The 56,474-nt window shown below is 39.4% G+C and carries 48 protein-coding genes, 2 tRNA genes, 1 rRNA gene and 2 riboswitches; of the genes, 46 read left to right on the top strand and 5 right to left on the bottom strand.

Annotated elements, in window-relative coordinates; translation table 11 throughout:
- The first annotated feature begins 102 nt into the window (after positions 1–102).
- The 7 genes from rrf (at position 103) to tsaD (ending at position 3,333) form a co-directional block, all read left to right on the top strand.
- Positions 103–218: ribosomal RNA gene (rrf, locus tag BIV60_RS07370) — 5S ribosomal RNA — on the top strand.
- Between the two features lie 167 nt (positions 219–385).
- A tRNA-Met gene (locus BIV60_RS07365) sits at positions 386–459 on the top strand.
- Between the two features lie 4 nt (positions 460–463).
- A tRNA-Asp gene (locus tag BIV60_RS07360) sits at positions 464–537 on the top strand.
- 152 nt (positions 538–689) lie between these two features.
- Positions 690–1,145: a tRNA (adenosine(37)-N6)-threonylcarbamoyltransferase complex ATPase subunit type 1 TsaE gene (gene tsaE, locus BIV60_RS07355; protein ID WP_071355078.1), complete on the top strand. Its 456-nt coding sequence runs from the start codon at positions 690–692 to the stop codon at positions 1,143–1,145.
- Positions 1,142–1,855 carry a tRNA (adenosine(37)-N6)-threonylcarbamoyltransferase complex dimerization subunit type 1 TsaB gene (tsaB, locus tag BIV60_RS07350; RefSeq protein WP_071355077.1) on the top strand — a complete coding sequence of 238 codons (714 nt, stop codon included), beginning with the start codon at positions 1,142–1,144 and terminating at the stop codon, positions 1,853–1,855. Before tsaE ends, tsaB begins: the two co-directional genes overlap by 4 nt.
- A gap of 6 nt (positions 1,856–1,861) precedes the next feature.
- Entirely contained in the window at positions 1,862–2,311 is a 450-nt protein-coding gene (gene rimI, locus BIV60_RS07345; RefSeq protein WP_071355076.1) for a ribosomal protein S18-alanine N-acetyltransferase, read from the top strand.
- A complete protein-coding gene (tsaD, locus tag BIV60_RS07340; protein ID WP_071355083.1) occupies positions 2,308–3,333 on the top strand; it encodes a tRNA (adenosine(37)-N6)-threonylcarbamoyltransferase complex transferase subunit TsaD in 1,026 nt (341 codons plus the stop codon). Before rimI ends, tsaD begins: the two co-directional genes overlap by 4 nt.
- 713 nt (positions 3,334–4,046) lie before the next feature.
- Here tsaD and BIV60_RS07335 read toward each other — a convergent pair.
- Positions 4,047–5,978, bottom strand: coding sequence for an ABC-F family ATP-binding cassette domain-containing protein (locus BIV60_RS07335; protein WP_071355075.1), 1,932 nt, complete (start codon positions 5,976–5,978; stop codon positions 4,047–4,049).
- 190 nt (positions 5,979–6,168) lie between these two features.
- Here BIV60_RS07335 and moaC point away from each other — a divergent pair, with 190 nt between their 5' ends.
- The 6 genes from moaC to BIV60_RS07305 all read left to right on the top strand — a co-directional run bounded on the left by moaC (position 6,169) and on the right by BIV60_RS07305 (position 11,059).
- On the top strand, positions 6,169–6,663 hold the full coding sequence (gene moaC, locus BIV60_RS07330; protein ID WP_071355074.1) for a cyclic pyranopterin monophosphate synthase MoaC: 495 nt from the start codon (positions 6,169–6,171) through the stop codon (positions 6,661–6,663).
- Between the two features lie 33 nt (positions 6,664–6,696).
- Entirely contained in the window at positions 6,697–7,350 is a 654-nt protein-coding gene (locus BIV60_RS07325; RefSeq protein WP_071355073.1) for a redox-sensing transcriptional repressor Rex, read from the top strand.
- A gap of 113 nt (positions 7,351–7,463) precedes the next feature.
- Positions 7,464–8,087, top strand: a complete 624-nt coding sequence (locus BIV60_RS07320; RefSeq protein ID WP_071355072.1) for a YhbD family protein — start codon at positions 7,464–7,466, stop codon at positions 8,085–8,087.
- 12 nt (positions 8,088–8,099) lie between these two features.
- Positions 8,100–8,816, top strand: coding sequence for a polymer-forming cytoskeletal protein (locus tag BIV60_RS07315; RefSeq protein ID WP_071355071.1), 717 nt, complete (start codon positions 8,100–8,102; stop codon positions 8,814–8,816).
- An 18-nt stretch (positions 8,817–8,834) separates the two neighbouring features.
- A complete protein-coding gene (locus tag BIV60_RS07310; protein ID WP_071355070.1) occupies positions 8,835–9,539 on the top strand; it encodes a cytoplasmic protein in 705 nt (234 codons plus the stop codon).
- Between the two features lie 11 nt (positions 9,540–9,550).
- Entirely contained in the window at positions 9,551–11,059 is a 1,509-nt protein-coding gene (locus BIV60_RS07305; RefSeq protein ID WP_071355069.1) for an MDR family MFS transporter, read from the top strand.
- A gap of 132 nt (positions 11,060–11,191) precedes the next feature.
- Here BIV60_RS07305 and BIV60_RS07300 read toward each other — a convergent pair whose 3' ends face one another.
- Both BIV60_RS07300 and BIV60_RS07295 read right to left on the bottom strand, forming a co-directional pair.
- Positions 11,192–11,392, bottom strand: coding sequence for a YdiK family protein (locus tag BIV60_RS07300; protein ID WP_071355068.1), 201 nt, complete (start codon positions 11,390–11,392; stop codon positions 11,192–11,194).
- Positions 11,389–12,111, bottom strand: a complete 723-nt coding sequence (locus tag BIV60_RS07295) for a CPBP family intramembrane glutamic endopeptidase (protein ID WP_071355067.1) — start codon at positions 12,109–12,111, stop codon at positions 11,389–11,391. The genes BIV60_RS07300 and BIV60_RS07295 overlap by 4 nt, the downstream gene beginning before the upstream one ends.
- Before the next feature lie 324 nt (positions 12,112–12,435).
- Here BIV60_RS07295 and groES point away from each other — a divergent pair, with 324 nt between their 5' ends.
- From groES to BIV60_RS07250, 9 genes are all read left to right on the top strand, one after another.
- Positions 12,436–12,723 carry a co-chaperone GroES gene (groES, locus tag BIV60_RS07290; protein WP_026573991.1) on the top strand — a complete coding sequence of 96 codons (288 nt, stop codon included), beginning with the start codon at positions 12,436–12,438 and terminating at the stop codon, positions 12,721–12,723.
- A gap of 49 nt (positions 12,724–12,772) precedes the next feature.
- The gene (gene groL / locus BIV60_RS07285; protein WP_071355066.1) at positions 12,773–14,401 is read left to right on the top strand and encodes a chaperonin GroEL; all 1,629 of its coding nucleotides are present in this window, start codon (positions 12,773–12,775) and stop codon (positions 14,399–14,401) included.
- A 204-nt stretch (positions 14,402–14,605) separates the two neighbouring features.
- Complete coding sequence (locus BIV60_RS07280) at positions 14,606–16,210, top strand: PucR family transcriptional regulator (protein WP_071355065.1); 1,605 nt, start codon at positions 14,606–14,608, stop codon at positions 16,208–16,210.
- Between the two features lie 128 nt (positions 16,211–16,338).
- Positions 16,339–17,607, top strand: coding sequence for a cytosine permease (locus tag BIV60_RS07275; RefSeq protein WP_071355064.1), 1,269 nt, complete (start codon positions 16,339–16,341; stop codon positions 17,605–17,607).
- Positions 17,604–18,707: an S-methyl thiohydantoin desulfurase family protein gene (locus BIV60_RS07270; protein ID WP_071355063.1), complete on the top strand. Its 1,104-nt coding sequence runs from the start codon at positions 17,604–17,606 to the stop codon at positions 18,705–18,707. Before BIV60_RS07275 ends, BIV60_RS07270 begins: the two co-directional genes overlap by 4 nt.
- Positions 18,700–20,250: a hydantoinase/oxoprolinase N-terminal domain-containing protein gene (locus BIV60_RS07265; RefSeq protein WP_071355062.1), complete on the top strand. Its 1,551-nt coding sequence runs from the start codon at positions 18,700–18,702 to the stop codon at positions 20,248–20,250. The genes BIV60_RS07270 and BIV60_RS07265 overlap by 8 nt, the downstream gene beginning before the upstream one ends.
- 619 nt (positions 20,251–20,869) lie before the next feature.
- The gene (locus BIV60_RS07260) at positions 20,870–21,295 is read left to right on the top strand and encodes a hypothetical protein (RefSeq protein ID WP_071355061.1); all 426 of its coding nucleotides are present in this window, start codon (positions 20,870–20,872) and stop codon (positions 21,293–21,295) included.
- Positions 21,296–21,441: 146 nt separating this feature from the next.
- Positions 21,442–21,786 carry a hypothetical protein gene (locus BIV60_RS30235; RefSeq protein ID WP_256218329.1) on the top strand — a complete coding sequence of 115 codons (345 nt, stop codon included), beginning with the start codon at positions 21,442–21,444 and terminating at the stop codon, positions 21,784–21,786.
- Positions 21,787–23,116: 1,330 nt separating this feature from the next.
- Entirely contained in the window at positions 23,117–23,557 is a 441-nt protein-coding gene (locus tag BIV60_RS07250; protein WP_071355060.1) for a hypothetical protein, read from the top strand.
- Positions 23,558–23,711: 154 nt separating this feature from the next.
- Here BIV60_RS07250 and BIV60_RS07245 read toward each other — a convergent pair whose 3' ends face one another.
- A complete protein-coding gene (locus BIV60_RS07245) occupies positions 23,712–24,146 on the bottom strand; it encodes a hypothetical protein (RefSeq protein WP_071355059.1) in 435 nt (144 codons plus the stop codon).
- A gap of 323 nt (positions 24,147–24,469) precedes the next feature.
- On the opposite strand from BIV60_RS07245, the gene BIV60_RS07240 reads away from it, so the two are divergent.
- The 10 genes from BIV60_RS07240 to BIV60_RS07195 all read left to right on the top strand — a co-directional run bounded on the left by BIV60_RS07240 (position 24,470) and on the right by BIV60_RS07195 (position 33,957).
- Positions 24,470–26,440: an outer membrane protein assembly factor BamB family protein gene (locus BIV60_RS07240; RefSeq protein ID WP_071355058.1), complete on the top strand. Its 1,971-nt coding sequence runs from the start codon at positions 24,470–24,472 to the stop codon at positions 26,438–26,440.
- A gap of 257 nt (positions 26,441–26,697) precedes the next feature.
- Complete coding sequence (pqqA, locus tag BIV60_RS30870; protein ID WP_141770422.1) at positions 26,698–26,772, top strand: pyrroloquinoline quinone precursor peptide PqqA; 75 nt, start codon at positions 26,698–26,700, stop codon at positions 26,770–26,772.
- Between the two features lie 162 nt (positions 26,773–26,934).
- Positions 26,935–27,189, top strand: coding sequence for a hypothetical protein (locus BIV60_RS07235; protein ID WP_071355057.1), 255 nt, complete (start codon positions 26,935–26,937; stop codon positions 27,187–27,189).
- Positions 27,171–28,094 carry a pyrroloquinoline quinone biosynthesis protein PqqB gene (gene pqqB / locus BIV60_RS07230; RefSeq protein ID WP_071355056.1) on the top strand — a complete coding sequence of 308 codons (924 nt, stop codon included), beginning with the start codon at positions 27,171–27,173 and terminating at the stop codon, positions 28,092–28,094. Before BIV60_RS07235 ends, pqqB begins: the two co-directional genes overlap by 19 nt.
- A gap of 2 nt (positions 28,095–28,096) precedes the next feature.
- Positions 28,097–28,846: a pyrroloquinoline-quinone synthase PqqC gene (gene pqqC / locus BIV60_RS07225; RefSeq protein ID WP_071355055.1), complete on the top strand. Its 750-nt coding sequence runs from the start codon at positions 28,097–28,099 to the stop codon at positions 28,844–28,846.
- Between the two features lie 36 nt (positions 28,847–28,882).
- Positions 28,883–29,221: a pyrroloquinoline quinone biosynthesis peptide chaperone PqqD gene (gene pqqD, locus BIV60_RS07220; protein WP_071355082.1), complete on the top strand. Its 339-nt coding sequence runs from the start codon at positions 28,883–28,885 to the stop codon at positions 29,219–29,221.
- Positions 29,202–30,347: a pyrroloquinoline quinone biosynthesis protein PqqE gene (gene pqqE / locus BIV60_RS07215; RefSeq protein WP_071355054.1), complete on the top strand. Its 1,146-nt coding sequence runs from the start codon at positions 29,202–29,204 to the stop codon at positions 30,345–30,347. The genes pqqD and pqqE overlap by 20 nt, the downstream gene beginning before the upstream one ends.
- A gap of 435 nt (positions 30,348–30,782) precedes the next feature.
- Positions 30,783–31,202, top strand: a complete 420-nt coding sequence (locus BIV60_RS07205) for a MaoC family dehydratase (protein ID WP_071355052.1) — start codon at positions 30,783–30,785, stop codon at positions 31,200–31,202.
- Positions 31,203–31,222: 20 nt separating this feature from the next.
- On the top strand, positions 31,223–32,521 hold the full coding sequence (locus tag BIV60_RS07200) for an acetyl-CoA hydrolase/transferase family protein (protein ID WP_071355051.1): 1,299 nt from the start codon (positions 31,223–31,225) through the stop codon (positions 32,519–32,521).
- Between the two features lie 155 nt (positions 32,522–32,676).
- A complete protein-coding gene (locus tag BIV60_RS07195; protein WP_083402142.1) occupies positions 32,677–33,957 on the top strand; it encodes an MFS transporter in 1,281 nt (426 codons plus the stop codon).
- Positions 33,958–34,147: 190 nt separating this feature from the next.
- Here the strand turns inward: BIV60_RS07195 and BIV60_RS07190 are convergent, their stop codons facing one another.
- Positions 34,148–35,506, bottom strand: a complete 1,359-nt coding sequence (locus tag BIV60_RS07190; protein ID WP_071355050.1) for a sigma-54 interaction domain-containing protein — start codon at positions 35,504–35,506, stop codon at positions 34,148–34,150.
- Positions 35,507–35,911: 405 nt separating this feature from the next.
- Here BIV60_RS07190 and BIV60_RS07185 point away from each other — a divergent pair, with 405 nt between their 5' ends.
- The 14 genes from BIV60_RS07185 to BIV60_RS07120 all read left to right on the top strand — a co-directional run bounded on the left by BIV60_RS07185 (position 35,912) and on the right by BIV60_RS07120 (position 56,111).
- On the top strand, positions 35,912–36,997 hold the full coding sequence (locus BIV60_RS07185; protein WP_071355049.1) for an aromatic ring-hydroxylating oxygenase subunit alpha: 1,086 nt from the start codon (positions 35,912–35,914) through the stop codon (positions 36,995–36,997).
- On the top strand, positions 36,994–38,442 hold the full coding sequence (locus BIV60_RS07180) for an aldehyde dehydrogenase family protein (protein WP_071355048.1): 1,449 nt from the start codon (positions 36,994–36,996) through the stop codon (positions 38,440–38,442). The genes BIV60_RS07185 and BIV60_RS07180 overlap by 4 nt, the downstream gene beginning before the upstream one ends.
- Positions 38,442–39,524 carry a tartrate dehydrogenase gene (locus BIV60_RS07175; protein WP_071355047.1) on the top strand — a complete coding sequence of 361 codons (1,083 nt, stop codon included), beginning with the start codon at positions 38,442–38,444 and terminating at the stop codon, positions 39,522–39,524. The genes BIV60_RS07180 and BIV60_RS07175 overlap by 1 nt, the downstream gene beginning before the upstream one ends.
- A gap of 214 nt (positions 39,525–39,738) precedes the next feature.
- The gene (locus BIV60_RS07170; RefSeq protein ID WP_071355046.1) at positions 39,739–39,927 is read left to right on the top strand and encodes a DUF3311 domain-containing protein; all 189 of its coding nucleotides are present in this window, start codon (positions 39,739–39,741) and stop codon (positions 39,925–39,927) included.
- Complete coding sequence (locus BIV60_RS07165) at positions 39,924–41,402, top strand: sodium:solute symporter family protein (RefSeq protein WP_071355045.1); 1,479 nt, start codon at positions 39,924–39,926, stop codon at positions 41,400–41,402. The genes BIV60_RS07170 and BIV60_RS07165 overlap by 4 nt, the downstream gene beginning before the upstream one ends.
- Positions 41,403–41,583: 181 nt before the next feature.
- On the top strand, positions 41,584–43,326 hold the full coding sequence (locus tag BIV60_RS07160) for a CocE/NonD family hydrolase (protein WP_071355044.1): 1,743 nt from the start codon (positions 41,584–41,586) through the stop codon (positions 43,324–43,326).
- Between the two features lie 290 nt (positions 43,327–43,616).
- Positions 43,617–44,573, top strand: coding sequence for an AAA family ATPase (locus tag BIV60_RS07155; RefSeq protein ID WP_071355043.1), 957 nt, complete (start codon positions 43,617–43,619; stop codon positions 44,571–44,573).
- On the top strand, positions 44,574–45,791 hold the full coding sequence (locus BIV60_RS07150; protein ID WP_071355042.1) for a DUF58 domain-containing protein: 1,218 nt from the start codon (positions 44,574–44,576) through the stop codon (positions 45,789–45,791). It begins immediately after the preceding gene.
- Positions 45,788–48,007, top strand: a complete 2,220-nt coding sequence (locus BIV60_RS07145) for a transglutaminase TgpA family protein (protein WP_071355041.1) — start codon at positions 45,788–45,790, stop codon at positions 48,005–48,007. The genes BIV60_RS07150 and BIV60_RS07145 overlap by 4 nt, the downstream gene beginning before the upstream one ends.
- 40 nt (positions 48,008–48,047) lie before the next feature.
- A riboswitch (purine riboswitch) is annotated at positions 48,048–48,149 on the top strand.
- 155 nt (positions 48,150–48,304) lie between these two features.
- Positions 48,305–49,825, top strand: a complete 1,521-nt coding sequence (guaA, locus tag BIV60_RS07140) for a glutamine-hydrolyzing GMP synthase (protein ID WP_141770421.1) — start codon at positions 48,305–48,307, stop codon at positions 49,823–49,825.
- Between the two features lie 104 nt (positions 49,826–49,929).
- A riboswitch (purine riboswitch) is annotated at positions 49,930–50,031 on the top strand.
- Positions 50,032–50,146: 115 nt separating this feature from the next.
- Positions 50,147–51,472, top strand: coding sequence for an NCS2 family permease (locus tag BIV60_RS07135; RefSeq protein ID WP_071355040.1), 1,326 nt, complete (start codon positions 50,147–50,149; stop codon positions 51,470–51,472).
- A gap of 152 nt (positions 51,473–51,624) precedes the next feature.
- Positions 51,625–52,467, top strand: a complete 843-nt coding sequence (gene glcT, locus BIV60_RS07130) for a glucose PTS transporter transcription antiterminator GlcT (RefSeq protein ID WP_071355079.1) — start codon at positions 51,625–51,627, stop codon at positions 52,465–52,467.
- A 187-nt stretch (positions 52,468–52,654) separates the two neighbouring features.
- A complete protein-coding gene (gene ptsG, locus BIV60_RS07125; RefSeq protein WP_071355039.1) occupies positions 52,655–54,700 on the top strand; it encodes a glucose-specific PTS transporter subunit IIBC in 2,046 nt (681 codons plus the stop codon).
- Positions 54,701–54,989: 289 nt separating this feature from the next.
- The gene (locus tag BIV60_RS07120) at positions 54,990–56,111 is read left to right on the top strand and encodes a serine hydrolase domain-containing protein (protein WP_071355038.1); all 1,122 of its coding nucleotides are present in this window, start codon (positions 54,990–54,992) and stop codon (positions 56,109–56,111) included.
- Positions 56,112–56,474: the final 363 nt, after the last annotated feature.

Below are 56,474 nucleotides of genomic sequence, written 5' to 3'. Positions count from 1 at the left end.
AAACTTCTTCTGCATTATCTAGTTTTGAGGGAATGAAAAAAAAAAATTTCCTCTTGAAAAATTTCGAAAAGACATTATAATAAAATAGTGTCTGATAAATAGTCTGGTAATAATGGCGAGAAGGTCACACCCGTTCCCATACCGAACACGGAAGTTAAGCTTCTCAGCGCCGATGGTAGTTGGGGCCTTGCCCCTGTGAGAGTAGGACGTTGCCAGGCTGTTATTTTTAAATAATAATTTTTATCGTCGCGGGGTGGAGCACGTTCGAATAATCTTCTTCGAATTATCCACAGCGCATCGATTGAACCGCATCTTGAATCATCTTTCTGAAATCGGGGCGGTCGTTAAGCTTGGAGCTTAATCCAATCTTAATATTTTCTATTATCGCGGGGTGGAGCAGTCTGGTAGCTCGTCGGGCTCATAACCCGAAGGTCGCAGGTTCAAATCCTGCCTCCGCAATATTGGTCTGGTAGTTCAGTTGGTTAGAATGCCTGCCTGTCACGCAGGAGGTCGCGGGTTCGAGTCCCGTCCAGACCGTCACTAAGTACGAAACAGTGTTTCGTATTTTTTTATTTTTAAAACAACTTGATTACATAGATTTTTCATCCTTAGGAGAAATCCTAAGGTTTTTTTGCACATAAATAAGGTAAAATGAAGATAATGTCATGCTAAAGTAAAAAGGTGATGGAATGAAGCAATACGAACTAAATACAACGGATTCAAATCAAACAACAAGGTTTGCCGCTAAATTGGCTAAGCAATTGCAGCCCGGGGATGTTATTACACTTGAAGGGGATTTGGGTGCGGGAAAAACAACTTTTACAAAGGGATTAGCACTGGGCTTAGGGGTTAAGCGGACAGTAAACAGTCCGACTTTTACAATCATAAAAGAATATTCCGGCAGAATGCCTCTCTATCATATGGATGTATACCGGGTAGCAGATACCTTTGAAGATCTTGGCTTTGATGAATACTTTGAAGGCGATGGAGTTACAGTAGTGGAATGGGCTCATTTAATTGAAGAACAGTTGCCAAATGAACGGTTGACAGTATTCTTATACCATGAGGGCCAGGAAAATAGAAAGATGGTTTTTGTTCCAATAGGGGAACGTTATGAGCAATTATGTAAGGAGATTTTTTCATGACGATTTTAGCAATTGATACCTCTAATTATACCCTAGGTGTAGCGCTTATAGAGGAAAATCAGGTACTTGGCGAATATATGACGAATTTGAAAAAAAATCACTCCATTCGAGTAATGCCTGCTATTCAGACGTTAATGCGGGATTGTGACCGTGTACCTGCTGATTTAACGAAAGTGGTAGTAGCAAAAGGCCCTGGTTCATATACAGGTGTGAGAATTGGGGTAACGATAGCAAAAACATTGGCCTGGACATTGAAAATTCCGCTTGTAGGGGTTTCAAGTTTGGAAATTTTAGCATCTGGAACCGGCCGTTACTTTGATGGCTATGTATCCCCTTTGTTTGATGCCAGAAGAGGACAAGTCTATACAGGATTGTACCAATATAAAAATGGTGAGCTCCTAACTGTTGAACAGGATCAATTAATAATGTTGGTAGATTGGGCGCAATACTTAACAAAGATGGATAGGCCTATTCTCTTTGTTGGAAATGACCTATCTATCCACCAACAGAAAATTGCTGAAATTTTAGGCTCCAAGGGTGTATTTGCAGCATTGACGGAACATAATCCCCGCCCATCGGTGCTGGCCTTATTGGGTCAAAATCAAACTGAAGAAGATGTCCATTCATTTGTTCCGAATTATATTCGCTTAGCTGAGGCGGAAGCCAAGTGGTTAGAGGCTAAGGGGAAAATTTTAAAAGGACAGGATTAGAGAAATATGGTAGATTCTTATGTTTTTCGCTATATGAGGGAAGAGGATATTGATCAGATTTTAGAAGTGGAGCATGCGTCCTTTACAACTCCATGGAGCCGTGAAGCCTTTTATAATGAACTTAATAATAATAAATTTGCAGTTTATATTGTACTTGAAGAAAACGACAAAATTATTGGCTATTGCGGTGCTTGGATTGTTATTGATGAAGCCCATGTAACCAATATTGCTATTCTGCCGGAGTATCGGGGCAAAAAGCTGGGGGAAGCGTTGCTGCAAAAAATGATGGCTGAAGCGAGGGAAATGGGGGCAAAAAGCATGACTCTCGAAGTGCGCGTGACCAATCAGATTGCTCAATCTCTCTATCGGAAGTTTGGCTTTCAAAACGGCGGAATCCGAAAAAATTATTATTCTGATAATCAGGAAGATGCTTTAGTAATGTGGGTGAATTTATGAAAAAAGACCAGTGGATTTTAGGAATAGAAACAAGCTGTGATGAGACAGCAGTGGCCATTATTAAAAATGGCAAGGAGATTGCCGCAAATGTTGTTGCCTCGCAAATAGAAAGTCATAAACGGTTTGGCGGGGTTGTCCCTGAAATTGCTTCAAGACATCATGTTGAGCAAATGACGATTGTCCTTGAAGAAGCATTAAGTCAGGCGAATCTCTCCATATCGGATATGGATGCGATCGCAGTTACAGAAGGTCCTGGATTGGTAGGCGCTCTATTAATCGGAGTGAATGCAGCAAAAGCCCTTGCCTTTGCTCATAATCTCCCGCTTGTACCGGTTCATCATATTGCCGGGCATATTTATGCGAACCGCTTAGTAACCGAAATGAAATTTCCATTGCTTGCACTTGTAGTTTCCGGTGGGCATACTGAACTTGTTTACATGAAGGAACACGGGCATTTTGAAGTCATCGGTGAGACAAGAGATGATGCGGCTGGGGAGGCCTATGACAAGGTGGCAAGAACATTGAACCTTCCATATCCCGGGGGCCCGCATATCGACCGTCTTGCACATGAAGGAAGTCCGACAATTGATTTACCTCGTGCCTGGTTAGAGGAAGGATCTTATGATTTTAGTTTCAGTGGGTTAAAATCCGCTGTTATTAACACTGTGCATAATGCCGAGCAGCGCGGCGAGACCATTGCACCAGAAAACCTAGCAGCCAGTTTTCAAGAAAGCGTAATAGATGTTCTAGTGAAAAAGACGGAAAGAGCCGTCGCTGAATATAAGGTGAAACAGGTATTATTAGCCGGCGGGGTGGCAGCTAATAAAGGGCTTCGCAGCGCATTGGATAAGGTATTCTCTAATTATCCCGAGATAGAATTAGTTATACCTCCTATATCTTTATGCACGGATAATGCAGCCATGATTGCAGCTGCAGGAAGTATTATGTTTGAAAAAGGTGTTCGGGCAGAACTATCGCTTAATGCGATTCCTGGATTAGAGATTGATTTATATAATGATTAGCTCTTCTGTTTAACAGAGGAGCTTTTTTTTGTGGAAAAGAGGAGAAGGTTCAAAAGTGTAAATCAATTAAGCTAAAATTTTGTGGATAAATAATTATTCGACATTTCTAGCAATTCAAAATTAGTGGATAAAGCTGTGTAAAGTGTGAATAGTGTGGATAAGTATGTGGATTAGTGTGGGTAATGTGGAAAAGTTAAAAAAACTGTGTAGTGATTGTAGTTTATTATGTGAATAAACTTGTGGAAAAGGTGGACATATTAACATGTTTAAGCTCGGAATGTCGAAAAATCGTTCAAAGTTGTTCACATTAGAATGTATTTTGTCGAATTGTTATTGATGTTTGTGGATATTGTCGAATAATGTGTAAATAGATGTTGAATATGATTTTAGGACCTATAAACTTTGTGGATAAATGTTTAAGGGAAATCGGGAAAATATCTTTAAGGACAATTTTGCTTAGGTGGAACAGGAAAATGTTCTAAAAAAAGTTTTTAAGGACAAATAAGCTTAGTAGGAGCAAGATAATGTCCCAAAAAGAGTTTTTTAGGACAAAATCTCCTAAGAGGAGGAAAAAAATGTCCTTTTTCAAGCCAATGAAGGCCAACACTTATCATCAAAGCAAAGAAAATGGTCTTCATGAAGCCTAAGCGAGACAAAACACTTTAAGAACCAACAAAAATGTCCTCCACCATTCAATGAAGGACAAACAAAACTTATTCGGCAAGCACCGCCCACTCTTCCATCAAGTGTTCGAGTTCCTGTTTCGCTTTTTCATTCAACTGGGTAATTCCTAACACCTTTTCGTGGTCCTGGAAGATCTCAGGGTCACATAATTGCTCCTCGTAACCTTGAATTTGCTCCTCAAGACCTTCAATTTTCATTTCAATTTCTTCTAACTTTCGTTTGCGCTGCCGCTCGAGCTTTTTACTTTCTTTATCCTGTTGATAAGAGCTCTTCTCGGAAGCATCCTCCTGTCCGGCCTTTTTTGCGGCAGCGGCAGCCGAAGCAGCAGCCTCTAGTGCCGCAATCTCTTCCTGCTCCAGTTTTTTTTCTAAAAAATAATCATAATCCCCAAGGTATTCATTGCTGCCATCCCGGCTTAGTTCGACCACCTTAGTGGCAATTCGGTTAATAAAATATCTGTCATGGGAAACAAATAATATGGTTCCCGGATAATCGATTAATGCATTCTCAAGAACTTCCTTGCTATCCAAATCCAGGTGGTTGGTAGGCTCGTCCAATATTAATAGATTGGCCTTTTCCAGCATCAGTTTGGCAAGAGCCAGCCGTGCCTTCTCGCCGCCGCTTAAAGTAGAGACAATTTTTAAAACATCATCACCGGAAAAGAGAAAATTACCTAATACGGTACGGATTTCCTTTTCACTTTTCAGCGGATATTCATCCCACAGTTCATTTAAAACCCGCTTATTAGAGGTCAATTCTGCCTGCTCCTGATCATAATAACCAATCGCTAGATTTGTCCCGTAAAGGATATTTCCGGCTAAAGCAGGTAATTTCTTAATAATCGTTTTTAAAAGTGTCGATTTTCCAATCCCGTTTGGGCCGACAAGGGCAATGCTCTCGCCCCGAAAGACACGGAAAGAGATTCCTGCTGAAATTTTTTCTTCATCATACCCGATAGCAAGTGAATCGACCGTTAACACATCATTCCCACTTTGCTTTTCGATTTCAAACGAGAAGGAAGCTGATTTTTCATCTCCTAACGGCCGGTCGAGAATTTCCATTTTCTCAAGCTTTTTTCGGCGGCTCTGAGCTCGTTTCGTGGTTGAAGCACGGGCTAAATTCTTCTGGATAAAATCCTGTAAATTGGAGATTTCTTGCTGCTGCTTTTCATAAAGCTTCATGTCGCGTTCATAATTCGCTGCTTTTTGGTCAAGGTAAGCACTATAATTGCCCATATATCTTTGGATTTGCTTTCGGGAAACCTCATAGACCTGTGTCACGACCTTGTCTAAGAAATAGCGGTCATGGGATACAATCAAAATCGCTCCATCGTAGCTTTGCAGATATTGCTCCAGCCATGAGAGGGTATCGATATCCAAATGGTTGGTAGGTTCGTCCAAAATTAAAATATCCGGTTTGGTTAACAGCAATTTACCTAAGGCCAAACGGGTTTTTTGTCCTCCGCTTAAAGATGCAATCATTAAGGAGTGATCGGGAAAGTTTAATCCGTGTAAGACAGAGCGGATATCTGCCTCATACTGATATCCTCCCTGTTCCTTAAATTTCACTTGAAGCTGGTCATATTCTTTTAGAATCCGCTCATATTTATTCGTGTCAGCGATGGCAGCCGGGTCCGCCATTTGTTCCTCGAGCTGGCGCAGATTTTTTTCCATAGCACGTAGTGGTTCAAACACGGTCAGCAACTCTTCCCAAATGGATAAATTAGACTCAAGTCCCGTATTTTGCGCTAAATAACCAATTGTCACTTCTTTGGGCTTGATAATTTCTCCGCCATCATGGGACAATTGTCCAGCGATAATTTTTAACAACGTCGACTTTCCTGCTCCGTTTCGCCCCACTAAAGCGACCCGGTCCCGCGTTTGTAATTCTAATTTTATATTCGATAAAATAAGGTCAGCACCATAGTATTTTGCTAATTGATTCACTTGCAATAAAATCATTGTTTTTCACCTCTATTACATAGAGATAGTGTACCGTATTCCCAGAGTGTCGGCAATAAAGTGCGGGCTATGTTCGCTGTAAACGACCAAAAATGTCGGTAAAATGTTAAAAATTTTAAAAGGATTCGTTCAAAGTTTCACACACATTGACGGAAAAATAGTGTATGATTTGATAGGAGGAATTTTTTCAATGGCAGAATTTACTCATTTTAATGAAGAAGGCAGAGCAAAAATGGTGGACGTAAGTGATAAACCAGAGACTGCCCGCACCGCATTAGCTCATTCCAGTATTACCGTCAGTAAAGAAATATTTGAGAAAATTACCCACAATGAGATGAAAAAAGGAGACGTCCTTGCAGTAGCACAGGTTGCCGGTGTCATGGCGGCCAAAAAGACATGGGACATTATTCCGATGTGTCATCCGATTCCATTAACAGGGGTTAATATTTCTTTTTCCTGGGAACCTGAACAGCAAGAATTGTATAAATTAGGTATTGCCGTATCCGTTAAAACAAAAGGAAATACGGGTGTTGAAATGGAAGCGCTAACAGCCGCTTCTGCTTGTGCACTGACCGTCTATGATATGTGTAAAGCAATCGATAAGGGCATGGTGATTGGACCGACCTATTTAGTTGAAAAAACCGGTGGTAAAAACGGTGATTTTAAACGAACCGAAGTATTATAAAAGAAACCATTTATGCGGGGGTGCAGAAGGAATATGTCGAATGAAACAATGAAAATTCCACAAGCAACAGCAAAACGTCTACCCTTATATTATCGATTTATCCAAAACCTATATGCTTCAGGGAAACAAAGGGTTTCCTCGGCAGAGTTAAGTGAAGCGGTAAAAGTGGATTCAGCAACAATCCGCAGGGATTTTTCCTATTTTGGCGCCCTTGGGAAAAAAGGCTATGGCTACAATGTTAATTATCTGTTAACCTTTTTTAGAAAGACATTGGACCAGGATGAACTGACGAAGGTTGCCTTAATCGGTGTTGGTAATCTTGGTACTGCATTTTTAAACTATAATTTTTTAAAAAATAATAATACGAAAATTACGTGTGCTTTTGATGTGGATCCGAATAAAATGGGCACAACCATTGGTGACGTACCGGTCCATCATATGGACGATTTAGAGAAGTATTTAGCTGAAGAAGATATTCAGGTCGCCATTCTAACCATACCTGCTCCAGTCGCACAGATTATTACGGACCGGCTTGTGCAGTCTGAGGTAAAAGGAATCTTAAATTTCACACCTGCGCGGTTAAATGTTCCGTCCACGATACGGATTCATCACATTGACCTTGCGGTAGAACTTCAGTCACTTGTTTATTTTTTAAAGCATTACCCGACAGCGGATATAGCAGAATAAATTTTAAAGATAAACCTTTCCATTTCACTGGAAAGGTTTTTTTGTATGCATCTAAGCCTATTTACAACGTAACAGTGTTATGTTACATTGTGAATATGAAAGGGGTCATAACGATGAATGAGGAGTTAATATCGAAAAAAGATTTGTTGGAATTAGCAGGAATCTCTTATGGGCAGTTGTATCGGTGGAAACGGAAGGACCTAATTCCAGAGGACTGGTTCATCCGGAAATCCACGTTTACCGGACAGGAAACTTTTTTCCCAAAAGAAAAGATTCTCGACAGGATCAATAAAATTCAAACGATGAAAGAGAATCTGTCGCTAGATGAGCTCGCGGATATGTTTTCTCCTAATATTACGGACTTAAATTTAACAAAAGAAGAATTAATAAAACGTAACATTGTTTCGGAAACAGTCATAAACTTCTACTTAGAGAATGAGAAAGGCAGCTTAAACTTCAATTTTTCTAGAATGCTTGAAGTGTTTGTATTAGATAAATTGCTACAGTCCGGCGAGATTAATCTGGAGGAAGGAAAAATGGTCCTTCAAGTCTTAAAGGATCAGGCATCAATGATTAAGCAAAAGAGTGCTGAATTAGTGATTACAAGAAAGCTGGGTGTATCCACCTGTGTTTTATTAATCAATACAGAATCCTTTTATTTTGAAAAGGGAATGAAAATCGTTGCTCAGTTGTCACTAATGGCCTGTATGGAAGAAATGAAATCGAAATTACTATAAAGGAGAATGGGAATGGAGACGAAAAAAAGGGGAGACCTGGTTATAAATGGCTTTGGAGCATCCAATGGCGGACAATTCCATCAGGTTACGCTGAATGGAAAAGGAACGGTAAACAGTGATGTGGAATGCATTGGATTTGAATGCAATGGGACTGGGACAGTGAAAGGCAGTATCAGCGCCGATACCGCAAAAATCAATGGGAGCGCCAAAATAAATGGAACGATTAAGGCACAGGAGTTTTCCGTTGATGGAACGGCAAAAATTGAACAAAACCTTTTGGTTGAAAAATTAAAGGTTTCCGGAAAAGCTTCAATTGGCGGCAGTGTGAAAGCAGAAGAAATAAAAATAAAAGGGAAGCTGACAGTGGAGGGAGATTGTGAAGCAGAAACATTTAAAGCTGAATCCCTGTTTATGATTGGCGGCCTGTTAAATGCCGATGAAGTGGATATTAAGATTTTTGGAGAATGCAAGGCGAAGGAAATAGGAGGTCAATCCATTATCGTGAAATATAAACCTTCTTGGTTTGGCCTTTTCAAATCCCTTTTTCAAACCCAATTAAAGGTGGAAGTGATTGAGGGAGATACCATCCATCTGGAAAATACGAAGGCAGAAGTGGTCAGGGGAAATCATATCACAATTGGCCAAAATTGCGAAATTAGCTTTGTCGAATATCGAGATGAACTATCCATCGACCCTAGTGCTGTAGTGGGCGAAAACAAAAAAGTATAATTAGGGGGAATAACAGAAATGAAAAGTAATCTTATTATTAACGGCTCTGGGAGCTATCCCGGCGGCCACTATGATAAAATCAGTGTCCGCGGCGAGGGCACGATTGTTGAGGATGTTGAAGCTTCTGTTTTTAACGTATATGGAACCACTGAGGTGGCGGAAAGCCTTAAAACAGTCTCGATGAAGGTGCTCGGCGAAGCAGAGATAAAAGGGAATGCAGAGCTAGAAGAGTTATTGGTAATGGGCACGATGGAAGTTGGCGGCAAAGCCCTTATGAAAAAAATTAAAATCCTTGGAACATTGGATATAAAAGAAGGTTTAAATGGCGATACAGCGAATATTAAAGGCAGCCTAGCAGTTGAAGGTGATGTCGAATATGAAACGTTTGATTCAAGCGGCGGATTTGAAATCAAGGGCTTATTAAATGCGGATAAGATTAAAATTTCTTTGCGATTCGGGGAAAGCCGTGCCGAGGAAATAGGAGGTGGAAAAATCACCATCAAAAGAAAAAGAAATTCGCTGCTGCCATTTGTCGGTGAGGAAGGAACTCTTTTCGCTAAAGTAATTGAGGGCGATGAGATTTATTTGGAAAATACCAAAGCCGATACGGTAAGGGGAAATAAGGTTAAGATTGGGCCTGGCTGTACAATTGGATTGGTAGAGTATAAGGATGACTTTACACAGGATCCAAATGCAACGGTAAAAATGTCGGAAAAGATCTAAAGGAGAATGTGATGTCAACGAAGGAAAGTAAATTAGGATTTGTGGTTGCCGGTTTGTTGCTGGGAATATTAATGGCCTCCATGGATAACACGATTGTCGTAACAGCGATGCCGACCATTGTGGGAGACCTTGGCGGGCTCGAGAATTTTGTGTGGGTCGTATCGGCCTATATGGTTGCGGAAATGAGCGGGATGCCGATTTTCGGGAAGTTGTCGGATATGTACGGCAGGAAAAGGTTTTTTATCATGGGATTGATTTTGTTTATGGCCGGTTCGATTTTATGTGGGACAGCCGAATCGATTACGCAATTAAGTATTTACCGTGCCATTCAAGGAATTGGCGGCGGGGCGCTTGTACCGATTGCGTTTACGATTATGTTTGACTTGTTTCCGCCTGAACGGCGCGGGAAAATGGGCGGATTATTTGGAGCAGTTTTCGGTCTCTCGAGTATTTTTGGACCGCTGTTAGGGGCATACATTACTGACCATATCAGCTGGCATTGGATTTTTTATATTAATTTGCCGCTTGGGATTCTTTCATTTATTTTTGTTCTTGTTTTTTATAAGGAATCGCCTATTCATCAAAGACAGTCGATTGATTGGTGGGGTGCAGTCACGTTGATTGGCGCCGTTGTCTGCTTGATGTTTGCGCTTGAGCTAGGGGGACAGAAATATGATTGGAATTCAAGTACAATTTTAAGTTTATTTGCTAGTTTTGCTGTGTTATTTTTGATTTTTTTAATTGTCGAGACAAAGGCAAAGGATCCGATTATTTCATTTACGATGTTCCGTGAGCGGCTGTTTGCAGGAAGTACATTGGTTGGTTTATTTTATGGAGCGGCCTTTATGGCAGCAACGGTTTATATACCGATTTTTGTCCAAGGGGTATATGGCGGAAGTGCCACGAATTCTGGGTTAATTCTTTTGCCAATGATGCTGGGGTCGGTCGTAACGGCACAGGCTGGCGGTTTCTTAACCACGAAGTTAAGTTACCGAAACATCATGTTTTTATCCGGTGTGATTTTAATTGCAGGTATTTTATTGTTAAGCACCTTAACCGTTGATACAAGCAGATGGATATTAACTCTTTATATGATTATCATTGGATTTGGGGTAGGGTTTTCTTTCTCTGTGTTAAGCATGGCGGCCATTCACCCCTTTGGAATGCAACAACGAGGGTCTGCAACCTCCACAAGCAACTTTATCCGCTCTTTAGGGATGACTATCGGAATTACGATATTTGGTACGATTCAACGTAATAGTTTTAAAGGAAATCTAGAAGACGCTTTTGCAGGAATGGGACCAATGCCAAAAGGCGGATTTGGTGATTCACGTGCGCTGCTGCAAGAACAGGCAAGAAGTCATATTCCTCCGCAAATTTTAGAAAAAATCACTGAGGCCCTCTCAAGTTCTATTGTTCACACCTTTACATGGGCTTTGGTTCCGGCCGGATTGGCATTTCTGCTCATTTTTACAATGGGGAAAGAACGAATGGTGTTAAAAAAGGAATCTGGTTCTTGAGAGGATATTTTTCAACTCAAGTTTTTGTCCCTCTACAGAGTCTGGAGAGACATTTTAACGAATTAATACGAATTTTTGTCAAAATCCCCCACAAAAAAGCAGCTCCAATAAATTTAAGGGCTGCTTTTTACATTATTTTTTCAACTGATCCTTATACTTCGCATAAAAGAAAAATAATTTGAGGCCTGAGCCGAAATCAAATGTCGCTAATAGGACAAGCAGATAGCTGAAAAACCCCCAGCCATTTTGATTTACATCATGAATCGCAAAATATGTAAATAAACATCCAAGCAGGAAGTAAATGAAGCTGGAAAACAATGGTGAACGTCTCATAAAAATCCTCCGATAAAGTTTTGCATCGATTCTGCATCGCGGATTAATTTTTCAATATCGTCTTTGTAAGCGGACTGAACAATGACAACCATAGTATTCATCGTCACATGAGCAAAAATCGGTACTAAAATATGTTTCGTTTTTACATAAAGAAAGGCGAATGTAAAGCCCATTGCCGAATAAAGAAGAACATGTTTCGGTTCCATATGCGCCAAGGCAAAGATGACCGAGCTGATAATGGCTGAAACAAAAAAGTTAAAACGCTTATACAGCGATCCGAAAAGGATTTTTCGAAACACAATTTCTTCTAATATCGGGCCAAAAATCGAGCTGACCAGGATCGCTAATGGAAAGGTCTCGATAATACGGATGATGTCCTTTGTATTTTCCGATCCCATTTCCACACCAATCAGCCTTTCGATATTTGCAGCAATGGCTTGGGCGAAGAGTGCTAAAAACACTCCAAAAATGGCCCAAATAATCGAGAGGCCGAGGGAAGTTCCTTTTTCGCTCCGGCTATCGTTTCGCATTTCTTTTCGTAAAATAAAGAGGGTGATAATAAGTGCCAGGGTAAAACTAATCACCAGCCAGACTGGCACCGCAAGTCTTTGGCTGATTCCAGATATTTTAAAGCCGTACATCAATAAGGGGACACCGGCAAGGCTTGAAAACTGCATGGCAATATAAACAATTAAGATGGTCCAATATTCCCGTTTCAATGATTTCTCTCCTTTTAAAATTAACCAGAAATTTTCTTTGTATGCTTCATTCTACTCTTAAAACCGCTCTTGTTTCAATTTAGAAACTTTTTAAAAATCAAATGTATAGAATTTCACAGGATTCATATACTTGTAAAGTTGTAAAAAATGATAAGCTGAGCCCGTACAAAAGAGGCTATACTTTTCTTTATTTTTTTCTAAAAAAATTATGCATCCAACTTGCAAAAGATGGTTAAATTCATTATTATAATAATTGTGTTAGCACTCATAACGACAGAGTGCTAATAAGTCAGATTACATATAATTTTGAGGAGGTTGTTTGATTTGTTAAGACCATTAGGTGATCGTATTGTCATTGAGCTTGTCGAATCAGAAGAAAAAACTGCAAGCGGTATCGTTTTACCGGACTCAGCTAAAGAAAAGCCTCAAGAAGGAAAAGTTGTTGCCGTAGGTACTGGCCGCGTGCTTGAAAATGGCGAACGTGTAGCACTTGAAGTTTCTGTAGGAGATCGTATTATCTTCTCAAAGTATGCTGGTACAGAAGTGAAATACCAGGGTACAGAATATTTATTACTTCGTGAAAGTGACGTTCTTGCTGTTATCGGCGAATAAGGTAAGAAAAAATATAGAGGTTTAAAAAATTCGAGGAGGTTTTTGAACAATGGCTAAAGAGATTAAATTTAGTGAAGAAGCACGCCGCGCAATGCTTAAAGGCGTAGATACACTTGCAAATGCAGTAAAAGTAACTCTTGGACCTAAAGGACGCAACGTGGTTCTTGAGAAAAAATTCGGTTCACCTTTAATCACAAATGACGGTGTAACTATCGCAAAAGAAATCGAATTAGAAGATGCATTCGAAAACATGGGTGCGAAGCTTGTTGCTGAAGTAGCAAGCAAAACAAACGATGTTGCCGGTGACGGTACTACAACTGCAACGGTTCTTGCTCAAGCGATGATTCGCGAAGGCTTAAAGAACGTAACTGCGGGTGCAAACCCAATGGGAATCCGTAAAGGGATTGAAAAAGCAGTTGTTGCTGCTGTTGGTGAACTAAAAACTATTTCAAAACAAATTGAAGGCAAAGAGTCCATCGCTCAAGTAGCGGCTATTTCTTCTGATGATAATGAAGTTGGCCAATTAATCGCTGAAGCAATGGAGCGTGTTGGTAACGACGGAGTTATCACAATTGAAGAATCTAAAGGCTTCACAACTGAACTTGATGTTGTCGAAGGTATGCAATTTGACCGTGGATATGTTTCAGCTTACATGGTAACAAATACTGACAAAATGGAAGCTGTTTTAGAAAATCCATATATCCTAATCACTGACAAGAAAATCTCCAGCATTCAAGAAATCTTACCAGTTCTTGAGCAAGTAGTTCAACAAGGTAAGCCATTATTATTGATTGCTGAGGATATCGAAGGTGAAGCATTATCTACATTAGTAGTGAACAAGCTTCGCGGAACATTCAATGCTGTTGCTGTTAAAGCTCCTGGCTTTGGTGACCGTCGTAAAGCAATGCTTGAAGATATCGCTGCATTAACTGGCGGAGAAGTCATCACTGAAGAACTTGGCCGTGATCTTAAAACTGCAACAATCACATCTTTAGGACGCGCTTCTAAAGTTGTTGTGACGAAAGAAAACACAACAATCGTTGAAGGTGCTGGAGCAACAGACGAAATCCAAGCACGTGTAAACCAAATCCGTGTTCAATTAGAAGAAACTACTTCTGAATTTGACCGTGAAAAATTACAAGAGCGCTTAGCTAAATTAGCTGGCGGTGTAGCAGTCATCAAAGTTGGTGCTGCAACTGAAACAGAATTAAAAGAACGCAAGCTTCGTATTGAAGATGCTTTGAATGCAACCCGTGCAGCTGTTGAAGAAGGTATTGTATCCGGCGGGGGTGTTGCCCTTCTAAACGTATACAGCAAGGTTGCTGAACTTCAAGCTGAAGGTGACATTGCAACAGGTATCAGCATCGTATTACGTGCGATGGAAGAGCCAGTTCGCACTATCGCTCAAAATGCTGGTCTTGAAGGATCTGTCATCGTTGACCGCTTAAAGCGTGAAGCAGTTGGCACAGGCTTCAACGCGGCTACTGGCGAGTGGGTAAACATGATCGAAGCTGGTATCGTTGACCCAACGAAAGTAACTCGTTCTGCTCTTCAAAATGCAGCATCTGTTGCGGCTATGTTCTTAACAACTGAAGCAGTTGTTGCTGATAAGCCAGAACCAGCTGCACCAATGATGCCTGATATGGGCGGCATGGGTGGAATGGGCGGCATGATGTAAGGCTTTTAAGCCCTGCATTAAAGAAATAGGTAACACTATTTTCCCCCATATTGAGAAGTAGTCATGTGAAAAACTTATATAAATAGCAAAAACCACTTCCTAATAAATTAGGAAGTGGTTTTTCTATACTGATAAATAATTCCATTTCGAGATTTTTTCAATGACAATCTGAGCAGAGCCTAAAGTTTATAAATAGGAGAATAGGTGGTGAATGAAAATGGGGTAACAGTTAAAGACATACTGCAATTGCCATCATTTAGAGGAGCAGAGGTGTTAACCGGAAAAAATAACCTTAATCGAACGGTCTCCTCTTTATCTGTGTTGGAAGTGTCTAATTTTGATTTTTTCTCTCAGAATATCTTAACAGTTCAAGAAGAGTGGTATGCGGAGGAACTTGTCATCAGCTCCTTTTATTCCATTAAAGATAGTGTGGAAAAACAATGTGAAACCATTCAACACTTACATGATCTGGGGGAATTAGGGCTGATTTTATATTATGTGGGAATTATTATGCCTGAGATCCCGGAGGAAGTACTGCAATTAGCAGACTCTCGAGATTTTATTATCATTTGTATGCCTAAAAACGATTATTCTCTTCGCTATAATGAAGTGATCTATGAAGTGATGGAAGCGATTGTGAGTAATCAGGCAGTTAATGATAATTTTGTTAATGAATCTTTAGAAAAGGTTTCCTTGTTGCCAGAACATTTACGGAGTGTGGAGATTACACTAAAATTACTTTCAGATCGCCTGAAAGCTAATATCCTGCTGACGAATACTAATTTCGATATTGTGAATCAAGTAATGTGGCCGCGAAATTCATCTTTAGATGTTCTAAAAGTTGTCCGGGAATTTTCACAATATATTATGAATGGCCAAAAGAGAAATGAGGATTTGGAAATTAATGATATACTCTGTTTTGTTGAATATAAAAGTATTCACCAAAAAAACGGAGAGATCCTATATCTATTTCTTATTAAAGAGAATACGAAATTACCGGCTAAAACCATTGAAAAAATTAGTGAAGTTGTACAAGTGGCTATTAATTTGTGGGGAGACAAGCATGATGAAGTGAGTGAATATGCTTTAGTAAAGGCGATTGTTAACGATGAAAGTGAAAAAATGCGAAGATTAGCAAATTTGCTTCATATTGATGTTTCTGCAATCGAAATGATGTGGTTAGTTTATATTAAGGATTTATCGGAAGAAAAGAATATAAGAGAAGAATTGAGGGAGCAAGTTTCAAAATATTATAAAACTGCGGTTATTCAAACGATTGATCATTGTATGATTGTCCTTTTGGGGAATTATTCCTATAAGTATCATGAGTTTGAAATTGCGAAGGAGTTTATTGAAACGACAAATTACTTGTCTCAAATTTCGGAAGTTATTTATTCCCCGAAAATGAGAAATACTCAAGATGTGCGTCGTATGTATCAGTTGGTGAATGATGTGGGGAAGAAAGTCCATACAGTCTATCATCAGCGTCAATTGTTTACAGCAGCAGAAATTCGTTCAATGAAGCGTGCCATGGATTTGAGTATACAAGGGGAAGAAATAATTGAAGAATGTTTGTCAGTAATTTCCCCCATTCTAGATGACCAAGAGTCTTTAAAGACATTGATGACCTTTCTCTTGGATGCAAATGGGAATTTTGATACGGGTGCGAAGCTTCTATTTATTCACAAAAATACAGTGAAGTATCGAATCAAAAAGATTAGTGAACTGATTGGATATGATGTAACCGTTTATTCCGAATTTTACGATGTGTATATAGCCTGTATGATCTACCGATTGATTAATAGTTAGATTAATCCGAAATTTTGTTGAGGTGACAAAAATTTCGGATTTTTTTTTCGTTTTTGAAAAAGACTCGACTCTATCTTTTCTTTTATAATAAGAAAAATAATTTATTAAGAACTATTGGAGGGAGCTTTATGGGAACGAACGGAAAATATCAGTCATGGTTTAGCCTGGGGATCATCTGGGCTGGAGCACTGGTTTGCATACCAAGTCTTTTAGTTGGAAATGCATTAATAAGCGGTATGAGCTTACCTAAGGCATTATTGGCAACTTTTGTTGGATATTCAATTGTAGTAGTTCTCATGATTTTACAGGGGATTCAAAGCAGTGATTTAGGGAAGCCAACAGTCCAAGTCGCAGGACAAGTGTTTGGTAAAAAAGGGTCACGCACGATCATATCCATTATTTTAGCAATTGCCTGCTTAGGTTGGTTTGGAATCCAAGCGAATGTTTGCGGGGCAGCGTTAGCTAGTTTGTTAGCTGTGTTTGATATTACGATGCCAGTTCCATTAGCTTCTTTCTTAAGTGGCATGGTGATGGTGATATCAGCCATTTATGGAGTTAAAGTACTGAGGGTATTAAGTTATATTGCAGTTCCTTTATTAGTTGTCATTAGTGTATATGGTTTGGCTCAAACATTGAATGGTGATCATTTACAGATTGTTCAGAATTACAAGCCTAAAGGTAATATGAGTTTTATGGATGGACTCGCTGTAACGATTGGTTCCTTTGCATTAGGTGCGGTGATAGCGGGTGATTATTCTCAATTTTCCAAAAAACGATCCGATGTTTTGAAAGCAGCAATCTTTGGAATTATACCTGCTGGAGTATTTATGATTGGAGTAGGAGCTGTTTTAACAATCGCTTATCAAACTAGTGATATTACTGCTGCTTTTTTAAAAATCGCCACTCCATTTATTGGCGGTGTCGCTTTGATTTTAGCGACATGGAAAACAAACCTGGTGAATGCCATTTCGGGTGGATTTGCTTTAATTAATGTTTTTAACATATCAAAGGAAAAAGAAAAATTAGCCGTCGGTGTTGCCGGAACGATTGGGACCGTGTTGGCCGTGGTTGGCATATTAAATTATTTTACACCAATTATGTCCATTTTGTCCGCCATGATTCCACCAGTAGCTGGTGTCATGATTGCTTCTTATTGGGCAATGAATAAAGGGGATAAAAATTCCTGGAAAGAAGTTGATGGCATCAATCGTTTAGGCGTTTTTTCTTGGCTTGTAGGGGCTGTCATTGCCAGTATACCGGTTGTTTTATCCTTATTTCCAAGTTTGCCGCAAGTAAATAATCAGCCATTGATTGGTATTGTCATTTCATTTGTTATTTATTTAGTTGGATATCATTTCACTGCTCAAAAAACAGTCATATTGGAGGAAAATAAATGAGATATTTAGATAAAGAAGCTATTGAAAAAATTGCGATCGGCGCTGCATTTTTAGGAACAGGTGGAGGGGGAGATCCCTATATAGGGAAATTAATGGCTCTTTCTGCAATTGAAAAAAATGGACCTGTAAGGTTATATTCGGTTGGTGAAATAGAAGATGAAGACTTTTTTATTCCAGCAGCTATGATGGGGGCCCCCTCTGTTTTAGTAGAGAAATTTCCTAGAGGGGATGAGTTTGTTAAGGTTTTCCAAAAGTTAGCTAAATATTTAGGGGAAGAAAAAATCGCAGGAACGTATCCCATGGAAGCGGGTGGAGTAAATTCCATGGTTCCAATTGTAGTGGCAGCCCAGCTGGGGTTGCCTCTCATTGATTGCGATGGTATGGGAAGGGCATTCCCAGAATTGCAAATGGTGACCTTTCACCTAGATGGTATTTCAGCAACGCCAATGGCGATTACAGATGAAAAGGGAAATATAGGGATTTTCGAAACAATTGATAATAAATGGACAGAACGTTTGGCCCGAACAGCCACTGTTGAGATGGGAGCAAGCACTTTAGTTAGTTTGTATCCAACGACCGGTGCTCAGTTAAAAAAGAGCGGGGTCCATCAGATCATTACACTTTCAGAAAAGATTGGTGAAATTATTTCATCCAAAGGCAAAGATGCGAAAGAAAAACTTCAGGAATTGTTAAATCTGGTTTCTGGTTATCAATTATTCCAAGGTAAGATTATCGATGTAATTCGAGAAACCAAGGGAGGATTTAACCTTGGGAAAATGAATCTTGAAGGAATTGACAGGAATAAAGGCGAAAATATGAAGGTTCATTTTCAAAATGAAAATCTTATTGCTGAAAAAAATGATCAAGTTGTCGCTATGACCCCGGATTTACTTTGTCTAGTGGATTATGAAACTTTATTGCCAGTTACAACTGAAAGCTTAAAATATGGAAAACGTGTACGTGTGATTGGATTACCAGCCCATGAAAAATGGAGAACAGAAAAGGGAATCGAAACAGCAGGCCCAAGATATTTTGGATATGATTACGATTATGTTCCAATTGAGGAACTGGTTAAAAAGGTGGTTTTAGAGCATGTATAGAATTGGAATTGATGTTGGCGGAACGAATACAGATGCCATTATTTTAGATGAAAATCGTAATTTGATTCATAGTGTAAAATCTCCAACTAGTTTAGATATTAAAACAGGAATAGAAACGTCATTACAGAACTTATTAAAAGAAGCGGATATTGATAAGACGAAAATTACTCATGCGATGTTAGGGACTACGCAATGCACAAATGCGATTGTCGAACGTAAAAAATTAGCTAAAGTCGGTGTTATTCGCTTGGGGTATCCTGCAACTGCCTCTGTCCTTCCATATACTGCCTGGCCGAAAGATATAGTTGAAAACTTATCAGGGAATTATGCTTTGGTTCATGGCGGCTATGAATACGATGGCCAAATATTGAGCGAATTCGATGAAGATGAAATTAAAAATCTTCTAGAGGAATGGCGAGATAAAGTGGAATCAATCGCTATTGTCGGCGTTTTTTCCTCCATCAAAAATGATCAAGAACTCAGAGCACGCGATCTTATACAAAAAGTATATGGAGAGGAATTTCCTGTTTCTTGCTCTTCATTGATTGGTTCTTTAGGTTTAATTGAACGAGAAAATGCGACAATATTAAATGCTGCATTATGCAAAGTAATTGAAACGACAACAAATGGGTTTGTTCATGCGTTGAAAGATGAGGGAATTTCGAGTGCAGAAGTGTATTTATGTCAGAATGATGGAACATTGATGTCGATTGAGTATGCCAAACAATTCCCTATCTTGACGATTGCTTGCGGACCAACGAATAGTATTCGTGGTGCTTCTTATTTAGCACAGATTAAAAATACGATGGTTCTGGATGTTGGCGGTACGACTTCCGATATTGGAGTATTACAAGATGGATTTCCAAGAGAGTCTTCTGTAGCAGTTGAAGTAGGTGATATCCGAACAAATTTTAGAATGCCAGATATTATTTCTGTTGGACTTGGCGGGGGAAGTATTGTTCGTGAAGACAATGGCAAGATTACTGTAGGGCCTGATAGCGTCGGATACAAGATTGGTCAGGAAGCACTTGTTTTTGGAGGGAAAACACTCACTACAACGGACATCGCTGTTCGTCTTGGGTTAGCTGATGTTGGTGATAAGAGTTTAGTAGACCATATTGAGGAAGAGTTCGCTCAACGTGTTCAATTGGTAATTTCCTCATTAATTGAGCACGCAATTGATAAAATGAAAACATCATCAGAAGATGTTCAACTAGTTTTAGTAGGCGGGGGCAGTATTATTATTCCAGATACCTTTCGCGGGGTATCCAATATTGTAAAGACTGAAAATGGAAGTGTAGCCAATGCGATTGGCGCATCAATCGCCCAAATCAGCGGGCAATATGAACAGATTTATATCTATTCTCGGGAACCGCGTGAAGATTCATTGAAAGATGCAGAGGAAAAGGCAGTGAAACAAGCTGTATTAGCTGGAGCGGTTTCTGATACGATTGAATTAGTTGAAGTTGAAGAAACACCACTTGCTTATCATCCGGAAAATGCAACAAGATTAAGAGTAAAAGTTGTAGGAAAGATGAAATAGATACCAGGGACTTTATCTCATCTCTGATTGGAAAAAATCCCTAAATGCAATGCCTTATTTGGGCGGCATGATGTAATAAATATTATAAAACCTTTTAATAGAAAGGTTTTAGAGTCAATAAAGGTTTCTTTGTCCTCCTTTTATAAATTGACAAGCGAGTGGAAAGAAACCCCGCCCTACAAGAGAAGGCCTTTCATCAATTTACTAAATTGGTGAGAGGCCTTTTTTTCCATTCTACATAAATAATTCCACTGCAATTAAATAAATCCCTTCAAAAGTATTTTAGGTTCCATTTCAAATAAGGAATTTTAAGAAATCACTTTAAAAAAATAGATCCCTTCCGTTCAACGGAACAGTTTAGTTCAATAACAAATTATGATAAATGACTCTTGTCACATTATGTAGCGTATATTAATGTTAAAACGACTTTAATGTGACAATTTTATATTTGTTTGGGAAAAGGTAGCGGCTTTCGTAAAAATTCGTTTAATAAATTACTAAACAAAGTAGAATGCTTCAATTTAGATTAAAACAACTTTTTGGTAAGGATATAATAAATTGAAGCAATATAAGCTTTTATTTCTATTGTTGAAAATGTTTTTAGGAAGGGTGAAGAAAAATGCTTTATATGTGGAATATTGAGAAGATAATTAAAAGTATATTACAAGAGCTCAAATTAAATATAAATGTTGAATCCAGCGATAAACTCACTGCACCTATGAGTTATAACGTATCGACAAATACGATAAAGTTTAACTACCTGCAAATTAACGGATATAACGGGAGAATTAACTTTAAAATTAAAGAAACAGATGAAAATTTTGTGAAACTTATTCTTTATCTTCAGCTTGGTTATTATTTAGAGTTTAGGAAAAATACACGAGTTTTAAAGACTCTCATTTATGGTGAAGAAAAAGAAAAGGAACAGCTTTTAGCAGAAATCGAAGAGAATGCTTGGGAATATGGAAGAACACTGGTACCTGAATATCTATTGAAAGCATATGATCAAGTACGTGAATTGGATAAGCTTCTGTTAAAAGACTAAAAAGATTAAGGGGACAGTTCTACCACTTCTACTCTAATAGTTACTTTTAATGAAGAGGTTGATCGGTTCTTTTTTTGTTTCGTATCGTTGGGCGATATAACACTTGAAAATATATCTAAAATATTTAATAGAAAAGGAGGTCCGATATGCGACGTGATATACAATCTAATGAACCAGCTTTCTCTTCTAAGGAAGTGGCAGAAGAAGTGGGGATTGCAACACCCACTGTCCGAAAGTATGGCCAAATCTTAGAGCGGAATGGATATGAGTTTTTAAAAGATGGTGATCGGCATATATTTGTTCAATCTGACATAGGAGCGCTTATAGCGTTACGCGATACGGACAAGCCCCTAGACGATACAGCTAAAGACCTTGCGTATCAACAAAAGGAAAGATTAGAAGGGTCCAATGAAACAGAGATTTCCATACCCGATACATATGAACATCTAACCAAAGACCCTAATCAATTAAAAGAGATTTTAATGTTTTAAGTAACTGAATTGGCAGCCGCGCGTGAAATGAATTTCCAACTGACAAACGATATGTCTCAGCTTAAAATAACGGTTTCCCGGCTCCAGCAAGATCATCATGTTATAAGTTCTTCCATTGGAAATTCAGCGCAAAAAACTCAAGCTAAAATTGAAAAATTAACTTGAACAATAAAAGAACCATTACGAAACATTGCTTCAACAAGAAATACAAAAAAGTGAATTCTTACAAAAAGAAATACAAATTTTGCGGGACCAACAGAAAAAGAGAATGGAGTTCACAAAATGATTTTAATAAACGTTTAGAACAAGCGATACAAAAGCCTAAAGAAAAATGGGGGGTATTTTTCTCCATATTCCGAAAATAAGATGCCTATCTAAGGCTTTTTTTGGCTTAACGGTGTAAAAATGTATTAAAAATCTATTTAAGCGATATGCATCTAAACAAAATACAAAACTCGAAGAAAGAAAAAAAGCAGGTTTGATAAATTAGGGAAAATGTAGCCTTTGAGGAATTCAATTAAAACCAGTGTTATCCTTTAATAGGGATTCTAAGAATTGGTCGATTGTATCTTTTTTTGTGTTTCGTATCGCTGGGCGATACATCTAAATACCTTGTTAGCAACAAAAGAAAGATTAGAAGGATCCAATGAAACCAAGAGTACGATATCAGACCCAATTGATTAAAAATGATAATTTTAACGTAATATACCAATTAATTAAAAGAGTTTTACATTTTAATCAAAAGGTGTATTTGCGTTAATTACCAATTTCCTTTGATTCAACAATTCGGATTACTACTTGTCAAATTTCTACAACTTCCCGGGAAATATCTACAAATTCTGATTAGGTATCGACAAAATTAGCAGTTTCTAAATAGACATTTGTTTCTATGGAACACAGAAAAAAAGATAACAAAATATATACGTAATCTGTATGCTGAAAAATTCTATTCTAATTCGCGTTTTAAAAATTTAATGAAGCATATATTCCCTAAGGAAAACAAGGATATGGTGCCCAACGGGATTTCTAAATTATACAAATTGCAGGGGAATTATTTCCTTATTTTGTTGGAAAGGGTTTTTATTGTCTAGGATGTACAAATTCCTGAGCGGATGCTAACGTGCGGCATGATGGAATAATGCCCTCAAATCCTTGATAAGAAAAGATTTTGAGAGATGATTGAATGAGGGCTTCTAATAAGTTGAACAAACTTATGCGAAGCTTCTTTTTGTATTTCTCGTGCTATAATGAAGATACTATTTGTGTCTTGAATAATAAAAACCCTTGGTTAGTTGAGGAGGGGATTCATGAGAGCGAGGGTATTGAAAAGATGTCCATGGTTCTTACATATGTAGTGTCCCTTTTTGTGATTGTGATATCAGTATTTATTACGCTTTTAATCAAGTCTGAACTAGATCGGCTTTTTCGTGAGAAAAAAGATGGTGTCCCTTTTTATAAGAAAAATGCTGTACCCTTTCATATATGCAATGTGGTAATAGTTTTAATGGTTTCTTTTGGGGCAAATGCCGTCATGGCTATCTATATCAGTGGGAATGAATTCAGCTTGATTCCGCAATTAGTCATTCTCATGCTCTTTGTTCTACCCTTTTATATTTTAGGGCATTTTGCATTTAAAAAATATAAATTCATTAATCGAAAATACACAAGATCTGAAAACAAGAAAGTTCTTATCATTAACGAAAAGCACTTACAAGGGAAAAAGAGACCTTCCAGATTCAAACATTATAATGCCTTATCCAAGGAAAAATAAATTAAGAGAAAATAAAAATAAAGTACTAGAATGGCAACCGTTCCGGTTGTTTAAACAGGATAGTCTTCTACCACGAAATCTTAATAGAAAAAGGCTACTTCCTAAATCAAGGAAGTAGCCTTTTGTATGTAATAACTAGTTTTTCCTTTATTCATTACTTTTTAATTTCAAAATTAATCGTCCATTGTCCTTTTTGACTCGAAATGCTGTCTGTATTAAAGGATACATTTGAAGTAGCAGGGATATATTGTGGCAGCTGCACGGTAACTGCACCTTGGTATTGCTGATTGTTTAATTTTTTATGCCAAGCATCAGTTCCTTGAACGAACTTATTTCCAATCGTAAAATCCGGTTTATTGATAAGACTTTGGCTATCCATCAATTGCCCTGATTTTGATTGGACAGTATAATACACCACCATCTCTTGACCGTAGTTCTTGATGGAATAGTTAGTAATCGTCAGTTTGATTCCGTTATTTTCCGTAGAACCAATTTCCGCAGCTAGTGTGCTTTGGGACGAAACGAATAAAAAACCTAAAGAAAGAAATAAGGCAAATCCGGCTTTTGTAAACTTTGAAAAAAACCTCATAAATCAACCTCCTAAAATATTTTATGTCTTATTTTTATGGATGAATAAAGATGAACATCCACATTTATAGATTGTCTCCATTTATAGTAAATATTCTTAATCCATCACACCGAAAAAATATTATGTAAGACTCTCCAATTTTTACGTCTTTTCTGCCCCTTTTTTTGCATAATTAAGGCAGGTTTTACTCAATATAGAAAAAGTGGCGGGTCTTAATAATATAAGTATCTTCTTTATAGGAGAAACTTGAAAAATCCTAATAAATGAGGCAATTAGGGGAATAATTTGACCACACTAGAAATTATAGTATTGGAGGTTTTTTCTTGAGGCGTTATGTTAAAGCAACAGGCATGGCTTTTTTGGCGGTAATGTTAATTGTTGGCTGTCAAACAAAAAACCAAAATAAACAAAAAACTGCCGAAAAACAGACAACCGAAGCCAAAAAAGATACTGGCTTTCCAATTTGGGGGTATAACGATCAACAAACTAGGCAGGTCCCCTATAAGGAAATTACAAAAGACAATGTAAAAGATTTAGGTATTGTCTGGCAATCAGATTTAGCTACTTGGGGTACAAAAGTCCAAAATGCCTCTGAAGACTACCCGGTTGTTAAAGATGGGGTCATGTATGTAACGACTTCCTTTAACCGAGTGTTTGCGATGAATGCTTCAAATGGAAAAAAGATTTGGGAATGGCAGCCGCCTAAAGAGGTACAAGACCATCTTGATAAAGCGGACCTTAGCCTGTTAGAAGTTGTTGCCAGCCGTGGTGTAGCGGTTGCGGAAGGTAATGTTTTTGTACTTATTGCAGATAATCGATTAGCCAAGCTTGACGCGAAAACCGGAAAATTAGTAAAAATGATTAATTTCTGGGATACGAAACCTTTGAAAGGGGTCACACTTGAAAACAGATACTATGAAACATCCGCCCCTATGTACTATAAAGGTAACGTCTATGTTGGAAGCAGCGGCGGTGATAATGGCATTCGCGGCTTCGTTATGGCCTTTAAAGCAAGCGATTTGAGTCCGGCTTGGGATCAGCCGTTCTGGACTGTTCCTGCACAAGGAAAAGATTGGGTGAAGGGTAAATATATCGGAGGCGGCGCCGTCTGGAACCCGATGTCATTTGACCCTGATACCGATATGATGTATTTCGGCGTAGGGAATCCTGCACCAGACTTTTTCATAAAAATTCGCCCGGGAAAAAACCCTTATACAGATTCAGTCGTTGCTCTTGACAGTAAAACTGGGAAATTGGTTTGGGCGAAATCAGAAGTTGAAAATGATGAGTGGGATTATGATGCTGCAGCCACTCCGATGGTTCTTAATGCTACCGTTGGCGGCAATAAGAAGAAAATCGTCGTTCATGGCGGTAAAAATGGAAAATGGTTTGCATGGGATGCGAAAACAGGCGAGACTATTTATGATGGCGTTCCATTCGTCAAAATCCAGCATTCACCGCTGACGACGGATGAGAAGACGGCTAAGCCTCAATGGCCAGGGGTTGAAGGCGGGCAAAACTATGCTCCTGAAACCTATGATCCAGGAACCAATTATGTGTTAATTCCTGGTATCAACATGCCCACTATAGGGATTGCTGCGAAAGATGAGAAAGAATTAGAGCAAAAAAATGGTATATTCCCGGGAACTTCAGTTGTTCTTACCCCGAAAGGTGTTGAAATATCCGGCACGATCACCGCTATTGATGTGAATACCGGTAAGAAAGTCTATCAAAACAAGACGAAACAACCGATGCGTGGTGGTTTTACAAGTACAGCTTCAGGGCTTGCTTTCTATGGGGAGCTGGACGGAAGTGTTAGTGCGATGGATATCAAAACAGGAAAAGTATTATGGAATGCAAAAAGCGGTGGACAGCAGATTATGATGGCGCCATCGATTTATGTGGAAAATGGTAAACAATATGTGGTTTACGTTACGGGAACGAAGGTTGTTGCCTTTGGACTTGGTGGTAAACTTTCAGCCACTCCGGAACAGAGTCCGCAAGGTTCAGGAAAAAATGACGATGCGAACCATGGAAGTCACGGTAATAAAGAAAAACCTAGAAAGCAGCCGGCTAATATAAACGCGGAAGCTGTTTACAACAAGAGCTGTATTTCCTGCCATGGTCAAAATCTTGAAGGAGGAGCCGGCCCTAGTCTGCAGCATGTTGGCTCATCCATGTCTGAACAGCAGATCGAAAAGCAAATCATTAATGGAGGCGGGCGGATGCCTGGAGGCCTTGTTGATGCAGATCAAGCAAAAGCATTAGCAAAATGGCTGGCCAATAAAAAGTAAAAATCTAAGAACATCTATTGATAGAAAACCATGAAAAGACCTGAGTTCGTTTTGAAACGGACTCAGGTCTTTTGCGGTTATTGATCAACAGGTTCTTGTCCCTTTTTGCGATATATTGAAAAACTTTCGGACAACTACAAGTCGAAATTCTAGTTATTTTGATGTATCAGCCGACATAAGATGTTGTTGAAAGGGAAAATTCGAAACTCCTTGAAAGCTGATGATCATTGAAAGGTTCATGAAAAGGAGGGAATAACATGTGGGTGAAGCCTGAGTATAAAGTGATTAACACTGCTTCTGAAGTGACAATGTATATCTACATCGGCAAGTAGACAGACACTGCTTGCTTCTTTTGTATTCTTTAGAAGATAAGAAAGAAATTTCGGCTTCGATTAATGTCCAGCTCCAGGCGCCATCGGCTCGAGGTCACAAGCCGATAAGCGGGCACCTTGCGCTTTTCTTGAAGGTTTACCAAATGAACGGAGGTTGTGCAAATGAGAAGGAACCGTTACCTACTATCACTGATTGGTGCGATTATTGGATGTGCAACAGCCGGTGGGTGGCTGATTGTCGATCTCCTAACTCCTGAACCAATCGGAGACTTTATTCTATATCCCCTTATGGCAATAACTAATATTGCGATTGGGTGGCAAGTTGGAAGGGCATTGGGAAAACGGCGGGAAATGGGTAGCGATGATGCTCAAATCTCTAAAGAAAGGGATGAAAGCAAATTCGAATTAGAGTCTTAGGAACTGCGGCGGGAGGAGGTTTTCCTCAGTGGAACTGCGCTTGTTCCAATTGTCGTAGTGTTCGCGAAGGAGATAAAGCACTTAAACCCTTATTACAATCTTCTCTTGCGGTAAGTGCCAATGAAAAGGATTGGTACCTCATTAATGCAGGTCCGGATGTTCATAAGCAAATTGAATCATTTGCCGCGCTGCATCCGGGTCCTGGAATTAGAGAGACACCTTTGGCTGGGGTTATTTTAACCGACGCCGAGCTTGACCATACGATTGGATTATTGTCATTACGGGAAGGTTCTTGTTTAACCATATACGGTACTGAGACAGTAAGAAGGTGTTTGCAGTCCGCCTTTCCGGTGTTTCCAATGTTAAAAAACTATTGCTCATGGGAATGGCAGACCCTTCACCCGGATTTCAGGCAACAGGCAGGAACTTTAGGTGAAGGAACAATAATTGTAGAGACGATTCCCGTTTCAAGTAAACCGCCGCTTTATGCTAAGTCGAGCAAGGGGGGGGAATCCCCAGAGGATTTATGGGAGGTAGGATTGGTTCTTCATAATGAGAGTTCCGGGAAATGTCTAGCGTACTTTCCTACATTATTAAGTATCACCCCAGCTATAGAAGCATGTTTGGAGAAAGCGGACATCTTGATGGTCGACGGAACCTTTTGGTCAGAAGATGAATTGGTCAAGATGGGGGCAACTGAACGCGACGCAAGAAGTATGGGGCATTTACCCATTAGCGGTCCATCGGGTATCACGGAAAAGTTAGCATCCTATCCAGCTGAGCGAAAAATCTTAATCCACATTAACAACAGCAACCCAATTTTAAAAAAGGACTCAATCGAAAGGAATAAATTGGAACAACTTGGTTTTGAGATTGCCTATGATGGTATGGAAGTGGGGGTGTAATTATGCTTGAAAAGGGAGGGGCAGTAAGCAGGGAAAAGAAACCTGATCAAAAAGGGAAAGAGCTTTGGAAAAAGGATGAATTTACTGAACGATTAAAGGATGTCGGGCGTTCATTTTACCATGACAAGCATCCTTTTCATGTAGCCATGCATCAGGGTAAATTAAGTCGAGATCAAATTCGCGGCTGGGTGACCAACCGATACTATTATCAGAAATCCGTTCCAATTAAAGATGCAGCCATATTGTCGAATTTGCCATCAAGGGAGCTAAGGCGTGAATGGATTCAGCGAATCATCGACCATGACGGCACGCATGGGGTTGAGGGTGGCATTGAAGCATGGCTAGGGCTGGGAGAAGCTGTCGGTTTGACTCGGGAAGAAATTCTGCGGGAGGACTATGTTGTCCCTGGGGTTCGCTTTTCCGTTGACGCCTATGTTAATTTTGCCCGGACAAAACCGTGGATTGAAGCAGTAGCTTCTTCATTAACTGAATTATTTTCACCGGATCTCATCTCAAAACGGATGAAGGTACTAGAGCGGCTATATCCGTGGATTGACAGTAGAGGTTTTGAGTATTTTCAAAATCGCTTGACGCAAGCACCGCTCGATTCAGATTGCGCTCTTAAGCTTGTTTTAACCTATTGCCAATCGCCTGAAGAACAACAGCGGGCTGTTGATGCTTTACGTTTCAAGTGTGATGTGTTGTGGGCACAGCTCGATGCCATTGAAAAGGCTTATTCCTCTAAAGCGTGAAAGATAGTTAATACTCAAACGGAGAATAAACGATTGGTGGTGGAGCCAATTTTACCAAGCAGTTTTCCAAAACTTGCTGCAAAGGCGCGGTTAAAATTTGATAGGGTGAGGGAGAAGCATCTTCTTTTGTTGCCGGAAAGGGTTGTGGTCATGAACGAAACCGCCTCATCGATCCTTACTCTATGTGACGGAAGTCGAACGGTGCGCACCATCACCGAAAAGATGAGGACTTCGCTGCTAACGGGGAAAGAAGAAATGGATACAGGTGAATTGCCAGATTTGAAAACGATGGAGGCAGACATTTCCGAGTTTCTTCAGGAGATGGAGGATCAAGGATGGGTGGTGATCCATAAAGATGGAACAGTTAATAAATAATGGGGTTCAGCCCCCATACTCACTGCTCGCAGAGTTGACCCATCGCTGTCCTTTGCATTGTCCCTATTGTTCGAACCCTATTGAAATGACTTCGAAGACAATGGAACTTACAACCGAAGAATGGCTCCGTGTTTTGTCGGAGGCAGCCGATTTGGGAGTGGTAGAAGTACATTTTTCTGGTGGTGAACCGCTCTTACGCAACGATCTGGAGGCCCTGATTCGCCATGCTCATTCATTAGAAATGTATACCAATCTTATTACTAGCGGCATAGGATTAACAACAGAAAAGGTTGCTCGGCTAAAGGAAGCTGGTATAGCCAATGTGCAGGTTAGTTTCCAGGCAGGGGAAGCTAAGCTTTCGGACCTCATCGGCGGATATAAAGCCTTTGAAAAAAAGCGTGTAGCGGCTAATGCGGTGAAAAAAGCTGAATTGCATTTGTCGTTAAATGTCGTATTACACAAGATGAATCTAGATTATTTAAATGAAATTATTCATCTTGCTGAGGAATTGGGAGCAGAGCGACTGGAGCTCGCGAATACACAGTATTATAATTGGGCAATGCTCAACCGGGACCGTCTTTTGCCAAGTTGGGAGCAGATTGAACGTGCCCGTGAAATCTATGAAACTGCTAAAGTGCGCCTTGCGAAAAAAATGGAAATTATTTGGGTTATTCCAGATTATTACGAATCGGCACCAAAACCTTGTATGGGGGGCTGGGGGACAATCGGCCTTACGGTAGCGCCGAATGGGGTTGCCCTGCCATGTCCAACCGCCGGGATGATTGACGGTTTATCGTTTGAAAATGTCCGTGAGGTGTCACTAGGGCACATTTGGTTTGAATCAGAGTCTTTTAATCAATTCCGTGGTGACGCATGGATGCCTGAACCTTGCCGTTCATGTGATCAGCGCCATAAAGACGGAGGCGGATGCCGTTGTCAGGCGTTTGCTTTAACCGGAGATGCTCTTGCTACAGATCCAGTCTGCCAATGGTCACCAAAACATCATCTGATTGAAAATGCCATAAAGGATGCCAATAGCAAACATATGGAAAAGTCATCATCCATTATCTATCGGAGACACCTAGTAGAAAATACCGGATCAAAAAGACAGGTAAAAAATAAATAAATGTCCATTTTGCGCTAAAAGGGCTCTATACATAACCTTTAGCGCTTTTTTTCTTCACTAAGCTATGAAAATTAATAGTGTTGATCCTTTAGAAAAGGGTTGTGTTAAAGCTCATTGTGGATATTGAAACTATGTTGATTGGAGTGGAAGGCGCGAGACTCCTGCGGGAGTACGGAGCAGGGGAGACCCCACAGGCGCTAAAGCGCCGAGGAGGCTCCCCGGACCGCCCGCGGAAAGCGAAGCGCCTGGAACGGAAATCAACAGTGGTTACATCAGTTGTAAATTTAAAATTCACAATATTTACACATATATTAATCACTTACAGGTGTATATTGAAGATGAAAATAGCATTGATAATAGGAGGATGTAATAAATGGAAACTGTATGTTCGAGAATTGTGGTTCTTTATGATAATTCTGAAAGGAGTGTACATAAATGCAAAAAGAATTGACCTATGAGGATATTCAAATAGGGGATAGCGCTGCTTTTTCCAAAACAATTTCTGAATTTGATATTTATCAATTTGCAGGTCTTACAGGTGATTTTAACCCAATGCACATAGATGAGGAATTTGCTAAAAAAACTTTTTTTAAGGAAAGAATTGCCCATGGCCTTTTAACTGGGAGTTTTATTTCCACTGTTCTTGGAATGAAGCTTCCTGGACCTAACTCGATCTATCTGTCTCAAAACTTTTCATTTACAGCTCCTGTCAGAATGGGTGATACCATAAAAGCAATCGTAGAAGTAGTGGAAAAACGGGATGACAAGAAATTAATTAAACTAAAAACAAAGATATGGAATCAACTTGATGAATTGGTTGTAGATGGTGAAGCTCTGGTAATGAAGAAATATTAAGAAACAGAAAGGGGATTGGGATGGAGAATTCATTTAAGCAATGGTTGAAAATAAAAAAGAAAGAGCCAGAAGATGTGTTATCCTTCATTCGGGATGGAGATGATCTCATTCTTCCGATTGCCAATGGAGAACCTAAAGTATTATTGGATATGATAGAGGAAAATGCTGATCACTTTCAGAATGTTAGAATCCACCAAATGCATGCATTAAAGGAACGATCGTACATCCATGGAAAAATGAAACCATCACTGTCCTATGTTGCTTATTTTTTAAGCGAAGCTTCACGAAAGGCTTTTTTACAAGGGCAGTGTGAGCTTGTTCCAAATCACTTTCATGAAGTTCCACGTCTATTGCGTGAATCGACGAAGACTTCTCTTGTTTTATCCTGTGCATCCCCGATGGATGAGCATGGGTTCTTCTCCTTAGGTACCCAAGCGGATTATGTCGCTTCTTTTATAGGGAAAGTTCCTTTTTACTTAGAGGTCAATCAACAGATGCCGCGCACCTTTGGATCCAATCAGATCCATATTAGTCAAATAGAAGGGTATATTCCTGTTAATTATCCTTTACATGAAGTTTTTCCCCCTCCTATCACGGAAATAGACCAATGTATAGCAACTTTTATTACAGAGCAAATCGCGGACGGATCTACAATTCAATCAGGCATTGGGGCTATTCCGAATGCAGTCATAAGTTTGTTAAATAATCATAAAAATCTGGGGATACACACAGAATTATTATCTGACGGAGTGGTTGACTTAATAGAAGCGGGAATTGTAAATGGAATCGAGAAAAAAACATATCCAGGGAAGGCAGTCGCAACTTTTGCATTAGGGACCAAAAAGTTATATGAGTTCATTCACGAAAATACTGGTGTTGAATTTCTTCCTGTTGAAATGGTGAATGATCCCAGTGAAATAGCAAAAGAAGACAAAATGGTTTCCATTAATGCAACAACAGAGGTCGATTTCTTCGGCCAATGTGCGTCGGAGACAATTGGTGGTAAATATTATAGTTCAAGTGGGGGGCAAGTGGATTTTGCTTTAGGAGCTCGTCTTGCTAAAAAGGGAAAAGGTTTTATTTGTCTGCATTCAACTACAAAAGATGGTTCTATCTCAAGAATTCAACCTTGCCTGACTCCTGGGTCAGTAGTTACGACTTCCAAAAATGATGTCGATCGGGTCGTAACTGAATATGGTGTTGCCGAGTTACGAGGAAAAAGTATTTCACAACGATCAAAGGAATTAATCAAAATTGCTCATCCAAAGTTTCGTGAGGAATTGGAAAATGAAGCGAAAAGGCTGGGATTTATTAATTAAATGATTCATATTCAAAAATGAAATTTTTGCATAAATAACAGTGACGTTTGGAACTCTTTTAAGTATAGAATCCTGCATGCTTGGTGAATCGAGAACATTCCAAATATATATTTACTAAAATTGCATTCAGGAAAAATGGAAAAGAAGTGGTCCAAATGAAGTTTAAGTTTAAGTTTAGTAAGATGGTTGAAGCTCCAGCAAGGCAAATTCATCCGTCAGCCAGAAAACTCATGCTGGTCAATGCCTTAAGAAGCATCGGACAAGGTATGCTGGTAGTTGATTTGGCACTATATCTTGATGCACTAGGGTGGAGTACGGCTGCGATTGGAAGTGTGATTGCTGCCGGAGGGTTACTCGGTGTGGGACTAGCTCCAGTCATAGGGATTTATAGTGATCGCTGGGGGAGAAAACCGTTTATTCTTTTTTCTGAACTAGTAACAGCCGGATGTGCATTGCTTGGGATATTATCTACAAACACGATTATGTTATTTATTGCGATTACACTTTCCGGTTTTGGAAAAGCGGATGCCGGCTCTCCAAGTCCGTGTGCCCCGGCAGAGCAGGCTTGGTTGGCGAGTTATATCCTAAAATCTGAACGTGGAAGGGTATATAGCGTGAATAATGCCCTCAGCTTTTTCGGAATGGCCGCGGGCGCGGTGCTGGCGGGGACTTTGCCTTTATGGGAAAATAACCTTCAACAATTATCTGGTTATTGCCTCGTATTCTGCATTATTTTCGTTTTATCACTTGTTACTGCATCCATTATTCTAACCATTCAGGAAGAGAAAATAGGTAGACAACATGGATACATAAAAGAGAAGTCTGGGAATCATGAAAAGAAAATCTTACAGGAAGAAAATGCGGCGATCTTGAAGCTGGCTGGAATTAATATTCTAAATGGGATTGCCATTGGTTTGACGGGGCCGATGATGTCTTATTGGTTTGCGGCTAAATTTGGGGCTAGCCATACACAAATTGGGAGCACATTAGCGGTTACATTTTTCGCGACGGGCGTTACCTCCATTTTGCAGGCTAGATTATCCCAAAAACATGGGACAATCCGTTCCATTGTGTTGGTTCGTTTCATAGCCAGTCTGTTGTTGATTCTCATGCCCTTACTATCTTCTTATCTCCTTGTTTCTGTCTTGTATATCATTCGAACGGCTTTAAACCGGGGCACACAAGGAGCACAGCAAGCGCTGAGTGTGAGTTTGACCCGCGATATGCGCCGAGGTTTCGCATCAAGCATCAATCTCTTTTCAATGCGGCTGCCCACTTCGATTGCACCGTATTTCACTGGTTATCTTTTTGGATTGGGTTCGCTTGCCCTGCCTTTTTACATTGCTTCCGGTTTACAATTGAGTTTTGCTTATTTATATGGGAAAATCTTCAGTTCCTACGAAATTCGGATGAAGTCGCATGCAACATTGGGGTAAATAACCAAGCATTTGAAAAATCAAAAAAAGATGTGAAATCAATCGTGATCTCACATCTTTTTATTTTAGTTACCTAACTTTTTCCATAATGATGAGCTTTTGGATTAATGACATCCCGGTAAATGTTGTTTTTTTACGGTAGGTAATCAATTGAAAAAGGATAGACTTCTAAAATGGAATTGGCCATTTTTTATTCTTCCATATCTTCGCTGTACTGATTAATCAACTTCACAGCCCTTGTTTGGCTGATATTTAAATCTTTTGCCACTTTTCTAGAACTTTTATGTTTTTTATAGGATTGCAATACCAGTGTCTTCTTCACATGCTCAATTGCATCATCCAGATTAGAGGGGAGGATATGCTGTGTTTGCGGTTTTATGTTTTTTAAGATTAAATCAGGTAAATCATTTTGTTGGATAATTGAGTCACTGGTAACGACCAGCCTTTCCATCACATTTTCGAGCTGGCGGATATTCCCCGGCCAGGAATACCAATAAAATAGGTCCAAACAATCTTGCGAGATGATTTTATTCATTTCATATTTCTTATTGAATTTATATAAAAAATTGTAAGTTAACGGAATGATATCTTCCCTGCGCTCTCTAAGCGGCGGCAGCTGGATATCAATTATATTTAAGCGGTAAAATAGGTCCTCGCGAAACAAGTTCTTGTGCACCATGTCAATTAAATCGCGGTTCGTTGCTGCAATAATCCGGACATCTACCTTTTTCATTTTATGTCCGCCAATCGGTAGGAACTGTTTTTCTTGAATAACTTGGAGTAGCTTTGCCTGAAGTGATAAAGGCATCTCGCCAATTTCGTCCAAGAATAGTGTTCCTTGATCTGCTATTTCAAGCAAGCCTTTTTTACCGTACTTGCTTGCCCCTGTAAATGCCCCTTCTGAGTAACCAAAAAGCTCTGATTCAAGTAAATCCTCCGGTAATGCTGCACAATTTATTTTTAAAAAAGTTTTGTCTTTCCGCCTGCTTATATCATGAATGTAATGAGATAAAACCCCTTTTCCTGTTCCCGATTCACCTTGGATTAAAATGGTTGAGTCGACTTTAGCGATTTTTTCGCAAACCTTTAAGATATTTTTCATCTTTTCACAGTTTGTGATGGGGGTAGAGCTATTATGGTGATCTGAAGGGGATTGCTTTTCTTTTTCCTTTTTAATACTTTTATAGTTTTGTAACTCCTGTGAGGTGGTTACAACAAGTTCGATTTCGTTTTGGTCATTTAAAATAGGAACAGCCGTCGTTAAAAGTTCCGCCCCTAAATAAGTCGTTTGCTTAATACTGACAGGTTTTTTTTCTTTGAATACGAAAGGAACAATGGAAGGCTTCCAATATCCTTTTGCAAATAACTCTGCATTATAATTCCCCACAACCTCTTCCGGCTTTAATCCGTAATGTCTTTCACAGACGCTATTAACGAAAACGATACGTTGTTCAGAGTCTATTACAAAAATTTCGTCTGATGAATTATCAAGAATTTTTTTTAATGTCTCAACAGTGATTTCGAAAGGACTTTGTATTTTAGAAACCATTCGGGAAACCCTCCCTGGATAGATGAGTTAGTTTTAATTCAAGTGAGTTGAAATCAATTCACTTTTTGAACGAAATTGGAACAATTCACGAAAGAATAATGACACTTTTCTAAGTAATTCAACTATTTATGGTTTTGGCACGATACTTGCATTAATTAAAAGTGAGTTTAGTTAAATAATCTACCTGATTTAATTAAACAAAATATTCATTATTCTGTAAACGCTTAATTATTACTATTGCCACGTTGTATTTAGGAATTTCGAGAGTGAATTGAAAGTAACTCATTTTAAATTTGATTTTTGAAAGGGGAGATGGCCTTCACAGATTAGAGTGCTGAAATAATTGCTTAGAAAAGAAATTTTTTATCATAAAAAATATGAACCTTTAGAGGAGGATAAATAAAAATGGCAACTTATAATGAAGTTCAAAATAAAGCGAATCGAACCTTTGAAAGAACATTAACCTATGATTTATATACAGATCCAAAAGTGTTAGAGCAAGAAATGGAAGATGTTTTCGCAAAATCATGGCAATTAGTGGGCCATGTAAGTCAGTTAGAAAAACCGGGACAGTTTTTTACCACGGATGTAGCAGGTGAGCCAATTATTGTTACACGTGGGATGGACGAAGTGATTCGTGCATTTTATAATGTTTGCCCGCACCGTGCGACTAAGCTTGAGAAAAATGAGTCCGGTCAAAAGAAAATTCTTCAATGCGGTTACCATGGGTGGACTTTCCGTTTAAATGGAGAATTAAATAAAGCGCCTAACTTTACAGGCGAAGATGCACACTGTGTCAGTGACCGCTGTTTAAGATCTGTAAGAATGGAAATTTTAGAGTCATTAATTTTTGTTAACCTTGATGATAATGCGAAATCTTTAAATGAAACATATGGTGATTTCTTCGACCGTTTACGCAAGTTTCCGTTCCTGGGCGAGCTTAAAAGAATTAATCAAAAAACACGTATAATCAAAGCAAACTGGAAAGCTTTCATTGACAATTATTTAGAGTGTGATCACTGCCATGTTGCACACCCAAGCTTTGTTGCCACTTTGGATATGAAAAACTATCAAATTGTTACTTGTCAAAACTATTCCGTTCAAGGATCAGTGATTAAGCCGGATAAAACAATGGGAACAACGGATTTAAATGAAGCAGAAATGCAGGGTGGAGAGTTCTATTGGTTATGGCCTAACTTGATGGTAACTATTTATCCGGGGCCGGCAAATATGGCAACCATTCAAATGATTCCAATTGATCATGAAAATACATTAGCGGTATATACTTACTACTTCAGAGATGAAAACCTAACACAAGAAGAAAAGGATTTGGTTACATTTGCGGAGCAAGTCAGACAGGAAGATGTTGACTTAGTCGAATTAGAACAAATTGGATTCCGTTCCCGTGCTTTTAACCAAGGAGTATATTCTCAATCGGAAAAGGCAATTGTTCAATTCCACGAAATGGTACTGGAGGCGTTAGGACGATGACAAATGTAAAAATTGCAGAAAAGAAGCACTTATTTATTAATGGCCAAGATGTAGAGGCACCCGCTTATGCGCCGCTTTACTCTCCATATTCAGATGAGGTGATTGCAGAAATTGCAATGGCAGATGAGCAATTAACGAAAGAGGCCATTAAAGCAGCACAGAAAGCATTTCAAGTCATCTCGAAAATGCCAGCATTTGAGAGGTCAGCAATTTTAGAAAAAGTGGTAGAATTATTGAAAGAAAGAGCAGACGAAGCTGCGGAAGTGATTGCAATTGAATCAGCCAAGCCGATTTCTTTTGCTAAAGGTGAAGTATCCAGAACAATTGAAACCTATAAATTCGCAGCTGAAGAAGCAAAAAGAATTCACGGTGAAACAATTCCTTTTGATGCTGCTCAAGGCGGAGTGGGAAGAATCGGTTATACTGTACGCAAGCCGATTGGGGTAATCGGAGCGATTACACCATTTAACTTTCCGATGAATCTTGTTGCCCATAAAGTTGGACCTGCGATTGCTTCCGGTAATTCAATCGTGTTAAAACCAGCTTCACAGACTCCGTTATCCGCACTCTATATTGCCGAGCTTTTCAAAGAAGCCGGACTTCCGGACGGAGTACTGAATGTTGTAACAGGATCAGGTTCAGTTGTAGGCGAAGCGATTATCAAAGATGACCGTGTACAAATGATTACCTTTACAGGAAGTCCAGCGGTTGGAATTGGAATACGCAATAAAGCAGGCTTAAAGAAAACCACTTTAGAGCTTGGTTCAAATGCTGCGGTAATCTTAGACAAAGATACAAACATTGATCAGGTGATTGACCGCTGTATTATGGGGGCATTCTCAAATCAAGGACAGGTTTGTATTTCCCTGCAGCGCGTTTACGCTCACGAAGAGGTATATGATCAATTTGTTGAAAAATTCGTTGAAGCTGCGAAGAAATTAAAGGTGGGAAATCCGTTAGATCCGGAAACCTATATTTCTTCGTTAATTTCGAAAAAAGAAACAGAACGGGCATTAAGCTGGATTGAAGAAGCAAAACAAAACGATGCAGTGGTTTTAGCCGGAGGAAAACTAAAAGATGGTATTTTAGAACCAACCGTAATTACGAATGTCGATCCATTGTTAAAGGTATCCTGCCAAGAGGTATTTGCCCCGGTTGTGATCGTGAATAAAGTAAAATCAGTTGAAGAAGCGATTGGATACGTGAACAATTCAAGATATGGTTTACAGGCAGGTGTTTATACGAAAAATATTGATCATGCACTATTTGCAAGTGAAGCGCTTGAAGTAGGGGCGGTTATGATTAATGATATCCCAACCTTCCGGGTAGATAACATGCCTTACGGCGGCGTAAAAGAGAGCGGTACCGGACGTGAAGGGCTTAAATATGCGGTAGAAGAAATGACTGAGATGAAATTAATTGTTTGGAACAGAGGCGATAAGTAATGAGCACATACAAAATTGCCGTGATTCCCGGAGACGGGATTGGCACTGAAGTCCTTCAAGAAGGAATAAAGGTTTTAAATAAAATTGCTGAATTGGATGATTCTTTAAAGTTTGAATACACATACTTTCCATGGGGCTGTGAGTATTACACGAAGCATGGAGTGATGATGGATGCTGACGGAATTGATAAATTACAAAACTTTGATGCAATTTTTCTCGGTGCTGTCGGGTATCCAGGTGTCCCTGACCATATTTCATTATGGGATTTACTTTTAAAAATTAGAAAAAGCTTTGATCAATATATTAATATTCGTCCGATTAAGCTAATTAAAGGGGCAACGTGTCCGTTGAAGGACGTGAAACAGGAAGATGTGGACATGCTGTTTATCCGCGAAAATAGTGAGGGTGAATATGCAGGGGCCGGTGATTGGTTATTTAAAGGCAAAGAGAATGAGGTTGTCCTGCAAACCGGCGTCTTTTCTCGAAAAGGAACGGAACGTGTGATCCGCTATGCGTTTGAAACAGCGAGAAAAGAAGGAAGATCGCTTACGAGCATTAGTAAGGGAAATGCCTTGAATTATTCGATGGTTTTCTGGGATCAGATTTTTGAGGAAGTAAGCCGAGAATATCCGGATGTGAAAACAGCATCCTATCTTGTTGATGCAGCGGCAATGTTAATGATTTCCGATCCGAAGCGATTTGAAGTCGTTGTCACTTCTAATTTATTTGGTGATATTCTAACGGATTTAGGTGCAGCCATAGCTGGGGGGATTGGGCTAGCAGCTGGTGCGAATATTAATCCGGAAAAAACGTATCCATCGATGTTTGAACCGATTCATGGGTCTGCTCCGGATATTGCTGGAAAAGGACTTGCCAACCCTTTAGCAACGATTTGGTCTGCCAGTCAGCTGCTCGAATTTTTAGGATATGAACAGTACGGTAAATTGGTCCTTGATGCAATTGAGGAGCTGCTTGTGGAAGGTAAGGTGTTGACACCTGATATGAAGGGGACAGCATCAACATCTGATGTTGGGGACCGTGCAGCAGAAATTATTCAATCACTAGTTTCATTAAAAGCTTAATTGATAATATAGGGTTTGTTCGTTTAATGGGAGAGGTTAAAATAAAGTAATATTCTTCCCCTTCTTATTCTTGTTCGAATATAGAAGGGGGATTTTTTACTAATAATTATCTGATAATAAAAAAAATTCATTATTGTAAACGAATACAAGTAATGGAAGGCTTCTAGGCGATCGGGAGCTTCTTTAAAATTTCACAATGGAAGGAATTTTGCGAATGAAGAAATGGATTGCTTTTCTGACCATCCTGCCAGCAATTGGAGCACTAACTGTTGTAAATAAAGTTGAACCATATGTTTTGGGGCTGCCGTTTATTGTATTTTGGTCGACATTATGGTTGGTTCTCACGTCAGCTTGTTTGATTGTTTGTAACGTCATTTATGATCGAAAGGAGCAAAATAAATGAACAGCTCCATTATCATTATCGGTTTAACCTTGTGCTTAGCGATGTACCTTGGAATTAAAGCAAAAAAAGGGCGGGATATGAAGCTTGAACAGTGGGCCGTTGCCGAAAGAAACTTTGGTTCACTTATTATGTTTGTATTAATGGCTGGAGAAATGTTTTCTACCTTTTGTTTCTTAGGTGCAAGCGGCGGTGCCTATCGCATGGGTGGTCCAATAATTTATGTTTTTTGTGCCATAACCTATGTCATTCCTTTTTGGATCCTGCCTCCGATTTGGCGCTACGCGAAAAAACATAATCTCATTACTCAATCTGATTTCTTCGCTAAGAAATACCAAAGTAAGAATTTAGGATTGCTTGTTGCGTTAATCGGTGTTATTTCAATGATTCCATATATTGTTTTACAATTAAAAGGTTTTCAGATTATTGTTTCGGAAGCTTCATACGGGACAATTCCCCCAAAAATTGCCGTTTGGGTCGGCCTGATTGCGGTAACAATTTTCGTTTATATCTCTGGTATTCATGGCTCGGCATGGACAGCGGTTTTAAAAGATATTCTCATGCTTACAGTCATATTATTTTTAGGATTTTATTTGCCGTTTCATTACTATGGTGGAATCCAGCCAATGTTTGAAACATTAGATAAAGCGAAACCGGGGTTTTTGTTAATGCCTGAAAAAGGCTTAAGTATTTCTTGGTATGTTTCGATTTGTTTAACCATTGCTTTGGGTCAATACATGTGGCCGCACTGTTTCGGCGCCAGCTTGTCATCAAAGAGTGAGACAGCTTTAAGGAAAAACACAGCGATTTTACCTTTGTATCAAATTGTTCTCGTCTTCATTTTATTTATTGGCTTTACGGCAGTGCTGCAAATCCCTAACTTGGAAGGGACGGCCTCCGACTTGGCTTTATTTAAAATTGCCAAAGCTGCCCTGCCGCCTTGGTTTGTCGGAGTGATTGGCGCGGCCGGATTGCTTGCAGCCCTTATTCCATGCTCCTTACTAATTCTTACAGCATCAACGCTTCTTTCAAAAAATATTTATAAGCATTTTAAGCCGAATACATCTGATAAAAAGCTCGCTAAATTAACACGTATTTTCGTTCCGATTCTTGCGTTAATTTCTTTAATTTTCACATTCTATGGCGGTAACACAATGATTGCATTGCTGACAATGGCCTATAGCTTTGTTCTACAGTTATTCCCGCCTCTAGCTTTCAGCTTAATGAAGAAGAATCCAGTCAGCAAGGTTGGCGCTGCCATTGGGATGGTTATTGGGGTGGCAATTGTCGCTTACCAAACGATACAAGGCACAACGATGGCCACCATGTTTCCGCATGCACCGCACCTTATTCAGGATTTAGACATCGGGGTCGTTGCGATTTTAATCAATACGGTTGTTATGCTTGCGATCAGCTTGTTTACTAAAAAAGTTGCAGTGGTTCAAGATGAGCCAATCGGCCAGGTCAGCAATCTATAAAAAATGCAGCTATCCCATGAAGTCTAAAGACTCATGGGATAGTATTTTTTGGCCGATTGGAAAGTATATACTTTCCAATCAGGCATAAGTGCGACTACGCCTCTGTCATCGCCTAACGGCTTGTCAATCGGCGAGTCTTCTTTAAGTGTACGAATTTAGGTAGAAAATGAGGTATTTAAGGATGAAACCAATTCAGATTCTAGTTGAAAAAAATGTCCCTTGCGAGATGAGGGATGGTGTTATTCTTTATGCAGATATTTATCGTCCAAATGAGGAAGGGGCCTTTCCTGTCTTGTTAACAAGACTTCCATACAGTAAAGATTTACCGCATTATTCCCATCGTTATTTAGATACAAACCGACTTGTTGAAAATGGATTTGTGGTAATCATTCAAGACGTGAGAGGGCGTTTTCAGTCCGAAGGGGAATTTCAATCATTCAGACAGGAAGCAAATGATGGGTATGATACTGTGGAATGGGCTGCGGCACTTCCGTTTTCTACAGGTAAGGTCGGCATGTTTGGCATGTCCTATTATGGCTATACCCAGCTAATGGCTGCAACGAAGAAACCGCAGCACTTGGCTGCAATTTTTCCGGCGATGACATTGAATGACCAAAGAAATGGTGCTTCGTACCGAAACGGAGTCTATCAGCCGGGCTTTACAGAAACGTGGACACTTGAATCGATTGCGCCTGATTTACTTATGAGGAAATACAATAATCCGAAAGAAAGAGCAGATTTATTAAGAAATCTTGCTGACCAACTTAATAAATTGGACGAACTATATTATTTTGCTCCTATCAATCAATGGCCACCATTAAAGGAATTCAAAGTTGCTGAATTTTTTTTCGAGGAATTGGAACATCCAATTGAGGATGAAGATTATTGGAAGGAATCTAGTATTGTTGACAAATATGGAGATTTGCAGATTCCAGCCTATCATTTAGGAGGCTGGTATGATTGTTTTATTGGTCCGACTTTAACTAATTATATTGAAATGACTAAAGCTGGACAAAACCAAAAGCTGATTGTGGGGCCATGGGGGCATGGCTATTTTGCCTCGGTTCAAGGCGAATGCTCCTTTGGGGTGCATGCTTCTGGTGATTGGATAAACTTGGAGGGGAATATCACAGACCTCCATATTCGTTGGTTTAATCATTGGCTAAAAGGAATCGATACTGGTCTGGAAGAAGAACCGCCAGTTAAAATTTTCGTCATGGGTATCAATGAATGGCGGGATGAAGGGGAGTGGCCGCTGGCACGAACCCAATACACTCCTTTTTATTTGCATAGCATGGGGAATGCAAATACAAAAAATGGCGATGGATATCTCTCTGTTACTGAACCGGGAAATGAGGGGACGGATACCTTTATATATGATCCCAAAAATCCTGTGCCAACTAAAGGGGGAAGTACCTTGTTTGCCGGTCCATTGACAATGGGTCCATTTGATCAACGAGAGATTGAAGAACGTGATGATGTGCTTGTTTATTCGACTGAGCCATTAACCGAAGCAGTGGAAGTCACCGGACCCGTAAAAGTGAAATTGTGGTCATCTACTGACGCACAAGATACGGATTTCACTGCCAAGCTCGTCGATACCGCCCCCGATGGCAAAGCGATCATCTTAACGGAAGGAATTGTGAATGCGAAATATCGCAATGGCTTTTATCCTGAAAAGGAATTGACAGGGGAAGTGGAGGAGTACGAGATTGACCTTTGGGCCACGAGCAATGTGTTTTTGCCAGGACATCGCATTACGCTTGAAATTTCTTCAAGCAGCTTTCCTCACTATTTACCGAATCCAAATACCGGAAAATCTTTGATTGAGAACAATGAGATGATGAAAGCCAAGCAAACCATTTTTCATAGCGAAAAATATCCATCCCATTTAATCCTGCCAATTATTCCAGTGAAAGAATAAGAAAAGCGCCTTGGTCAGGGGCGACAAGCACAAGACGAGCCGGCGAGAAGGTTGTTCTTTAACCTTCTTAACGGATTGGCTTGTGACCTCGAGCCCCTAGGCGCTGGAGCTGGACAATTCTCAAAGCTATTTATAAATTTTTATATAATAACAAAGACACAAGCTGCTTCCTTAAAAAGGAGTGGCTTTTTTGCATTATTTGTAAGTTCTTACAGGATTTATTCGAAACTTATAGAATTTATTAAAATGATGCAATCATTTATGTAAAGACAAACCAGAGGAGGATGTCTATGTCCCTTGAAAATATGAATCCCACCACTGAAAGAATCCTAATGAATATTGAAAAAGTAATGATTGGAAAGCGGCATGTCGCTGAACTCAGTCTTGTTGCCCTACTTGCTGGGGGTCATGTTCTTTTGGAAGATGTGCCGGGTGTAGGCAAGACAATGATGGTGCGTGCGCTTGCCAAATCGGTAAACGCCAAGTTCCGCAGAATCCAGTTCACCCCTGATTTATTACCGTCAGATGTTACGGGCATTTCGATCTATAATCCAAAAGAAATGGAATTTCAGTTTCGGCCCGGTCCCTTAATGGGAAATATTATCCTTGCCGATGAAATTAATCGAACATCGCCTAAAACTCAATCCGCTTTATTAGAAGGGATGGAGGAAGCAAGTGTCACCATTGATGGTGTGACCCATAAACTTGAGCAGCCATTTTTTGTTATGGCAACACAAAATCCGATTGAATATGAAGGAACCTATCCACTCCCGGAGGCTCAGCTTGACCGTTTTCTTTTAAAAATGAAGATGGGCTATCCCAATTTAAGAGAGGAAATAGAAGTATTAAACCGGGCACAGAAAACTCCGCCCATTCATGAACTGGAACCGGTAATTGACCTTAATGGTCTGCTTCTGCTGCAAAAAGAAATAAAAGAAGTATTCGTCGATGACACGATTAAGCGCTATATTGTCGATATCGTCAGCCGCACAAGAGGTCATGGCAATGTCTATCTTGGAGCAAGTCCAAGGGGTTCGATAGCTTTAATGAAAGCGGCCCAGGCGTATGCATTTATGTATGGCCGTGATTATGTCCTTCCCGATGATATTCAATATTTGGCTCCATTCGTCTTATCCCATCGGATTATTTTAAAATCGGAAGCTAAATTCGAAGGGATTTCTGCAGAAGAAGTCATTAACGGGGTAGTGGGAAGAGTGCCCGTACCGGTTCAAAGGCTTGTGAAGTAAATGAAAAAGGCGGTAAAGCAATTTATAAAAGTTTGGAAATTTACGGTCTTACTTTTTTTGATTGTCTTAACTTTTTCTTATGCAATGTTTCAAGGCGGATTTGTCAGCTGGTTTTTATTTTATAGCTTTTTGCCCTTCGCCCTCTATTGCCTGGTCCTGTCCTTTTATTCTTTGAAAGACCTAACGGTGACAAGGGAAATATCAAAATCAGATTATAATGCCGGGGAACATATGACGGTCAAAATCACTGTTCGAAGGAATTCCTCTTTTCCGTTGTTCTACTTGATGACGGGAGACCATCTTACGGAGTCGATGAATTTACTGCCGTTAAAAACAAACTCAAAGGCACTCCTTATTGCCGGCATGAAGAAAGAGCTTTCCTATGAATACACGATCGATGAACTGCCGAGAGGTGAACACTTCTTTCAGTCGATTACCGTGAGGATTGGCGACCCGCTTGGTTTACTAGAAAAAGAAAAAGCCTTTGACCTTGAAAATAAAATCATGGTCTATCCTGCCTATACAGAACTGCTGTATAGACCATTTGAAAACCACTATGATCAAGGGATGACGGCTTCACGGGAGCGGGTACAGCGCGATACATCCATGGCGATTGGGGTAAGAGAGTACCAGCCGGGGGACCGGTTTTCCTGGATTAACTGGAAGGCATCTGCTAAACGGAATGAAATTATGACAAAGGAATTTGAACAGCGGCAATCACACGATGTATTTGTTGTAATGGACTGTGTGTCGGACCAACACTTTGAGTCGATTGTTTCCTTTACTGCCTCACTTTTAAGGGCAGTATTAACAAAAGGAGCGCAAGCGGGTCTGTTAACGATTAGTAATGAAAGGACCACCTTTCCAATTCGAGGGGGAGAACAGCATCATCAACAGCTTTTATATCACCTCGCAAAAATTGAAGCGAAAAGCTTTGCTCCCTTAGAAAAAGTATTAGAAACAGATGGGCTATTTTTTCAGCAAACCCTTTCCTTTATGCTAGTAACTTCACGGCTGACCAAACAGCTTATCGAAAAAGCAAGCTTTCTTGGACAAAGAAAAGGTTCAATTACGATTTTTTTCATTAAAGCCGAAAAAGAATTGCCGACTGAAAAGGAGCGTTCGCTCATTGCTGTTGCAAATGCTAGGGGTGTTCGGATTGTCATGATCCATGAAGGGGACTTCGCCCAAGCTTTTTCGGAGGTGAATTTCAATTGAGAAATCGAGAATTGTCACCCCTTTTATTATATGTCTTTGGGTTTTTCCTTATATGGGAGTGGATTCGGCCGATTGATCAATTAACGGATACAAGTCATATTTGGATCTTTATCTTGTTCTTGCTTTTATCCATTTTGATGTCTTTTTTTCGAGTAAAATGGATTTTTTCAATCTTAATAAAAGTATTTTATATTCTGTTTTTCATCAATCGTCTTTATTACCAGGAGGGGTTTTTTTACATTGGCTGGCTGACAGCATTTTTGGCTAATTTAAAAAATAATACTGTCTTGCTGTTTTCGAGAAATTGGAATGATTTATCAAACGATTTCCGTTCCTTCTTGTTTTTTATTCTATTATGGTTAATGGTCTATTTACTTCATTACTGGCTGTTAAAACGGCAAAGGATCTTTATTTTTTTCTTTTTGACGCTAATATACATTACTGTTTTAGATACATTTACACATTACAGTGCAAAGGCAGCGATTGTCCGAACAGTAGTCACCGGATTTGCTGTGATGGGGATGCTCACCATTTACCGGATGATTGGAAAGGAAAAGGTACCTAAACAACATGCTGCCCTAAGAAAATGGATGGTGCTGCTTAGTGGGATGATTACCTTGAGCGTCCTGATTGGGATTGCTGCCCCAAAGGCTGCCCCGATTTGGCCTGACCCTGTTCCTTATTTAAAAGGGGATAAGAAATATCACGCTGATGATAATAGTATGGGTTTTCAAACCATTGGTTATGGGACTAATGATGACCATTTAGGGGGACCGTTTATGGGGGATAATAAAACGGTTTTTCAAATAGAAGCCAAGGGGAAGAATTATTGGAAAGTGGAGACAAAAGACATGTATACGGGAAAAGGCTGGGTGTTATCACCGGAATCTGAAACGATTCATTTCAAGGTAGGAGATATTGTCCCTGTTTTCCCTTTTTCCAAAAACGTACAAACGGATAAAGAAACAGCTAGAGTATTTCCGGTTGAGGGATACCGATTTCCCCATATTATCTATCCTGCTGGGATTAGGAAGATAATGAGCGTCCATTCTAACCTTGGGGGAGGAGATACGTTTAGCCTTGATAATAAGATGGAGCGAATTCTTGTACTTGGCAGTAACAAACAACCGATTGTACCGAATCTTTATACCATTGAGTTCGATATTCCGAAATATCAGGCAAAGGATTTAAGGCAGACTAAGAAATTTGACGCGAAAGTGATGGAGCCTGCTATGTATAAAAAATATACGCAGCTGCCTGAAGAACTGCCTCAAAGGGTGACCGATTTGGCTAAAAAAATAACCTCAAAGGAAAAAAACTGGTTTGACAAAGCCAAGGCGGTAGAAAACTATTTTAGTCGGATGGAATATACCTATGAACAAAAAGATGTTCCAATGCCAGGAATGAACGATGATTATGTGGACCAATTTTTGTTCGAGACAAAGCGCGGCTACTGTAATAATTTCTCTTCTTCGATGGCTGTCTTGCTGCGGACAGTTGGGATTCCAACACGCTGGGTTAAGGGATATAATGGCGGAGAATTTTTACAATATAGCAAGACGGATCCATCCAAACTAATTTATGAAATTACCAATAATAATGCTCATTCATGGGTTGAAGTGTATTTCCCGAATCAAGGCTGGGTTCCGTTTGAACCAACAAAGGGTTTTTCAAATGATGTTGCGATTAATTATTTGGATGGCACAACCACCTCAAGCGGTACGGCAGCGGCAGTACCTGTCATGAAACCTGTGAAGAATCCGGATATGGAAACAAAAAATGCGAAGGGTTCCGGAAAATCTGCAGACCAAAAGAGTATGCTAAAGAAGATCAAAGTAATTTTTAAGAACCATTGGAAGCTGGTAGGTCTCGTCCTATTTGTTGCCCTAGGAGTTGCAGGGATTCTTTATCGATTCCGTGGAAAATGGTATCCGTATCTGCTTTTGATTAGATTCCGCTTTAGGAAAAAGGATGAAAATATTGGTTCTGCCTATTTAATTTTATTAAAACAGCTCAATCGATACGGCGTAACTCGAAAGGAAGACCAAACATTAAGGAATTACGCCCGCTATGTTGATGCATTTTTTTCAACTGAAGAAATGACGTATTTTACATCAAGATATGAGCAGTATCTTTATCATAATCAACTGCCGGAGGGAAGCTGGAAGGAAACACGTAAATTGTGGGAAAATTTAATTAAAAAGACAATCGCTTGACCGAAAAAACAACCTATTGTTACAATAAGTTTTAATTCAATAGGGTTATTTACGTTACCTTCATATATCCTCGATGATAGGGTTCGAGAGTCTCTACCGGGCTGCCGTAAATGGCCTGACTATGAAGGCAGAAAGTTATTCAAGCTATTTTGCGAGAAAACTAGATTCTGCCTTCCTATTTTTTTGGTTGCAGAAGCTAGTTTTCTTTTTTTTATTTATTTTTTCAATTGTAGTAAAAACTATTGTAAATTGCATGAAATTAAAAAAGAGGTGGCCGCGTTGTCAGGTAAACAAGATATGATTGTTGTTTTAGATTTTGGAAGCCAATATAACCAGCTTATCACCCGACGCATTCGTGAGTTTGGTGTATATAGTGAGCTTCATCCCCACACGATTACAGTAGAAGAAATCAAAAAGTTAAATCCGAAAGGGATTATTTTTTCTGGTGGTCCAAATAGTGTTTATGATGAAAATTCTTTCCGCTGTGATGAAGGAATTTTTGAAATGGGTCTTCCAATCCTGGGGATTTGTTATGGGATGCAATTAATGACCGTTCATTTTGACGGAAAAGTGGAAAAGGCAAAGCAGCGTGAATATGGAAAGGCAACGATGACGATTCAAAATCCGTCTGCCTTATTTAACGAACTTCCTAATGAGCAGGTTGTCTGGATGAGCCATGGTGATTTGGTGGTCGAAGCTCCTGCAGGCTTTACAGTCGACGGAACAAATCCACACTGTCCAATTGCGGCAATGAGTGATGAAGGAAGAAAACTTTACGCAGTACAATTCCATCCGGAAGTTCGTCATTCCGTTTATGGAAACGAACTTCTTAAGAATTTTGCTTTCAACGTTTGTGATTGCAGCGGCGATTGGTCGATGGAAAACTTTATTGAAATGGAAATGGAAAAAATCCGCCAGACTGTTGGCGATAAAAAAGTCCTTTGTGCGCTTAGCGGCGGGGTAGACTCATCTGTTGTGGCTGTCTTAATCCACAAAGCAATTGGTGATCAGCTGACATGTATTTTTGTTGATCATGGATTACTTCGCAAAAACGAAGCAGATAGTGTTATGAAAACTTTCTCGGAAGGTTTCCATATGAATGTCATTAAAGTGGATGCAAAAGAACGTTTCCTTTCTAAATTGGAGGGTGTTTCTGATCCAGAGAAAAAACGTAAAATTATCGGAAACGAATTTATTTATGTATTTGATGATGAAGCAACGAAGCTTGAAGGAATTGAGTTTTTAGCACAAGGTACGCTTTATACCGATATTATTGAAAGTGGAACAGCTACAGCCCAAACGATTAAGTCTCACCATAATGTCGGTGGTCTTCCTGAAGATATGCAATTCAAATTAATTGAACCATTAAATACATTATTTAAAGACGAAGTCCGTGCCCTTGGCACCGAGCTTGGAATTCCAGATGAAATTGTTTGGCGCCAGCCATTCCCAGGTCCTGGTTTAGGGATCCGTGTATTGGGAGCTATTTCTGAAGATAAATTAGAAATTGTTCGTGAATCCGATTGGATTTTACGTGAGGAAATAAAAAAGGCGGGCTTAGACCGCGATATTTGGCAATATTTCACGGTTCTTCCGGATATTCGCAGCGTTGGAGTTATGGGCGATACCAGAACATATGATTACACCATTGGAATCCGTGCAGTTACCTCCATTGATGGGATGACATCAGATTGGGCGCGAATCCCGTGGGATGTATTAGAAAAAATCTCAACTCGAATTGTCAATGAGGTAGCTCATATTAACCGTGTGGTTTACGATATTACCAGCAAGCCGCCGGCTACAATTGAGTGGGAATAAATAAATAAACATTAGAAAATACGAATGTTTTTATTTTTATAATAAAAAACGTTCGTATTTTTTATTGACAGAAAACTTTGTCCTTGTTATGATACTTACGTACTAAAGAATTTGTCATATTGTGTCGTATAATATTGGGGATATGGCCCAAAAGTTTCTACCGAGCTACCGTAAATAGCTTGACTACGAGGCAAGTTTTTAATAGAGGGACCGATACACCCCCTTATTATCTACATATGCCTTCAGTCAACGCTTCGGTGGATACCGGAGCGTTTTTTGGTAAATTTAAAGGATATAGAATCAATTTTAGGGGGAAGTAAATTGAAAAACTACTTTCAGTTTGAGAAATTAGGGACAAGTTACCGCCAAGAATTTATGGGTGGTATGACTACCTTTTTGGCTATGGCCTATATTTTAGTCGTTAATCCGCTGACATTAAGCCTTGCCAGTATTAAGGATCTGCCAGATGCATTAAGAATGGATCAAGGTTCTGTTTTCGTAGCAACAGCAGTTGCCTCAGCGATTGGTTCGATTGTGATGGGGCTTTTAGGAAAATATCCCCTGGCATTAGCACCGGGGATGGGATTGAATGCATTCTTTGCCTATACTGTTGTACTAGGAGATAAAATACCATGGCAGCATGCACTTGGTGCTGTTCTGATTTCGGGTGTATTCTTCTTTCTCTTAACTCTTACAGGACTTCGGGAAAAAATCATCAATGCCATTCCGGTTGATTTAAAACATGCAGTCGGTGCCGGGATTGGCTTATTTATTACTTTTCTTGGTCTTCAGGAATCAGGGATTATTGTAAAAAATGATGCAACCCTTGTTGGTTTAGGGGATCTATCAAATGGTCCGACCTTACTAGCGATTTTTGGTCTTGTGATAACAGTTATTATGATGACAAGAGGAATTAAAGGTGCTGTTTTTTACGGGATGATTATTACTGCGATTGTCGGGATGATTTTCCACTTGATTAAGGTTCCCACGAAAGTAGTGGACGTTGTTCCAAGTGTAAAACCAACATTTGGTGCAGTCTTTTCATCGTTTAGTGATCCTTCGTTCTGGTCAACTGGAATGGTTGGAATTGTCTTAACCTTTTTATTTGTTGATTTCTTTGATAATGCAGGAACGCTTGTTGCTGTTGCAAACCAAGCAGGGCTAATGAAAGATAACAAGCTTCCAAATGCCGGTAGAGCGTTGCTTTCGGATTCAATTGCGACCATGGCGGGAGCAGTTCTTGGTACATCAACGACTACTTCTTTTGTAGAATCAACAGCTGGAGTAGCATCTGGAGCGAGAACAGGATTTGCATCCTTAGTAACAGCTGGTTTCTTTATTTTATCACTTTTCTTCTTCCCTTTATTATCGGTCATCACATCACCTGTAACAGCGCCAGCGCTTATTATTGTCGGAGTGTTAATGGTTAGCTCTATTGGGGAAATTGATTGGAAAAAGTTCGAAATTGCCGTGCCGGCATTCCTAACCATGATTGCGATGCCGCTTTCTTATAGTATCGCAACAGGTATTGCGATTGGGTTTATTTTCTACCCAATTACCATGATTGTAAAAGGGAGAATTAAAGAAGTTCATCCAATCATGTATTTCTTCTTCATTATCTTCCTGATTTATTTTATATTGCGATAAACGGATGAAAGGACCTCAGCGATTGCTGGGGCCTTTTTTGTCGAGTTTTTGCCAATATTGCCGGGGGAATGGTCGAAAATTGCCGTTGACTTCCTGTATTCTCTCTTTTACGATGAGGATACGAAGGTTAAATGGGAAATGGGGATAAGGGTATGGCAAAATTACTGATTGATAAAGTGTTGAATAACAATGTTTTGATCGCTAAACACCCTTCCTATGAAGAAGTTGTTTTAATTGGCAAAGGTATTGGTTTTAATCGGAAGCAGGGAGATTTTATTGAGACGGATAAAGTGGAAAAGCTTTTTGTTTTAAATAATGAAAAGGAACAAGAAAGCTATATCAAGCTGCTCCCTTTTATTGATAACGAATTTCTTGAAGTGATTATTTCTGCTATTGATCTGATTAAGCAAAGAACCGATTCACAGCTTAACGAACATATCCATGTTGGCTTAACGGACCATTTAATGTTTGCGATTACAAGAGCATCACAGGGGATGGAAATGTCCAACCCGTTTTTAGTTGAAACAAAAGCGTTGTATCGGCATGAATACGAGGTAGCATCAGAAGTTGTCACGTTTATTAATGAGAAGACGGGGGTAAACCTTCCGGATGGTGAGATAGGATTTATCGCATTGCATATTCATAGTGCAATTACAAATAAAAACCTCTCCGATGTAAACCGGCATTCTCAGCTGATTAGCAGGCTAGTCGAAATGGTAGAGGAACAGCTTGACATCGAAATCGATAAAGAAAGCATTGATTATATGCGTCTTGTACGTCATCTTCGCTTTGCGATTGAAAGAGTGCAGAAAGGGGAGCGTGTGGAGGAACCGGAAAAAATTGCTTCCCTATTGAAAGAAGAATACCCTGTGTGCTATAATCTCTCGTGGAAGCTCATTAAGGTAATGCAGCAATCATTAAAGTTGAAAGTCTATGATGCAGAAGCCGTTTATTTAACGATGCATTTGCAAAGGCTTCAAAAGAAAATTAAATAGCTATTATTTTTTACGTGTTACTGATTCGATCAGGCATGAGTGAAAAGTATTAATGAATTAAAGTGTAAGGGGAAATCTATGCCCAAACACTAATTCAGTATACTTTTACTCATGCCTTTTTTTGTTGGTTTTTAAACCATAAATGAAAACGCTTAATGAGCTCGAAAAAAATAGGGGGGTTTTTATCATGTTCAAAAAACTTTTTGGTGTTTTGCAAAAAATCGGTAAAGCATTAATGCTTCCAGTTGCAATCCTTCCAGCTGCGGGTATTTTGTTGGCACTTGGGGATGCTTTGCAAAATGAAACATTATTGAACTTGGCTCCATTTCTTAATAACCATGGGGTAGCGATGGTTGCAAGTATAATGGACCAAGCGGGTAATGTTATTTTTGGGAATCTTCCATTACTCTTTGCAGTAGGTGTAGCCGTTGGGCTTGCGGGGGGAGATGGCGTTGCCGGTCTCGCTGCGATTGTGGGATTTCTTATTATGAATGCAACGATGGGTACAGCATTAGGAATTGATGCAAAAGACATAGCAAGAGATCCGAACAGCTACGCAACTGTTTTAGGGATACCAACACTAGTTACCGGCGTGTTTGGCGGGATTATTGTTGGGGTTGTTGCAGCGACCATGTATAACAAATTTTATACCATTGAATTGCCGCCATATTTAGTTTTTTTTGCCGGTAAGCGTTTTGTTCCTATTATTACGGCAGCGAGTGCTGTTGTTCTTGGTTTACTTATGATTGTCATTTGGCCGCCAATCCAAAACGGCTTGAACTATTTCTCAACGCATATGGTGGATGCAAACCTTACACTTTCTGCGTTTATCTTTGGGGTAATAGAACGTGCGCTTATCCCATTTGGATTGCATCATATTTGGTATAATCCCTTCTGGTATCAATTTGGAAGCTATACGACTAAAGCTGGACAAATTATTCATGGTGACCAGGCGATTTTCATGGCTCAAATTAAAGATCATGTGAAACATTTGACAGCTGGTACATTTACAACTGGTAAATATCCATTCATGATGTTTGGTCTTCCAGCAGCAGCTTTAGCAATTTACCATGAAGCAAAGCCTGAAAGAAAGGCGGTAGTCGGCGGTTTAATGTTCTCGGCTGGTTTAACGGCTTTCTTAACAGGTATTACAGAACCAATTGAATTTTCATTTTTGTTTGTAGCACCGGTATTATTCGGTATTCACTGTATTTTTGCTGGTTTATCCTTTATGGTCATGCATATATTAAATGTAAAAATCGGTATGACTTTCTCTGGTGGATTAATTGACTATACATTGTTTGGTCTAATTAACCCACAAACACATGCGTGGTTAGTAATTCCGGTAGGTTTAGTCTTTGCGGTTATTTATTACTTTGGATTCCGTTTTGCCATCCGTAAATTTGACCTTAAGACACCTGGGCGCGAAGTAGATGAAGTTGAAACAGAAGAATCAACAGGAAAAGCTAGGTCAGGTGACCTTGCTCTAAATATTTTAGAGGCGATGGGTGGACAGAAGAACATTGCTCATTTGGATGCATGTATTACCCGACTTCGTGTATCTGTAAATGATATTAAAGATGTAGATAAAAACCAATTGAAAAAATTAGGTGCCGCAGGGGTTCTTGAGGTAGGGAATAATATCCAGGCAATCTTCGGGCCTCGTTCTGAAACCATCAAAGGGCAGATGAAAGATATTATGGAAGGAAAACGGCCAACGGCAGCAGCCTCACCAGAAAAAGCTAATCTACAAGCTGTTTCAACAGGTAATGCTGGTAAAGATGATTTTGTCGCTCCGTTAAAAGGAGAAATTAAACCAATCACAGAAGTTCCTGACCAAGTCTTTGCCGGAAAAATGATGGGCGACGGCTTTGCGATTGTTCCAACAGAAGGAACTGTGGTCTCACCTGTTGATGGATCAATCGTCAACCTGTTCCCAACGAAACATGCAATTGGAATCTTATCGGATGGCGGCCGTGAAATCCTGATTCATGTTGGAATCGACACGGTTAATTTGAAGGGTCAAGGGTTTGAAACATTAGTGGCTGAAAATGATCGGATTGTAAAAGGACAACCTTTATTAAAAGTTGATTTAGATTATGTAAAAGAGAATGCTACTTCTACGATTACACCAATCGTTTTCACGAATTTAGCTGAAGGTGAGAAAGTTGTTCTTGAAAAACAAGGGCAAGTGGACTTGAAGCAAGAAAATATTGTTAAAATTACAAAATGATTAGTAAATGAAACCGGCCTTTTAATAAGGTCGGTTTTTTGTGAGATAAGAAACCATCATGGATTCGAGAATTGTCCAGTGCAAGCGTCCTGCCCCTCGAGGTCACAAGAAAATCCGTCCAAAAGGTTAAAGAACAACCTTTCGGCCGGATTTTCTTGTGCTATGCCTGAGGCAGAGCAAGGCGCTTTCGCTTTTCTTATCTGATTTGGTGTATTAAAATTTTGAAATAACAAATGGTAAACGTATAATGGATTCAGAAAGGACAGCTTAATCGAGAGGTGGCATTTTTTTGCGAAAAAAAAAATCATTCCAATGGGCCTTCAGTATTATTGTCTGCTTTTTAATTATTGCCATATCGGCGTTCAATGTATTTGGAAATATGCATTCACAATTGCAAGGGGACCTTAAGAAAAGGCTTGGAGCTTTTATGGATAAAAAAGCAGTAGAAAGTCAATTTAATGGTGTCGTACTTGTTGCAAAGGGTGGAAAAGCTGTATTTGAAAAAGGCTATGGATTTGCTAATAAAGAGAACGGGATTCCTAATCAGCTAAACACCCAGTTTCGTATTGCTTCGTTAACGAAATCTTTTACAGCAGTTTCCATTCTACAGCTTGAAAGGGAAGGGAAATTGAAAACGACAGATCCCATTTCAAAATATATAAATCATTTTCCTGATGGAGATAAAATTACGATTCAAGATTTGCTGACACACAGTTCCGGGGTAGCGGATCATTTTAACCTTACAGATACAACTAAGCCTATCACGATGAATGCATTTATTAATTTAATGGAGAAACAAACTTTGAGTTTTAATCCTGGAACAAAATACCAATATTCCAATACAGGCTATATGATTCTTGCTTATATTATTGAAAAAGTTTCCGGAAAAAGTTATCAGACCTATTTTCAAAATCATATTTTCAAACCAGCCGGCATGAATTCTACCTATTTAAGAAAAGTGGATGCAAACAATTTTGCAAATGGGTATAAAAATATGAAGAAAGTGGTCGAGAGTGATGACGAAAGCCAGCTTGCAGGAGCAGGGGATATTATTTCAACTGTAGGGGATATGTTAAAATACAATAATGCTATCCATAACTTCAAAATCCTTTCACCGACAGAGGTCGTAAAAATGGAGACGGGCTATATCGACACCGATCAATGGGGTGTTTTTAAGTATGGGTATGGTTGGAAGATTGCAAATAACTTTATAAGTTTTGGCAGACCGATGATTGAGCATAACGGCAGCCTGCCGGGATTTAAATGTGAATTGGTTGATTTTATAAAAGATCGGGTAACGGTCATTGTACTTTCTAATAATAATGGAACATGGAATTCAGGAGCGCTGGCGCGTGAATTAGCTTCATTATGTTTAGGAACAAAATATTGGTTTTACCAGCAATACTTTTAAATCCATTCAGTATTAATGGAAAGAAAGTGATTCTGAAAGGCAAACAACGAGCGATTACAAGAAAAGTTTTAAAAAGTGTTGACTTATAGATGGGAATGGTGGTACTATATTTAAGCAGTCGTTAATGACGGATTAACAACATGATGATAAAAAATATCAAAGTGGATGTTGACAAATCATTAACGAGGTGGTACTATAATATAGTTGCTTCTGAAAGAGATATTTAGAAGTAACTGCAGGTTATTAAAGATTGTTCTTTGAAAACTAAACAAACAAAAACGTCAACAAACAATAATAATCGTATTTCTTCTATTATATAGAAAATACGAGCCAACGTAAAATTCGAGCTACATCAACTTTCTT

Source organism: Bacillus sp. MUM 116 (assembly GCF_001866655.1).
Classification (GTDB): domain Bacteria; phylum Bacillota; class Bacilli; order Bacillales; family Cytobacillaceae; genus Neobacillus.
Note: the sequence above shows the minus strand (reverse complement) of the source record. Positions and strands in the feature narration are given on the sequence as shown.

Excerpts from the sequence above, each read along its gene's own strand:
- tsaE (WP_071355078.1), top strand. The coding sequence starts at position 690 with ATGAAGCAATACGAACTAAATACAACGGATTCAAATCAAACAACAAGG.
- tsaB (WP_071355077.1), top strand. The coding sequence starts at position 1,142 with ATGACGATTTTAGCAATTGATACCTCTAATTATACCCTAGGTGTAGCG.
- rimI (WP_071355076.1), top strand. The coding sequence starts at position 1,862 with ATGGTAGATTCTTATGTTTTTCGCTATATGAGGGAAGAGGATATTGAT.
- tsaD (WP_071355083.1), top strand. The coding sequence starts at position 2,308 with ATGAAAAAAGACCAGTGGATTTTAGGAATAGAAACAAGCTGTGATGAG.
- BIV60_RS07335 (WP_071355075.1), bottom strand. The coding sequence starts at position 5,978 with ATGATTTTATTGCAAGTGAATCAATTAGCAAAATACTATGGTGCTGAC.
- moaC (WP_071355074.1), top strand. The coding sequence starts at position 6,169 with ATGGCAGAATTTACTCATTTTAATGAAGAAGGCAGAGCAAAAATGGTG.
- BIV60_RS07325 (WP_071355073.1), top strand. The coding sequence starts at position 6,697 with ATGTCGAATGAAACAATGAAAATTCCACAAGCAACAGCAAAACGTCTA.
- BIV60_RS07320 (WP_071355072.1), top strand. The coding sequence starts at position 7,464 with ATGAATGAGGAGTTAATATCGAAAAAAGATTTGTTGGAATTAGCAGGA.
- BIV60_RS07315 (WP_071355071.1), top strand. The coding sequence starts at position 8,100 with ATGGAGACGAAAAAAAGGGGAGACCTGGTTATAAATGGCTTTGGAGCA.
- BIV60_RS07310 (WP_071355070.1), top strand. The coding sequence starts at position 8,835 with ATGAAAAGTAATCTTATTATTAACGGCTCTGGGAGCTATCCCGGCGGC.
- BIV60_RS07305 (WP_071355069.1), top strand. The coding sequence starts at position 9,551 with ATGTCAACGAAGGAAAGTAAATTAGGATTTGTGGTTGCCGGTTTGTTG.
- BIV60_RS07300 (WP_071355068.1), bottom strand. The coding sequence starts at position 11,392 with ATGAGACGTTCACCATTGTTTTCCAGCTTCATTTACTTCCTGCTTGGA.
- groL (WP_071355066.1), top strand. The coding sequence starts at position 12,773 with ATGGCTAAAGAGATTAAATTTAGTGAAGAAGCACGCCGCGCAATGCTT.
- BIV60_RS07275 (WP_071355064.1), top strand. The coding sequence starts at position 16,339 with ATGGGAACGAACGGAAAATATCAGTCATGGTTTAGCCTGGGGATCATC.
- BIV60_RS07270 (WP_071355063.1), top strand. The coding sequence starts at position 17,604 with ATGAGATATTTAGATAAAGAAGCTATTGAAAAAATTGCGATCGGCGCT.
- BIV60_RS07265 (WP_071355062.1), top strand. The coding sequence starts at position 18,700 with ATGTATAGAATTGGAATTGATGTTGGCGGAACGAATACAGATGCCATT.
- BIV60_RS07260 (WP_071355061.1), top strand. The coding sequence starts at position 20,870 with ATGCTTTATATGTGGAATATTGAGAAGATAATTAAAAGTATATTACAA.
- BIV60_RS30235 (WP_256218329.1), top strand. The coding sequence starts at position 21,442 with ATGCGACGTGATATACAATCTAATGAACCAGCTTTCTCTTCTAAGGAA.
- BIV60_RS07250 (WP_071355060.1), top strand. The coding sequence starts at position 23,117 with ATGTCCATGGTTCTTACATATGTAGTGTCCCTTTTTGTGATTGTGATA.
- BIV60_RS07245 (WP_071355059.1), bottom strand. The coding sequence starts at position 24,146 with ATGAGGTTTTTTTCAAAGTTTACAAAAGCCGGATTTGCCTTATTTCTT.
- BIV60_RS07235 (WP_071355057.1), top strand. The coding sequence starts at position 26,935 with ATGAGAAGGAACCGTTACCTACTATCACTGATTGGTGCGATTATTGGA.
- pqqC (WP_071355055.1), top strand. The coding sequence starts at position 28,097 with ATGCTTGAAAAGGGAGGGGCAGTAAGCAGGGAAAAGAAACCTGATCAA.
- pqqE (WP_071355054.1), top strand. The coding sequence starts at position 29,202 with ATGGAACAGTTAATAAATAATGGGGTTCAGCCCCCATACTCACTGCTC.
- BIV60_RS07205 (WP_071355052.1), top strand. The coding sequence starts at position 30,783 with ATGCAAAAAGAATTGACCTATGAGGATATTCAAATAGGGGATAGCGCT.
- BIV60_RS07200 (WP_071355051.1), top strand. The coding sequence starts at position 31,223 with ATGGAGAATTCATTTAAGCAATGGTTGAAAATAAAAAAGAAAGAGCCA.
- BIV60_RS07195 (WP_083402142.1), top strand. The coding sequence starts at position 32,677 with ATGAAGTTTAAGTTTAAGTTTAGTAAGATGGTTGAAGCTCCAGCAAGG.
- BIV60_RS07190 (WP_071355050.1), bottom strand. The coding sequence starts at position 35,506 with ATGGTTTCTAAAATACAAAGTCCTTTCGAAATCACTGTTGAGACATTA.
- BIV60_RS07185 (WP_071355049.1), top strand. The coding sequence starts at position 35,912 with ATGGCAACTTATAATGAAGTTCAAAATAAAGCGAATCGAACCTTTGAA.
- BIV60_RS07180 (WP_071355048.1), top strand. The coding sequence starts at position 36,994 with ATGACAAATGTAAAAATTGCAGAAAAGAAGCACTTATTTATTAATGGC.
- BIV60_RS07175 (WP_071355047.1), top strand. The coding sequence starts at position 38,442 with ATGAGCACATACAAAATTGCCGTGATTCCCGGAGACGGGATTGGCACT.
- BIV60_RS07170 (WP_071355046.1), top strand. The coding sequence starts at position 39,739 with ATGAAGAAATGGATTGCTTTTCTGACCATCCTGCCAGCAATTGGAGCA.
- BIV60_RS07165 (WP_071355045.1), top strand. The coding sequence starts at position 39,924 with ATGAACAGCTCCATTATCATTATCGGTTTAACCTTGTGCTTAGCGATG.
- BIV60_RS07160 (WP_071355044.1), top strand. The coding sequence starts at position 41,584 with ATGAAACCAATTCAGATTCTAGTTGAAAAAAATGTCCCTTGCGAGATG.
- BIV60_RS07155 (WP_071355043.1), top strand. The coding sequence starts at position 43,617 with ATGTCCCTTGAAAATATGAATCCCACCACTGAAAGAATCCTAATGAAT.
- BIV60_RS07150 (WP_071355042.1), top strand. The coding sequence starts at position 44,574 with ATGAAAAAGGCGGTAAAGCAATTTATAAAAGTTTGGAAATTTACGGTC.
- guaA (WP_141770421.1), top strand. The coding sequence starts at position 48,305 with ATGATTGTTGTTTTAGATTTTGGAAGCCAATATAACCAGCTTATCACC.
- glcT (WP_071355079.1), top strand. The coding sequence starts at position 51,625 with ATGGCAAAATTACTGATTGATAAAGTGTTGAATAACAATGTTTTGATC.
- ptsG (WP_071355039.1), top strand. The coding sequence starts at position 52,655 with ATGTTCAAAAAACTTTTTGGTGTTTTGCAAAAAATCGGTAAAGCATTA.